Origin of the sequence: Paraburkholderia metrosideri (genome assembly GCF_904848625.1) — a bacterium.
In the GTDB taxonomy this organism is placed as follows: domain Bacteria; phylum Pseudomonadota; class Gammaproteobacteria; order Burkholderiales; family Burkholderiaceae; genus Paraburkholderia; species Paraburkholderia metrosideri.
Window position 1 is genome coordinate 1 of the sequence record NZ_CAJHCP010000002.1, and the last position, 56686, is coordinate 56686.

A 56686-nucleotide genomic window follows, 5' to 3' on the forward strand; every position below is an offset into this window, starting at 1 on the left:
AACGGCAAACGGCAAACGGCAAACGGCAAACGGCAAACGGCAAACGGCAAACGGCAAACGGCAAACGGCAAACGGCAAACGGCAAACGGCAAACGGCAAACGGCAAACGGCAAACGGCTCGTGCGGGGCGCACGAGCCGTTCGACCCGGCGCATCAGGTACGTCGGTCGTGATGACGTTGTTTCAGATCACGCCTCTGTGGCGGGATCGTAGGGCGTCACCCGTTCATGCTCGTCTGCATGGTTGCGCGCGACGATGGCACGCGCGGCAGTGTTAGCGTCGAGATTGAACGGTTGATGCGGAACGCCAGGTGGAATGAATAGAAAATCGCCCGGCTCGGTGATCACGGACTCGCGCAAACCGGGACCATAGCGCGTCTCGATCCGGCCTTCGAGCTGGTAAATCGCGGTTTCGTAGTCGGCGTGGAAATGCGGTTCGGCGTGGCCGCCCGGCGGCACCACGACCATGTACATCGACAAACCCGTGCTGCCCGCAGTGCTCGCGGAAATGCCGACGAAATACGGCAGCCGCTGGGTGGTCGCCATTTCCCGGTCGGGACGCACCTTGATGACCGGTGCCCGCGCGTCGTGCAAAACGTCTGACATGGTTGCTCCTGACGTAAGCGCCGCCGCTGCGTTCCGGTCGATGCCGGCTGTCATGGGTCGGCTCCTGCTCCCTGAGAGTCAAAGTCTAGACGATGGCGGCACGGTTGTCGGTCGTTGTTTGGCAAGCGGAATCAGGCGGCAGCGGGCTGCGAGCGCAGCTTGGGCGCGGGTACGGCGGAGTCGTCGATTGGAAAATGCAGCAGTGCCGCGATCAGTCCGCTGACAACCGTCGCTTCCCACAACAACGAATACGAGCCGGTCAGATCGAACACGAGACCGCCGAGCCACGCGCCGAGAAACGAGCCGATCTGGTGGCTCAGAAAGCAGACGCCAAACAGGCTGCCGAGGTGGCGCGTGCCGAATACTTTCGCCACCAGCCCGCTCGTGAGCGGCACGGTGCCGAGCCACGTGAGGCCCATGATGGCCGCGAAAATCACCACGGACTCAGCGGTCTTCGGCAGCAGAAAGAACGCGCCGATCGTCACGCTGCGAATCAGATAGAGCCAGCCGAGCACGTAATGCTGCCTGAACCGGCCGCCGAGCCAGCCGCATCCCCAACTGCCCGCCATATTGAACAGGCCGATCAGCGCCAGCGCGGTCGCGCCGAGCCCGAGCGGCATATGGCACAGCGTCAGATACTCGGGCAGATGCGTCGAGATGAATGCCAGCTGGAATCCGCAGGTGAAGAAGCCGAGCGTCAGCAGACGATAGCCGCGATGCCGGACCGCCTGCCTCAGTACATCGCGTAGCGGCACGGCCGGCGCTGCGTGAACCGTCGCGCCGGCTCGCGCGCCCCGGTCGAGCACGATGCCGAGCGGGGCGACCAGCAGCATCAGGAAAGCGAGTGCGAACAGCGACGCGGCGATGCCAGAACCGAGCCGGATGGTTTGCACCAATGGGATCATCAGCACCTGCCCGGCCGAGCCGCCCGCGCTGACCAGCCCCATCGCCATGCTGCGTTTTTCTGGCGATGCAACCCGGCCCACCGCCGGCAACACCACGCCGAAGGTCGTGCAACTCACGCCGATGCCGACCAGCAACCCCATGCCGACGATCAGCATCGCGCCACCCGGCGCCACCGCCGCGAGGCCGAGGCCAGCCGCAAAGGTGGTGGCGCCGAACGCGACGACAGGCGCCGAGCCGTAACGGTCCGCCGCCGCGCCCGCGAACGGCTGGGCGAAGCCCCACACGAGGTTGTGCAGCGCAATCGCGAAGGCGATCAACGTGACGGGCAGACCACGGTCGAACGAGAACGGGCCGATGAAAAGCCCGAAGGTTTGCCGGATGCCCATCGCCGCGCTCAGGACCAGGGCGCCAGCCAGGATCACGAGGGTCGTCGTGTTGACGAGCGGGGCGAAGCGTTTGCTGTTTGCAGTCGACATGATCTGATCTCCTTTGACCGAATGGTCGCAGCGAGCGTCAGAGGCGGCAAAGGAAAAGATGGCGATGACAGGTGAGCGTGGCTCACCTGTGTGACGGCGCCAGACGGTTAATTCGGCGCGTTATGAGTTACGAGTTTGAGTCATGCGTGCTCGCATGCGCGGCTTCGGGCGACGTGTCGAATTGCCCGGACTCGCCGATCAACCAGCGTCGGAAGTCGACAAGTTCCGGGCGGCGCTCCACGTTCTCCGCGCTCACCAGCCAGTAAGCGCCCGCAGAGGCAAGTGTTGGAGGACCTGCTTCGACCAGCGCACCGCTGCTCAGATCGGCATCCACTAGCGGCTTTCTGCCGAGCGCCAGGCCGAGGCCCATCGCTGCCGCCTCGAATGCAAGCTGGATCGTATCGACACGCAGGCCGTTCGCGGCATCGATTCCTTCGACGCCAGCCGCATCTATCCAGCTTTGCCAGTCCTCGCTCGCGGTATGCACGTGAATGAGCGTCGCGCGTCGCCAGTCGAGGCTGCCGTCGCCGCTACCGTCACGCAACGTGTCGAGGTACGCCGCGCTGCACACGGGCACGAAGCGTTCGCCGAACAGACGCGTCCACGCGGTTCCCGCAACCGGGGCGCGGCTCAGGCGGATGGCGAAATCGAAGCCGTCGACCGGAAAGCCTACCTGACGATGCGAGGTGTCCACGCTAACGTTGACATTCGGCCAACGCGCGCGGAAACCGGCGAGGCGCGGCAATAGCCAGCGCGAAGCGAAGGTCGGCGCGCAACTCAGCGCGATCGGGCGATCCGCGCGATGGTTGGGCAGACGCTGCGTGCCGATGGCGATCAGTGAAAATGCCTCGGACACGTAAGACAGATAGTCCGCGCCGGTCGCGGTGAGCGAAATGCCACGCGGTTCGCGCACGAACAGTTCGACGCCGAGCGCCTGCTCCAGTCCGACAATGCCGTGACTGACGGCGCTCGGCGTGACGTTCAGTTCGGCGGCGGCGAGCTTGAAACTCTGATGCCGGCCGGCGGCTTCGAAGAAGCGTAGCGCGGGCAGCGGTGGTAGACGAAGCGGCATAGTGCATCCTCAGGGACGGCGCGCGGCGCGCTGTTTGGCGAGAGCATACCTTGATGGGCGAGGGCGGTTGCTGCGCGTGGCGTGCGTGATGAAGCGACGCGGCGATGCCACTCAGGTCGACAAGAAATGTCCCGGGTGCGTGTCGATTTGCGCTCTCCCCATCCGTCGTGACCAGATAGAGGGCGATAAAAGGGCCGAGCCGCTTGTCGCACCCCTATCCTTTTTCGATTGAGGAGATGGCTAATGACTGATGGACAGACCTCCGCGCAGACGCTGATACCCGCTCGGCAACTCGCCGACTTGCCGCCGAGATTTCCGGGCGAAAGCGCCGGCTATCGCAGCGCGCGCAACGCGCTGCTGGCCGAGGAAATCGAATTGCGCCGCCATATCGAACGGGTTGCCGCTCAGCGGCGCGCTCTGCCGCCCGGCGGGGCGGTACCCGAGGACTACCGTTTCGAGGGCGAGGAGGGGCCGCTCACGCTGTCGGAGATGTTCGGCGAGCACGACACGCTCGTGACCTATAACTGGATGTTCGGCCCGCAGCGTGCGCGGCCCTGCCCGATGTGCACGTCGCTATTGAGTGCCTATGACGGCGAAATGCCCGACATCCTGCAGCGCGTCGCCTTTGCGGTGATCGGCCGTTCACCGATCGACAAGCTGGCGGCCTTTGCGAAAGAGCGGGGCTGGCGGCATCTGCGGCTGTATTCGTCGGGTGGCAATACGTTTAATCGTGACTACGCGGGCGAAGATCCGGCCGGCGACGACGTGCCCGCGTTAAATGTATTCACGCGTTCCGGCGGCACGGTGCGGCATTTCTGGGGCGCCGAGATGGGTGCCACGACAGCGGACCCAGGCGAAGACCCGCGCGGCGCACCTGATCTGATGCCGCTGTGGACGATACTCGACATGACGCCCGCAGGTCGCGGACAGGACTGGTATCCGAAGCTGGAATACGGCAACAAGGCGCGCTAGGCTGCCGTCACGCACATCACGCACATCACGCATCTGCCACGGCGCAGGCAAGCCGACCTGCAACGGCGCAGCCCGCTCAAGGCTGCGCTTCCACCGCATCAGCCTGCGCGAGCGCCGTTTGCAGATAAGCGGCGACCGCGCTCGCCCGCATCGGCCGACTGAATAGATAGCCTTGCACTGCGCGTGCGCCAAGCGTCTTGACGACCTCGGCTTGCGTCGCCGTTTCCAGCCCTTCCACCACGCATTCGAGGCCGAGGTTGCGGCACAGGTCGAGCACCGACTTGACGATCTTCTTCGACGCGCTATTGGAGTCGATATCGGTCACGAAGCTGCGGTCGATCTTGATCGTATCGAACGGCAGCCGATGCACGTAACTCAGACTCGAATAACCGGTGCCGAAGTCGTCGAGCGATACGCGGCAGCCCGCCTGCTTGATCATCGTCAGTGCGCTGTGAGCCTGTTCGAAATCGCGCGTCACGGCGGTCTCCGTGATTTCGAACGACACGCGATGCGGCGGCACGCCACTTTGCGTCACGATATCGATCAGCCGTCGGGCGCGCGCCGACGTGGAGATATCGATCGCGGACAGATTGAAGGACAGATAGAGTTCGCACGGCCAGCGCGAGACTTCATCGAGCGCTTTGTGCAGCAGTATTTCGGTGATGCGCAGAATCAGTTCGGTGCGCTCGGCGATGCGGATAAATTCTTCCGGTTTGACCGCGCCGAGGCGCGCGTTATGCCAGCGCCCGAGTGCTTCCAGACCCGTCGGGCGATGCGTGAACAGATCGTAAATCGGTTGAAATTCCAGGAACAGTTCCGACTCGAGATCGGCGTGGCGCAGTTCCTGAGTGACGAGACTCGATCGACGGATGCGCGTTTCATGTTCGGTCGAGAAAATCACCGGCGTGCCACGGCGGCCTTCCTTGCCGACGTAAAGCGCGGCGTCGGCGCGTTCGAACACTTGCGCGACCGTGGTTCCCGCTTCAGGAAACGCGGCCCAGCCGATGGTGCCCGACAGTTCGGCAACGTTGCCTGCCACCCGGTAAGGCCGGCTGAGCGCCTCGCAGATGCGCGCTCCCAACTCGACCAGTTTCTCGTTCGACAATTTGTATTGCACGAGAATGCCGAATTCATCGCCCCCTAAACGTGCAAAGAACAGACCCGGTTCGGCGAGTTCGAGTAGCCGCAAGCCCACCTCCTGAAGCACGAGATCGCCGCAGGCGTGGCCGTAAATGTCGTTCACCTGTTTGAAGCCATCGAGATCGATCAGCCCGACGTTGAAGCCGTCGCCGGTGCTGAGCGCCAGTTCCGACATTGCGCGCAACGACGCGAAAAAGCTGCGCCGGTTAGGCAGATCGGTCAGGCTGTCGATGCTCGCGAGCCGGAAATTGTCGTCGCTGAGACGCTGGGTTTTCTGCTGGCTTATTTGCAATTCGCGCCGTGCGTGAACCACGCCCGCAAAAGTCCGGTAGTACAACAGGATGATCACCGCGAGCGCGAAGCCGACCAGCGTCATGTCGACCGCCATTGCAATGAACACGGGCGAGTGGGTGAAAATCAGAAAGCCCGAGAAGCTCAGTACGACGATGGAAAGCAGCAACAGCGACGCCGCACGCAAATGCATCAGGCAGAACACGCAGCCCACCATCGTGGTCGCCATATAGAACGCGACCTGGGATTGTTCGAAGGCGGTTCCGTATGGAAACAGCAGAAGCGACCAGCTACTGAACGCGACGCCGAACAGACCCACCAGCCAGATCAGCTTGCGCAATTCGGGCGCGGCCTGGTCGTCGGTGATCACGCGATGACGCACCGTCCACCATCGGGCGCTGCGCACGACGCACAGCGCGCAGAGCACGACAGGGATATAGATGGACAACCATGCCGGTGCACTGCCCAGATGCGTGATCGCGACCGCCGTCGTGTTGACGATCAGCATGAAATAGATGAGCGGGATCTGACGGCTGAATGCCTGGAGCTGCGAGCGCACGAGATCGGGATCGTCTTCCGCGACCGATAGCGCTTCCCTGAGTCTGGCTAGCCGAACCATTCACATCCCTTTAACGTTTATATGCCATACGCAACGTGATATCGGCATGCCGACCGGGACCTTGATAGCGCGTCGGCAGGAAATAAATAGGGCGGTGGATAAGCGGTAAGTACGACCTGTTGCCCATTCGCTCACGTCATGTCGAGTCATTTGTGCCGGATAGGCCGGGCGCGGCGAACGGCTTCAAAGCGCCGGACACGACAGCACATGTTGGGGGGCAAGCCTCGTGCCGGGTTGGCCGTCTGCGGCTGGCGAGCCTTGAGGCGGCGTCGAGACCAGTCGTACGGCATCGGTGCCGGCATTCGCCAGCACATATTTTTCAGCGCTGTTCTCGGGTTGCCAGTACGCGCGAAACACGCCGTTGTCGCCGAATACGAGCAACTTGCCGTGCACCGTTTTGCCGCCGCTGACGAGATCGACAGGTTCGCCGTCACGAACCTGAAAGCCTTGCGGCGAACCTGAAGACGATGCGCCGACCAGGGTTGCGCAGCCGTTCGCGTCTTGTGCTGCCACCACGCCGGACATCGCGCCGAGCACTGAAGCCAGCAGCGCGCCTGTTGCTATCTGGCGAAATTTCATTTTTTTATTCCTCCCGGATTCTTAACTTGTCAGGTGTGGACCCTGACAATAGCGAATCTCTACGAGCCACGCCAACCCGGTCAAAAAGCTTGCCCGAGGCGGTTTGCGTCGCGCTAAAGCACTGAAATTGCAACGGATTGTGATCCGCTGAGCGCGCGCGTAAAGCGGGATAAACGCGTAAGCGCGCGATTCTTATGGCACTTTGCAGCAAAAAAACGTCAAATTGGCTCTGGGCGGGTGATACAAGCCTTACATGGACAGTTTGCGCGAATGCGCGCCTATGCGTTAGTGTGTCGGTCCCGGCGCGACAGATGTGGCGCCGGTTCCATGATTACCATACGGGAAGTGCTATGAACAAACAGGAACTGATTGATGCAGTCGCCGCAGCGACGGGCGAAAGCAAAGCGGCCACCGGCCAGACCATCGACGCAATCGTCGAAGCGGTCACCAAAGCTGTGGTGAGCGGCGATACGGTGCAACTGGTCGGTTTCGGTTCTTTCTCGACCGGCGCGCGCGCAGCACGCGTGGGCCGCAATCCGTCGACGGGTGCAGAGATCCAGATCGCGGCAGCCAAGACGGTGAAGTTCACGGCCGGCAAGGCGTTCAAGGAAGCCGTCAACGCGTCGTAATGCAACGCGCTTCACGCTGGAGCATCCACGTGCGCTGTCTGGCGCACGCAGGGCGATGTCTCAGGCGTGAGGAATCACGCGCTGCCCAACGCCGGTAAGCGGGATCTGTCGGCGGCTGGTGCGGCGCGTGTGCCTGAATGGCGAAGTGGAGCGGAGCTCGCTCCAGTGCGCCTTGGGCTTGTTTGGACGCGTGGTTGACCCGCCGGTCGACCCGCTTGCTTAATCCGCTTAACCCGCGCGTCGTTTGCGGGCTGCGTCGGCGAGCGTGGCGAGTACCGGCTCGGTTTGTTCCCAGCTCACGCAGGCGTCCGTGATCGATACGCCGTATTGCAACGGCACACCGGCTTTCAGATCCTGACGGCCTTCTTCCAGATGACTTTCCAGCATGACGCCGATAATGCGGCGCTCGCGCTGCGACAATTGCTGCGCGATATCCTGCACCACATCCAGTTGACGCAAATGCGACTTGCCCGAATTCGCATGCGAACAGTCGATCATGACCTGCTCGCGCAGACCCGCTGATCTGAGCGCCGAACAGGTGGCTTCCACCGACGCGCTATCGTAGTTCGGTCCTTTCTTGCCACCGCGCAGAATCACGTGAGCGTCGTCGTTGCCGCGCGTTTCGAAGATCGCGGCCATGCCCATTTTCGTCATGCCCATGAAAGCGTGACTCGCGCGCGCCGCGACGATGGCGTCCGCGGCGATCTGTACGCCGCCGTCCGTGCCGTTCTTGAAGCCGATCGGGCAACTCAGTCCCGACGCCAGTTGCCGATGGCTCTGGCTCTCTGTCGTGCGTGCGCCAATCGCGCCCCACGCGATCAGATCGGCGATGTATTGCGGACTGAGCAGGTCGAGAAACTCAGTGGCCGTGGATAGCCCCAGACCGTTGATATCGAGCAGCAATTGCCGCGCGAGCCGCAGGCCTTCATTGATGCGAAAGCTGCCATCGAGACGCGGGTCGTTGATATAGCCTTTCCAGCCGACGGTGGTGCGCGGCTTTTCGAAGTACACGCGCATGACGATCAGCAGATCGTCTTTATACGTGTCGGCTGCCGTTTTGAGTTTGCGTGCATATTCGATTGCCTGGTCGTGATCGTGAATCGAACACGGGCCGACGATCAGCACCAGCCGGTCGTCGCGGCCATGCAGAATGTCGGCAATTTCCGCGCGGGTTTTTTCGACCAGCGTCTGCACGGGGGGCGGCACGGGCAGTTCGTCCTGCAATAGCGCGGGGGAAATTAGCGGACGTACCGCGCCGATCCGCACGTCGTCGATGCGCGTGGTGTCCTGGGTGGCGTCGGCCGAGCCGACTTCCTGATCGTGCAAAGGATTGTCGATGGCGCTCAAAATGTTCTCCCGGACCTTGGTAGTGGGGTGGCCTGATGGCCTGGATAGGCGAGTGTCGTTGTGTAGATGTCGCGCCTGCTTTGCGTGGCGTCTGCTTCGCGTTTGCGTCGTATCTTCGTCGCGTTGGCGTTGCATGGTCGGCAAATCAATGGCGCGATTATGACACCCGCGTGTGACGGCCGGGAGCGCGCGTTGTCAGAGTTTTTTGATCAACGCCATTGCTGCGGCGGGATTACGTTCCTTGAAGCCGCTGATCACGTACAGGTACACATCGCGCGTCGCTGCTTTGGCCGGTGGCGCCGCCGAGGTTTCCAGATCGTCTGGCGTCGTACCCGCCGCGAGTTGCCGCGCACGTTCGGCCCATGCGCCAAGTGCTTTGGCTGAATAGCCGTTGGCCTGCTTATCGGTCGTGCCCATGATGCGCGCATACACGAAGGGGGCGGTGATGTCGGCGATTTGCGGGTAGTCGCTATCACCCGCGAGCACGACGGCAACCTTGTATTTTCTTGCGAGCGCGATAAATTCCGGCGTTTTGAACGTGTCGTTACGTACCTCGATTGCGTGCCTCAGTGTCTGACCTTCGATACTCGCAGGCAGCAACTTCAGAAACGCCTCAAAGTCTTCGTGATCGAATTTTTTGGTCGGCGCGAATTGCCAGTTGATCGGGCCGAGTTTCTGTTTGAGCAGCAGCACGCCGCTCGCGTAAAAACGTTCGATCGTTTCGCCGGCGTCGGCGAGTACTTTTCTGTTGGTCGCGTAACGCGGGGCCTTTAGCGAGAAGACAAAATTGTCCGGGGTTTCCTGATACCACTTCTCGTAACTCGCCGGTTTTTGCAAACCGTAAAACGTACCGTTGATTTCAATCGACGTGAGATGCTGGCTCGCGTATTCGAGTTCACGGCTTTGCGTGAGATCTTCCGGATAGAAGGTGCCGCGCCAGGGGGCGTAAGTCCAGCCACCTATGCCGATGCGGATGTTCGAGGGCTTGGCGGGCTTGCTTGATTTCGCTTCAGGCACGGGGGTTCTCCTTCTGGCGGCGCGGGGAAGCAGTAGATTAGCTTCTTTCGGGCCGCCATGGCATAGCGCGCATGAGACTTTTCCCTGGCGGCGCCAGAGCAGCTTTAAGTCATATTGGACTTCTGCTGCGCGCCATTGACATGGTTGCCCACAGGTTCGGGCCATCGGAAGTCAGTCGTGCGCACGCTATCTTTGGACTTAACTTATGCCAGGATCTACGTTTCGCGGCCGCTAGTGCGACGTACGAATAGCTCGCTTCCGCTCGTTACACCTTAAGCCCCGTTATTCATTGCTGCCAACGCGTGGTGCCCGCTGCGTGCTTTCCTCAAACCGTCGATTCGCCTCCGCCACCTCCACCCTGAACCGCTGCAACGCATTCACCGCGAGATCCGGCGGCGTGAGCGCGTGCCACAACACGTCGATCAACTGATCCGCGGTTGCGTCGATATCGATCTGCCGGTTCGTCAACGTGGCGTCCCACAGCACATGTTCCATGGGGCCGAACACCATCGACCGTAACAGCCGTAGCGGCACGTCAGCGCGAATCTGGCCGCTTTCGCGGCCTTGCGCCAGCACTCGCATCAACGGCGCGGTGTAGCGGCGTTGCAATTCGGTGAGTGCCTCGCTCAATTCATGATGGCGGGCCCGTCCTTCGGACAGCACCAGCGCGCACAGATCGGTGCCGTTGACGAGCATCAGCCGCAAATGCGTTCGCACGATAAAAGCGAACTGTTGGCGCACATTGCCGTCGCGAGGCAGGCCGGATTCGATTGCTTCGATAATCTCGTCGTACCAGTCGCCGATGACCCGCGCGCACAACTCGCGCTTGCCACGGAAATAGCTGAACACGGTCGCCTCGGAAATCCCCAGCCGCTGCGCGATTTCCGCAGTCGTCGCGCGCTCGTAGCCTTTCTCGGAGAAAACGTCACGCCCCGCCTGAAGGATTTCCTTCACGCGCTGCTGCGACTTGCGCCCGGCTGGCTGGCGGCGCGAAACAGGCGTGTCGGGCTTGGATGCAACCGTCATATGAGTAAGATTCAGATTTTATTCAGTGAGTGTGGCCTGACTGGCCGGACATAAGCGATGCTAGCACGGCAAATGGGCTGCGAACCGTCACATTAAGTTTTCTGAGTAACACTCAAAAATACCTATTGACGCTTACGTCAATCTGGCGTGAAATGCGTGTGGAACCTGTCGCGCGCCGGGCGAGGCGACAGCGGCAGCGAGCCAGTTGGAGCACCAGGCCGCCGCCATCGCCCGCGAAGCCGCCCCCGAACAAACCGGCGCCCACCGAGGCGAGCCGACTGCCAACGAACTCTGGAGACACCGCTATGCCCAATCTGCCCGGTCTGCAATTCCCGCTCGGCGAAGAAATCGAAATGCTGCGCGACAGCATCGCCGGTTTCGCCGCGAAAGAAATCGCCCCGCGGGCGGCGGAAATCGATCGCACGGATCAGTTCCCGATGGACCTGTGGCGCAAATTCGGCGATCTCGGCGTGCTCGGCATGACGGTGTCGGAAGAATACGGCGGCGCGAACATGGGCTACACCGCGCACATGATCGCGATGGAAGAGATTTCGCGCGCATCGGCCTCCGTGGGCCTGTCGTACGGCGCGCATTCGAACCTGTGCGTGAACCAGATTCATCGTAACGGCACGGACGCGCAGAAGCAGAAGTACCTGCCCAAACTCGTATCGGGCGAGCATATCGGCGCACTGGCCATGAGCGAGCCGAACGCCGGCTCGGATGTGGTCAGCATGAAGCTGCGCGCTGAAAAGAAGGGCGATCACTATGTGCTCAACGGCACGAAGATGTGGATCACCAACGGGCCCGATTGCGACACACTGGTGGTCTACGCCAAAACCGATCCTGAAGCGAATTCGCGCGGCATTACCGCGTTTATCGTCGAGAAAGGCATGAAGGGGTTCTCGGTTGCGCAGAAGCTCGACAAGCTCGGCATGCGCGGCTCGCATACCGGCGAACTGGTGTTCGAGAACGTCGAGGTACCGGAAGAAAATATTCTCGGCCAGTTGAACGGCGGCACCAAAGTGCTGATGAGCGGCCTCGACTACGAACGCGCGGTACTCGCGGGCGGCCCGACCGGCATCATGGTCGCGGTAATGGATGCGGTCGTGCCGTATATCCACGACCGCAAGCAGTTCGGTCAATCCATTGGCGAATTCCAGCTGATTCAGGGCAAGGTGGCCGATCTCTACACCACCTTGCAGGCGTGCCGCGCGTATCTGTACGCGGTGGGCCGTCAACTCGACACGCTCGGCAAGGAACATGTACGCCAGGTGCGCAAGGACTGCGCCGGTGTGATTCTTTACACCGCTGAAAAAGCCACGTGGATGGCCGGCGAAGCGATCCAGATTCTCGGCGGCAATGGCTATATCAACGAGTACCCGGTCGGTCGTTTGTGGCGCGATGCGAAGCTCTATGAAATCGGCGCGGGCACCAGTGAAATTCGCCGGATGTTGATCGGACGCGAACTGTTTGCCGAAACGGCTTGATACGCAGCGAAACCTGCCAAAACCACGCAGAAAAACCGGCCTATAAAAAGCGGCGAACAGGAGACGTACCCAGATGCCGATCATCGAATCAAAGCTGAATCCACGCTCGGACGATTTTCGCGCTAACGCAGCGGCGCTCGAAGCGGTGGTTGCCGATCTTCGCGCGAAGGTCCAGCAACTGTCACTCGGCGGCGGCCAGGCGGCGCGCGACAAACACACCGGGCGAGGCAAACTGCTGCCTCGCGACCGGGTTGCGCAATTGCTCGATCCGGGCACGCCGTTTCTCGAGTTCTCGCAACTCGCCGCTTACGACATGTACAACAACGATGCACCTGGCGCGGGCGTTATCACGGGAATTGGCCGGATTGCGGGGCAGGAGTGCGTGATCGTGTGCAATGACGCGACGGTCAAAGGCGGCACTTACTATCCCGTCACCGTAAAAAAGCACGTGCGCGCGCAGGAAATCGCGGCAGAAAATCATTTGCCGTGCGTGTACCTGGTCGACTCGGGGGGCGCCAATCTGCCGAATCAGGATGACGTGTTTCCCGACCGCGACCACTTCGGCCGCATCTTCTATAACCAGGCGAATCTGTCCGCTGCGGGCATTCCGCAGATCGCGGTCGTGATGGGCTCATGTACGGCGGGGGGCGCGTATGTGCCGGCGATGAGCGACGAGTCGATCATCGTGAAGAATCAGGGGACGATTTTTCTGGGCGGCCCGCCGCTGGTCAAAGCGGCGACTGGCGAAGTGGTGAGCGCGGAAGATCTCGGCGGCGGCGATGTGCATACGCGTCTCTCGGGCGTCGTCGATCACCTCGCGCAGAACGACGCGCATGCGTTGGGAATCGCTCGCAGCATTGTCGGAAATCTGAATCGCACGAAGCAGGTGCCGGTGGCGTTGCAGGAACCGAAGCCGCCGCGCTACGACGTGCAAAGCATGTACGGCGTGATTCCCGTCGATACCCGCAAACCCTTCGATATCCGCGAGGTGATCGCGCGTATCGTCGACGACTCCGCGTTCGACGAATTCAAGGCACGGTACGGCACTACGCTCGTGTGTGGCTTCGCGCATATCTGGGGGCATCCGGTCGGCATCGTGGCGAATAACGGCATTCTGTTTTCAGAGTCGGCGCTCAAAGGCACGCACTTTATCGAGTTGTGCTGCCAGCGCAAGATTCCGCTGGTGTTTCTGCAGAACATCACCGGCTTCATGGTTGGCCGGAAATATGAAAACGAAGGCATCGCACGGAATGGCGCGAAGATGGTGACGGCCGTGGCGACAGCGAAGGTGCCGAAATTCACGGTCATCATTGGTGGTTCGTTTGGCGCGGGCAATTACGGCATGTGCGGTCGTGCCTATTCGCCGCGTTTCCTGTGGATGTGGCCCAATGCACGCATTTCGGTGATGGGCGGCGAACAGGCGGCGTCGGTGCTGGCTACTGTCAAGCGCGACGGCATCGAAGGTAAGGGCGGAGCGTGGAGCGCGGAAGAAGAAGAGGCGTTCAAGCAGCCGATCCGCGAGCAATACGAACATCAGGGCCACCCGTACTATGCGAGCGCGCGTCTATGGGACGACGGTGTGATCGACCCCGCGCAAACCCGCGACGTGCTCGGTTTGGGCCTCTCGGCAAGCATGAATGCACCGATCGAAGACACGCGCTTCGGTGTGTTCAGAATGTGACCTGACGCAATTCGAAGGAGCCGCAACGTATGCAATACGACACGCTGAATATCGGATTCGACGCCCAGGTAGCCACCGTCACGCTGAATCGCCCCGACGTGCGCAATGCGTTCAACGAAACGATGATCGCCGAACTGACTTCGGCGTTCACCGCTTTGAATACGCGCGACGACGTGCGCGCGGTGGTGCTCGCCGCGAACGGCAAGGCGTTCTGCGCGGGGGCGGATCTGAACTGGATGAAGAAAATGTCCGCGTATTCGGACGACGAGAATCGCGCCGATGCGATGTTGCTGGCAAATATGCTGTCGTCGGTGTATCGCTGCAACAAGCCGGTGATTGCGCGTGTGAACGGCGATGCGTACGCAGGAGGCATGGGCCTGATCGCGGCGTGCGATATCGTGGTGTCGGTCGATACAGCACGCTTTTGCCTTTCCGAAGCGCGTCTTGGTTTAATCCCCGCGACTATCGCGCCGTACGTGATTCGCGCGTTGGGCGAACAGGCCTCGCGCCGCTATTTCATCACGGCGGAAGCATTCGATTGCGCGACCGCGTTGCGGCTCGGGTTCGTCAGCGAAGCGGTTCAGGCCGAGCAACTCGATGCCACTGTGCAGCAGGTCGCCACCACGCTTTGCGCTAACGGACCGCAAGCGGTGCGAGCCTGCAAGCAACTGGTGCAGGACGTCGCGGGTCGTGAGTTGAGCGACACGCTGATCGAAGAGACAGCCGCGCGTATTGCGCGTACACGAGCAGGTGCGGAAGGCCGCGAAGGCGTCGCATCGTTCCTCGAAAAACGCACACCACGCTGGCGCAACTGAAGCCTGAATCAAAGCGAAAGCGAAAGCGAAAGCCGAAGTCCACACCAGAACAACAGCCCGGAACGGCCCATTTCATCGAGACATTCATGTTCAACAAGATCCTGATTGCGAACCGGGGCGAGATTGCGTGCCGCGTTGCCGCGACCTGCAAGCGGCTCGGTATTGCAAGCGTGGCCGTCTACTCCGACGCGGACGCCAAGGCGAAACACGTGGCCGCATGCGATGAGGCCGTGCATATCGGCGGCGCAACGGCAGCGGAAAGTTATCTGCGCATCGAGCGCATTATCGAGGCCGCGCGGGCTACCGGCGCGCAGGCGGTGCATCCGGGTTATGGCTTCCTGTCGGAAAACAAAGACTTCGCGCAGGCGTGCGAGGCGGCCGGCATCGTCTTCATCGGACCGCCGGTTGCGGCCATTGCTGCCATGGGTTCCAAGGCGGCGGCCAAAGCGCTGATGCATGCGGCGGCAGTGCCGCTCGTACCCGGCTATCACGGCGACAATCAGGACCCGCAACTGCTGCATCGCGAGGCCGATGCCATCGGCTATCCGGTGCTGCTCAAGGCGAGCGCGGGTGGCGGCGGCAAGGGCATGCGCGTGGTCGAACGCAGCGAGGATTTTGCTGCTGCGCTGACGTCGTGCAAGCGTGAGGCGGCGAGCAGCTTCGGTAACGATCGCGTGCTGATCGAAAAATATCTGACGCGGCCGCGTCACGTGGAAGTGCAGGTTTTCGCGGACCGTCATGGCGGCGCGGTGTATCTGTTCGATCGCGATTGCTCGGTGCAGCGGCGTCATCAGAAGGTGCTGGAAGAAGCGCCTGCACCGGGGCTTGCCGCCGAGATCAAGCGCGAAATGGGCGAAGCCGCCGTGGCTGCCGCGCGCGCGGTGAATTACGTCGGCGCGGGCACGGTCGAGTTCATCATGACCGGGAGTGGCGATTTCTATTTCATGGAAATGAACACGCGCCTTCAGGTCGAGCATCCGGTGACGGAGATGGTGACCGGCCAGGACCTCGTGGAATGGCAACTGCGCGTCGCGGCCGACGAACCGCTGCCGCTTACGCAACAACAGTTGAAACTCGACGGCCACGCCATCGAAGCGCGCATTTACGCAGAACATCCGGCGCGGGGCTTTTTGCCGTCGACGGGCACGCTCAAACATTTGCGCATGCCAGAAGGCGTGGAATTCGCAATCGATGCCGGCGGTGTGGGCGAGTCGGGCCGCAAGGCACCGGTGCGGATCGACAGTGGTGTGCGCGAAGGCGATGCCATTACGCCGTACTACGATCCGATGATCGCCAAGCTGATCGTGCACGGCGCGACGCGCGAAGAGGCGCTCGCGCGTCTGAAGCGCGCGCTGCATGCGTGCGAAGTGGTCGGACTGCACACTAATATCGAGTTCCTGCAGCGCATCGTGACGAGCGAGCCGTTTGCGACCGGCGATCTCGATACCGGCTTGATCGAACGTCATCACGACGCATTGTTCGCGCCGGCGAAAAAGCCCTTCAAGGAAGCGCTCGCGCTTGCCTGCGCTGCGTTGCTTACGCGTGAGGGCGGCACCGCGCATGGCGCGTCGCCGTGGGATGCGTTATCGCACTGGCGCCTGAATGGCGGCTATACGCAGACGCTCGGCTGGCGCAACATCGGCGACCACAGCGACAACGAAAGCGCGTTCACCGTGAGATTCGCCCGCAACGGCGGCACGCAAACACTCGACCACGACGGCGTGCGCGAAGACTTCACGTGGTCGAACGGCACGGGCCAGCATGCGTTCTGCGCGACGATAGGCAATGCGCGTGCAACGGGCCGCGTGTTTGTCGACGGCGATACGTTCCACGTGTTTTGCCTTGGTGAAGCGCAGGCGTTCGAGTGGCAGAACCTGCTCGCGCATGCCGCCGATGTCGAAGGTGGCGAAGGCCGCCTGACTGCGCCGATGCCGGGGAAAGTGATCGCCGTGCTAGTCGAGCCAGGCGCGATCGTGGAGAAGGGCACGCCGCTGATCGTGATGGAGGCGATGAAGATGGAACACACTATCGGCGCGCCGACGGCGGGTACGGTGTCGGAAGTGCTCTATGCGGTGGGTGATCAGGTGGCCGACGGCGCGCAGCTTCTGGTGCTGGACGTGCAGTCGGTCTGAGGGTCACGCGAGGCGCGTATAGCCAGCGGCACGCGCTTCGTTTTCGAGTTGCCCGATCCGTTCGTAGTCCGTGAGCGGCAAAACGGAAAAGCCCTGCAAACGCAGGCGCTTTGCCCGTTCAGGGCGAATGGTCAGCGTCTCGTTCAGCGCGTCGCGCAGCGCTTCGATCGTGGCTCGCGGCACGCTGCCGGATGCGATCAGCGGCAATCCGGGCGACGCCGCCGTCACGCCGATAGCGCGAACCTGACGGGCCAGATCCGGTAGTTCATCGCAGACAAAAGCGAACGTCACACAGTCGATCGCGGCGACATCCGCCCGGTTGTCGGCCACCGCCTGCAACGAGCCGAGATGCGAACAGGTTCGCAGTACCGCGCTGAAAAACATCCCGGCGCGTGAGTGTGGCGCAACTGCGTGACGAAACACATTCATGCCGCTGTTCGAATCGTCCTGATTGTAGGCAGCGCGCGCGCCACGGCACGACGCAAGCGAGTCGAATTCCGCGTTCGCGCGAGTCACCAGTACGCTCGAATAGTGCGCACCGTCGCAGCCGGGCGCGTCGAAGCGCGGCGTTGCGATCAGTTGAACCTGCTCGTGCAGACCGTGCATTAACGGAAAGCCGCAGGTTTGCGAAATCAGAAGATTGGGGCGCCGCCAGAAGCCGTGCAGTTCTTCGTCCGGTTCGACGATGCGGCACGCCGGTTTGACCTTATGCAGCACGTCGCTAAGCCAGCCGCGCCATTCGAGCGCGAGAGCAGGGGTGATGTTGTACATCGGCAGGGCGGCGATCCAGGTCATGGACGTCATTCTGGCATAGCTAATGTCTGACCATTCGGAACTCGTCCATCCCGAGCCTGACTGCCTCAGTCGGTCTGAACGTCCATTTTTGCGCGGCCACCGTCAGGATCTCCTGTTGCGCGTCTTCAAAAGCAACCAGCAGATCCTGCTTGCGCTGGCTCGCCGCTCCGCAGAATGTCATCAGCGCCTCGGCGCTGACCTCGAAAATCTGTGCACGATCATCGCAGCACACGCGGAACGCGACTGTTTTGCATTCGGTAACACAGGGCCGGAATCCTTCATCGACATAAACCGACATGGCGATCTCCCCTCGTACGTCTGAGAGATCAGGATGACAAGATGTAAGCCTCGAGTATGTGGGAGAACCGGCATTGGGGATAAAAAGCTGGCCGCGTTGAACTGCTTGATCGATCGACAGATGGATACACCGGAGAACGTTTTGTAAGCGGCTCCGTTTTTTGCCCCGGTATTCGTTCGTTCTGGGTATGGGCGTGCTGGCTACACTCGCTCCAGCAATTTTGCGTGGCCCCGAACATATAGAACGCTCAGGAAGGAGGACAAAAAAAATGATCCACGACAGCCGACCCCGCACGGTAATGCGCAATCGCACACGACACGGCTTACTGGCTATTACGCTGGCTTGTGTTTGCAGTTTGCAAGGTTGTGCGACGTCGCTTGAAACGCTTGGGCTGGGTGTCGGGATTGGCATTGCGGGGGCGGTGGGGCTGGTTACCTGCGCGGTTACGTGCCGGTGATTGCGCAGCACAACGCAAGTGGGTTGTCCCACCGGTGACAGGCGCGGCCTCGCCGGTAGATGTCCGCCATCTGGCACGTTACGACTAGCAGCGCGACCGCCGCGGCCTCGCCTCGCCAGCAACGAGTCGTCACACTATTGACCCTGTGGTCGTGGCCGATAACCCGATACGCCGCCCCAAACGGCGTTCACTGCGTCAACTGCCACCTCAAAACCGGATGCGTAGCGCCCGCAGGCATGGCCCACGCGCCCGTGGTGCTGAAGTCATACCCCTGGAACGAAGACGGCGTGCTCATCTGGGCGCTGGTGAGGCCATTCGTGTCGGGAATCGTCGTGCCGTACACGACGCCCACCGTGGCGCCGGTCGTGTCCCGGTTCCAATAGACGTCACTCGCGATGGTGCCGGTGTTGGTTCTCGAGACGCCTATCGGCTCATAGAACGGTTGCGTGACCAGACCCGTGCCGAAGGACTGACTGATGGTTCCATTGTTGATGGCGACCAGCGCCGCACCGCCGCACGGCGTACCGGCCGCGCCGCGGCAATAACCCTCGAGCGTCGTCGACCCGGTCGCATACGATTGCGTCACCGAGCCGAAGTTGATGCCGACGAGGCCACCCGCGCCTTCGTTGGTATAGCCCGCCGATACCAGTGCGCCCGTGGCGAACGACTGCGAGATACTCCCTTCATTGGCGCCCGCCAGGCCACCCAACGCGCCCCCGGTCGTGGCGGCGACGCTGCTCGACGAGCGCACGATCGTTCCGCTGTTGTCGCCCACCAGACCGCCGGCGACGCCATCATCCACGGTATAAAAATTGCCACCGCTCAGCGTGCCCGACACATTGACGCGAACTATCGTGCCACCGTTGGTCCCGGCCAGCATGCCCATGTCAGCATACAAACCGTGAGACAGCGGGTTTTGATCATTGTCGGCCCCAGTACCGTTGACGCTCAGATCGCGCACGACCCCCTTGCTGCCAATGCTGCCGAACATGCCGATCAATTGCGGGTCGTAGGGGCTCGGCGGCGACCATGCCTCCAGCGTCAGTGAACTGATTGCATGGCCCTGACCGTCGAACTGTCCGGTGAACGGAGTCGCGGCGTTGCCGAGTGGCATGTAAGACCCATCGCTGCTCGCGCTCGCGTCGATGTTCGTGCCGAGCGCATAGTTGCCGGCAAGATCCTGCGACACGTTCTTCAGGTCGGCAAACGAATTGACCAGCTTGTAAGCAGTAATCTGAGTGACGAGCCCGCTATACGGGCCCGGCGCCCATCCAGGATTCGCCAGTTGAGTGCCGGCGGTGTATGTGCCGTTCATGTCGTAGAACGCGCTCACGCCGCCGGTGCTCGAAGACCAGTCGATCGCGCCGTTGTTCACGACGCTGCTGCCGTTGTCGATGGCCGTCGCGTCTGCACGCATCGTCAGATTGCCGGTGCCCTTGTTCGCGATCGTCGCTCCATTTGCGACGGCGACATCATGGTACGCCGCGAGCGTGAGCGATCCCGCTCCGCTCCAGCGCAGATCGGAAGCAACCTGGAGGTTACCCGTTGCACCGTTCGCACCGGTGGTCGTCACATCGACGGACGTGCCTGCGTTCAGGCTGCGTTGCAACGCGCCCGCGGCAGAGCGGTCGATGGTGAAAGCCGGCGTCGACAGATTCCATGCGCCTGCCCTGACGACGGCGCGATCGCCGAACGCGAGGCGCGCCGCCTGCATGTCGACCGTGCCGCCGCTGCCGTTCGCGTCGCTCGCGACGATCTCGCCGCGTTGCTGGACGAGGCCGCTGTTTGCGACGAGCCAGACGTGGCCGTCGCGAGTCGCTGTGCCGGTCGCGCGCAGCCGTGAGCCGCCACCCGCCAGCGCATAGATATTGCCATCGGCCGCTTCGAGATTGATCTGCGCGGCGCGCACCGTCCCCGTATCGACGATGCTGCCTTTGCTGCCCGTCTGCACGAATACCTGCTGACTACTCGCCGAATCCTGCAGCAACACCTGTTGGCCCACCGCAAATTCCGCTGTGCCGTTCGGTGCGCTCACTGTGCCGGTATTGACGACCGCGCGTCGTGCAACGAGGAACACATCGCCGCCGCTGGAACTGATCTTTCCAAGGTTGACCACGGACGCATCAGATTGACCGGACAGCGTGAGCGTGTCGCCGTTCATGAACGCGCAATTACAGACGTCGAGTGTGGAAGCGACGAAACGTCCCCCGGTGTTGATGATGCCGGACGGTCCCACGACGATGCCCTGCGGGTTGATCAGATAGACGGTGCCGGTCGCGTCAAGCCGGCCCAGAATGGCCGAACGCGAGTTGCCCGTCACACGGTTGAGCGTTGCGCCCGACCCGTTGTTGAACGTGACGGTGTTGTAATTGCCGATAGAAAAACTGCGCCAATCGATTACGCCGCGCGTCGAGCCGGGCTGCGTCACGACGACGTGATTGCCGCTGGCTGCGATAGAACCCTGACCGCTGACGTATTGGCCGCCTTGCGGCAGAACGCCGCTCGCGAAAGCGGCGGATGCGGGCATCAGGCCGGCCAATGACAAACTGATGAACATCAAACGTTTTGCGCTGCGGCTACGTTCGATTGGAGTATCGGGGAGGGATCGGTAGGATGACTGACAAGACATACATGCCTCCTTGTCTTGACGGCGCCACCCGTGCTGGATGGCAAGCCACCGACTTCAGAAAGTCATGCGAGGGTCGATGGGTATCAGGCCATTCAGCTTACCAGACGCGCGTGCCTGGCAAACGCTGATAACCCCATCATTTTGGGCCAGGCGTTGTCGCATTATCAGGAACCCGTACGCGGTTTTTGCCGCGCTTGTTGCAGTGCTTTTAGCTGCCGATCGAAACATACAGCAGCACCATTGGTGCTTTCGAGCCACCCGGCGTCGGCGCTCGCAACGGCACGCCGTAGGTGCAGCGAAAATCGACGAACCGCGACCATTGAAAGCGCACCCCCACACCGACGCTGACAAGCGACCCGTTGCTGATTTCGGCAGGCTGATCGATCCGGTTCCACACGTGTCCTGCATCGAAGAACACAAAGGGCTGCGTCATCGCACTGCTCGCGCCGAACGGTAAGCCTGGCGCGCGCAACTCCGTCTGCAGGTTCCAGCCGCGATCCCCTAGCACCACATACGGCGCATAGCCGCGCACGCTGGATTCTCCGCCGAGGCCCATTTCTTCACTGGGCAATAAGGTATTGGGCGTCCATTGAAACGTGCCGCGCGCACTCAGCGTGAAGCCCCCGCCGAGCGAGAAGGCGCGCAGCGCCGCCAGTTGCAGGTAGACGTAACGGGCTGTCGCGCCCGCTCGCGATGCAGTGAAAGCCTCGTCATTGTTGGGATTGTCCAGTCCGCCAGGACTCGCCACGAGGGTGGCCGACGCGTTCGCGGTTCCCGCGTCGGTGGGCTTGCTGAGGGTGTAGATCCACAGGAATTGATGGATATGGGTGTTGGAGCCGAATACCTGCGAGCCGCCGAACTCCAGGTCGTTGTTGCTACGCTTGAAGTCATAACCCAACTGGAGCACCTGCTGGACATCGGTGGTAGTCGGCAGACGCCAGTCATAGCGGAAACTGAATTGCGCGGAAATGCCCGTCTGTCCGTAACTGTCGGGCAACCTTGGCGTGCTTTGCGCGTACACCCCAAACAGTTCGATGCTGTCGCCCCACGGCAGCGGCGCGATGTAGTTGAGTGCGTGCGCGGTGAAGCGCGCGCGATCCGGACGGCCTTCGATATCCGGGTTGCCGCTAAAAAAATCGTTGCTGGCAGTGAATTGATAGGCGATGTGCTGATCGAGTCCGAACAGATTGCCGTAGTCGATGCCCGCAAAGAAGCGATCGCGGCCGAGCTCGGGCACACCTGCGTTGTCGTAGCCCGCATTCACGCGTAGCGGCAGACGGTCCTCCGTTTGCAGGACGACGTCGGTGGAGTTTGCGGCGTCACCGGGCGCAAACACGACGTCGACGTGCCGGTAAGGGTTGGCGTTGAGCACGGCCAATCCCGACGATATCGCGGATTGCGGAATCGGTGCGCCGGCTTCGAGCGGCATTTCGCTCGTGAGAAGTTGGTCCGAAAAGTAGCGGTTGCCGCTGGCGCGGACCTTGCCCAACTGAAATTCGGCGACGGCGATGTGCACGACACCGGCGCTGACATCCTGCTCGGGAACGTACACGTCGACGAGCGGTTTGCCCGCTGCACGATAGCGTGCGACTACCGCGCGCCGAATGTCGGCGAGGCGGCCGAAGGTCAGCGGCTTGTCCAGGTCGCGCTCGAACGTTTGCAGAAAGGCTGCGTCGAGTACCGGCAAGCCTTTGGCGGACACGCGCTGTTGTGGTGACGATACTGTTGGCGCAGATGCCGCTGACCCCGCTGACCCCGCTGACCCCGCTGCTTCGAAGACCAGTCCTGCCAGCGAGCCCACGGCAATCTGTGTGGATTGATCCGGCGCTTCTGTAGGCGGTTGATTCGAAGGGGGCGGTGCCGTTCGCGGCGCGGACGGCGGCGCAACGTCCCGCCATGCCTGCGCGCATGCGGACGGAGCGTGGACGGCCGCGCACACGCATGAAGCCACTAGCGCGGGACGGACACACCTGCCCAGCTTTCGCGATACGCGGAGAACATGGGCCACGAGCGACCCGTTGCGTTTAATGCGCAAGCGGCGAGTGCAGCATGACATCGACCATGGAGGATGGCATCGCATGAATACCTTTCGCCTGCGGACGGTTCGCGCGGATTGAAAAAGCGTGCCGGTCAATCTTGCCGTGGGTTGCGCCGAACTGCGCGATCACGCCACGCCACACGAACACGAACGTACGGTTGCCGGATCGGCGCCCTGAAAACGATCGAATCGCTGCCAGCAGAGGCATATCCGTCTCCGTTGCGAATTGACACGCGTTGGAGTGCCAAAGAAACGCTGTCGCCCGAGAATAGCAGGTGCTTGCGGAACGACAACTGCAAAACCTGTCACATTCGCAATGCGCGCATTTGAACCTTTGCTAACATCCGCGACGGAGGCTCACGCCTGGAACCGGAACAGCCCGAAACGAAAAGGAACGCAACCCATGACCTGTTTGCCCACTGATCAACTCACACAGCAGCTTGCCTTTCTCGTGGAACTGGATCGACTGAAGTCGATTGTGCGGCAATCTCCATTGATCAATCAGAGCCGGAAAGAAAACTCGGCGGAACACTCGTGGCACCTGAGTATGTTTGCACTGGTCCTCGCAACTCACGCCAAGGATGCAGTGAACCCTCTCCACGTCGTCAAACTTCTGCTGGTTCACGACATCGTCGAGATCGACGCCGGCGATCATCCGATACATGCGACCGGTGGCCCCGATACGCAGATCGCAGAGGCTGAACAACGTGCCGCCGAACGGATCTTCGGCTTATTGCCCGAACAGCAGGGGCGCGAAATGCTCGAACTCTGGCGTGAGTTTGAGGACGCGCAGACGCCTGAAGCGGTCTTTGCAAAAGCCCTCGATCGATTGCAGCCACTGTTGATCAATACGTTAGCGAATGGTGGTACATGGACCGAGAACGGCGTCACACAACAGCAGGTGATGGAACGGTACGGCCCGGTCATCGAGCGCGGCTCACCGGCTTTGTGGGAAGCGGCAAGCAAGCGGGTCAGCGAATTTTTTGCCGCGGGCGAGGGTGGCGGCTGATCGCGGTTGTAAGCAGCAGCGTTGGAGTGAAGTGCATCCGATCGTGCACATGATTGCGGCAAACCGACCCCGCGCTCTCGCCAACCCAAGCGGTGCAGCGCGCTCAGCCAGCAGTGGACCGGATCGCATCCGAGAGCGTGCGCAGCGAGCGACGCGCCTGCTGGTCGGCCAGGTTCGAATGCAGCACGACGTCGCGCTCCGGCAGAGGCGGCAGTCCCAATGTCGCGCTAACGTCGATCGTGCCGGGCGGCGCCACACGCCGGCTGAGCGCGGCCACAGCGAGTCCGGCAGACACAGCGGCGCCCACGGTAGCGACACCGCCACCGACAAATACCTCGGTCCACATAATGCCGGCTTCCGTGAGCGCATCGAGTGCCATGCTGCGTACGCTGCATGGTTCAGCCTGGGTGGCCAACCGGAGCGGCGTGCTGGGATCGTGCTCGAAGGCTGGCGTCGCCATCCAGCCAAACGCGTCCGTGACGATAACGTCGCCGTCACTGCGGTGTCGGTCGTGGCGCAGAGTGATCGCCGCGTCGAGTGTGCCGCGATCGAAATCGTCGAGGATCGCGCGTGATGAGGACACCCGCAGTTCAACAACCACCTCGGGTTCCTCGATGCTCATTCGTTTCAATAGCACTGGCAATTCGGTGCCGACGATGTGATGGCTGATGCCTACCGTCAGCCGGCGCTGTTGCACGTCGAAAGAATTCAGTGCGCCCTGATGTGCGGCGACAAATGAGCGCGCGGCCCCAAGAAAGAGCAAACCTTGTGCTGACAGTCGGACGAGACGCGGCGTACGCTCCAGCAAGCGGCGCCCAAGGCTGCTCTCCAGGCGCCTTATCTTCACGCTCACTGCCGATTGGGTAGAACCCAGCGCTTCAGCGGCACGGGTGAAACTCTTGAGATCCGCGACCAGAACAAAGGCCTGTACCGCTTCGACGTCGAGTGCTTTCATATCGGGACCATGTCAGTTTCGCATCATTGAAATATTCTTCCATGGCGTTTTCAAAGTATCAAACGGTTGTTATCGTCGTCTACATCGCATTGCCTGACGCCAACCGACGAGTCTTCTGCCATGATCCTCGCGCATTATGCCCACCGCTTACCCGCTGACTACGACATCGACGCGATCCGCGAGCGTGCAAAGACGCGAGGTCCTTTGTGGGACGACGTCCCCGAGTTGTATTTCAAAGGCTTTCTGCTACGTGAAGCGGGCCGCTCAGGTGCGATCGCGAATAACTATTCGTCTTTATATCTTTGGCAGACTGACGCAGCTTTTCGCGATTTTCTGACGAGCGGGCGTTACCGGACGGTGACTGATCTATTCGGACGTGCATCGATTCAGACGCGCGTCACGCTTGACGCTCGCAGGGGACGAGCGAGCCATGCGCGCTTTGTCTACGAAGAGGAGTTGAGCATTCCCGTCGACGCTGATCTGACCGCGGTATTCGAGAACGAGATCGACAGGAACCGGCGTATTTCGGCTGTGCCGCAGACCGTCGCCGCTGTCATAGCCGTGGAAACGCAGCGTTGGCGAATCACGCGGATTGTTTTATCGGAAGCGGGGCCCGGCGAGCGCGATCTCGGCACACCATATGAGGTGCTGCATCTGGCGAGACCTCTGCTCGATACTCTTCCGTCAAGCGACGCTCGATGAGCGTCGAGCCGCACGGCGAAGCTCGCGCACGCCTGTTGCAGGAGGGACACTGCGATGCTTTACCACTGGCAGCACAGAGCGCCCTCGTTGCCCATGTGCTGGGTGTCGTAGCTGGCATCCTGCTGATTGGTGGGTTGACCGTCGGAGTAGTAACCGTACTGCGACTACTGTCATGACCGATACCCGTTTTACGCGCTGGCTGGACGCGCGGCGCCGAGACATGAATGCCGTTGCTCGACCTTGTCGGCACGATCTGAGTCTTACATGCACGCTTGCAATAGCGGCTTTTCGAAGAAATCAGACGGTGACAACGCTATATGCATATCTGAATCCGGTGGTTGGCGCCCGCCACCCGCCGCGATACGCTAGCTTGTCACGTTCGTGACACTCTTTGATTGGGGTTTAATCCCGCTGCCGCGAGGTTGGCGGGATTTTTTTCTGAAGCCATGCGCCATGGTCGCGATGCCGTTCGCGATAGTAACAATGAAGACGCTGCGGTGATCCGCGTTGTCCGGCCGGCGATAACCTGTCCGTCAACTATTCTCGGCGCGACTCGCCCGGAGAATCCATTCTGCCAAACGCAATGCGCCATCAGGCAACTCCGCACCGGCACGTCGGCACAGATAGTAGTCGCGCCCGTCGTCCAACTCGGCATCGAACAATTGCACGAGTTCGCCGGAGTCCAGCTCTCTTCTGACAAGCGGCGCTCTCAACAGCGCGACGCCCAGACCCGATTGCGCCGCCGACAACGTCAGTTGTCCGTCCTCGAATAACGGGCCCGAAGCTCGCGTGAACTGACGCACGCCGGCCTGCTGCATCCACGTCACCCACGTGTTGCGGTCTTCATCATGAATCAGCGGGACATTGGCGAGCGCCTCGGGTGTATCGAGCGGTCCGTGCTTCGCCAGCCACGCGGGGCTGCACATCGGTACGACCGCACCCGACAACAGGCGAGTCGCCTCATAGCCGCTCCAGTTACCCGCGCCGAACCGGATCGACAGGTCCGCGGCATCGCTCAGGTAGTTGCGGTGATGCGCATACAGCACGTTGACGTCGACATCGACATTCTGTGTGAGGAAGCGCTGCAGGCGCGGAATAAACCATCCAATCCCGAACAGTGGAATCAGACTGATCGTGACCTGCCGCATCGTCGCACGGCTGCGCACGACGCTCGTCGCGCTGCGTAACACCGAAAAAACCGCGCTGATCGAACGATAGTAGTCGCGGCCTTCGTCCGTGAGTACCAGTGAGCGGCCCTCGCGCAAGGTCAGCGGTGTCTGCACGAACGACTCGAGTAACTGCAGTTGATGACTGACCGCCGAAGGCGTGATGTCGAGTTCGCGCGCGGCCGCAGTGACCGAGCCGTGTCGCGCGAATGCCTCGAATGCGCGGACTGCACGCAAAGGCGGGTCGTCGTTCAATTGTTCGATATTTTTCATGTAAAAAATTATATCGCACAATTCAATCCAGTTTAAACAGCAGAAAACCCGCTAAATTGCGGACAAAACGCGAGGTGAATAAGCTAAGTGTTTTTCGATATTTAGATTCGACGAGCCAACCGTTTAATATTTCTCATCGAATTCACTCCAGAAATCCCCGCTCAGATGAAAAAACTCAACCGTGTCCTACCTTTGACTTTGCTCGCCTTGTCGATGGCCGCGTCCGCGCAGGCGCCAGGCGAACAGGTCGTGCTGATCGGACTGGCCGCGCCGCTGACGGGTCCGTCCGCGCGCATCGGCAAAGATCTGCAGAACGGTGCGCAACTCGCGCTCGACGATGCCAACGCCAAACATCCGACGCTCAACGGCAAGCCGGTGTTCTACAAGCTCGCTTCGGCTGATGACCAATCCGATCCGCGCACCGCGGTGACGGTCGCGCAACAGCTAGTGGATGGTCATGTGATCGGAGTGGTCGGACACTGGAACACCGGCTGCAGCATCGCCGCATCGCGCGTCTATCACGACGCGGGCGTTCCGGAAATCGCACCTGCGTCGACCGGGCACCAATACACGCAGCAACACTTCGGCAACGCATTCCGGATCATGGGCCACGACGATTCCAGTGGCGCGTACACCGGCGCCTATGCAGTGAAGACGCTGCATGCCAAGCGGATCGTAGTGATGGACGACCGGACCTCGTTCGGCTCGGGTCTGGCGACGCAATTCATCAAGGGCGTCGAGGCGAACGGCGGCACGGTCGTGGATCGCGAGTATGTCGATGACAAGACCACCGACTTCAGCGGCGTGCTGACCGCGATCAAAGGCAAGAAAGCGGACCTGGTTTTCTTTGGCGGCATTGACGCGCAGGCCGCACCGATTGCGCGCCGCATGCGGCAACTCCAGATCAACGCGCCGTTGTTGGGGGCCGGCGGCTTTGTGAGCCAGACGTTCCTCAAGCTGGCAGGCAACGCTGGCGATGGTGTGACCGCGCTGGAGCCGGGTCGTCCGCTTGACCGGATGCCTGGCGGCAAGGCGTTCGACGCGCAATATCGCGCGAAATATCACGCGCCGATCGAGTTGCACGCACCTTTCGCGTACGACGCAGCGGCGACAATCATCGCAGCGGTCCAGCAGACACAGTCCACCGATCCGGCGAAACTGGTCGCGGCGATCCACGCCATCGACCGGCAAGGCGTCACGGGCACCATCGCTTTCGACAGCGAGGGCAATCTGAAGGACCCCGCGTTCACGATCTATCAGGTCAAGGGCGGCAGCTGGGACGTGGTCGATATTCTGGGTGGCAACGCCAGCGTGGCGGCACGATGAGCGAAGCGAAAAAAACATTCCCCATTCATGTGGAGCAGGGAACCGATGCAGACGACCGCCTCGGCATTCTCGCGCGGCGGCGCATCGAAGCGGAGATCATCAAGCCGATCTACGAGATCCTGAAACGCGACTACGGGATCGAAAAAGCCCAGGCAGTGATCGCCGAGGCCGTGCAGGGCGAAGCGATTCGCGCGGGCCAGCAGTTCGCCGCGGCGGACCCCGACGGTACGGGAATCGAGTCGTTCACCGCACTGCAGGTGCTGTGGGAGAAAGACGACGCGCTCGAGGTCGACGTGCTTCGAGCCGACTCGCAGCATTACGACTACGACGTCAAGCGTTGCAGCTACGCGCAGATGTATCACGCGATGGGCCTCGGCGAAATCGGCCACCTGTTGAGTTGTGCACGCGACAGCCTGTTTATCGCCGGTTATGACCCACGGATTCAACTGACGCGCACGTCGACCGTGATGCAGGGGGGCGCGCGTTGCGATTTCCGCTATGAGATGGTGAACGCAGGTGGAGAAAGGCCGCGCGATGAGTGAGTTAGCTGAAAATACCGTCCAACACGCATCGTTGCGGACCAACCGCGAGCGGCTGTGGGCTTCGCTGGAGCAGATGGCGCAGATCGGCGCGACGCCGAAAGGCGGCGTTTGCCGGCTGGCGCTGACCGAACTGGATCGTCAGTCGCGCGATCTGTTTGTCGAGTGGGCGCGCGAGGCGGGCTGCGCGATTCGCGTCGACAGAATGGGCAATATCTTCGCGCGGCGCGCCGGGCGCGATGTGAAGGCTGCGCCGGTGCTGACCGGTTCGCATGCAGATACGCAACCGACCGGCGGTCGCTATGACGGCATCTACGGCGTGCTCGGCGGACTCGAAGTGGTGCGCGCGCTCAACGATGCGCAGATCGAAACCGAGCGTCCAATCGACGTGGTGGTCTGGACCAACGAAGAAGGTTCACGCTTCGCGCCAGCGATGATTGCATCCGGTGTGTTCGCCGGTGTCTATTCGCTCGAACACGGGCTGTCGCGATCCGATCCGGCGGGCACGACGATCGCCGAGGCGCTTGAAGCGATTGGCTATAACGGCACGGAAGAAGTCGGGCATTTTCCGATCCATGCCGCGTACGAATTGCATATCGAGCAAGGCGCAATTCTCGAGCGCAGCGGCCACACCATTGGCGTCGTGACGGCCGGACAGGGACAGCGCTGGTACGAGGTGACCCTCACCGGTGTCGACGCGCATGCGGGTACCACGCCGATGGATCTGCGTCACGATGCGCTGGCGGGTGCGGCGAAAATGATCGGTTTCGTCGAACAGACCGGACGCAGCCACGCGCCGTATTGCCGCGCGACCGTCGGCATGATCGAGGCGCGGCCGAACTCTCGCAACACCGTGCCCGGAGAATGTTTCTTTACCGTCGAGTTCCGTCATCCGGATGCCGCGGTGCTGGCCGACATGGATCAGGCATTGCGTGCAGAGCTTGCAAGGGTCGCGAGCGAAGCGGGATTGTCCGCGCAGATCGAACAGATCTTCAACTACGCGCCGGTTCCGTTTGCGCCGCAATGTATCGACGCCGTGCGCCACGCGGCGCGGCAACTCGATTTGCGTCATGCCGATATTGTGTCGGGCGCTGGCCATGACGCGTGTTATGTCGCCCGCGTTGCGCCGACTGGGATGATCTTCATCCCCTGCGTCGGCGGCTTGAGTCATAACGAAGCTGAAGCGATCACACCGGAGTGGGCATCGGCGGGTGCCGATGTGCTGTTGCATGCGATTCTTGCAAGCGCGGGTGTCGTGCGGCAATGACGCGGTAGTGTGATTGGCGGCCGTCGGGCTCGACTCCGCGGCCGCGCAAATAAGCTCACGCGCTATCGATATTTCGCGAAGAGTGCAGGGGGAGGGTGACGCGTCGCGCAGACGCCTGTGCGTTCAGATTCGGCTGGAGATTCCGCGAACGTATCGGTTATTTTTCGAAATTCAGGCTTATTACCATGCTGCATATTCATCGATAACTTGATGCTTTGTGGAAGTCAGGGGCCTTTGCTAGAGTCCGCCCACGCTGGTGATCCAGTTGCTGGCGGGAACCGAGTTCTCATCTCTATCTCTGCGGAGCCCACTCTCATGAAATCGATTCGTACCGTCCTGTTGTTTGCGTTGCTGCAGGCCGTTGCCGTCACTCCGGCATTTGCGGCAGACGAGCTCACCCAGATCAAGACATCAGGGGTATTCAAGGTAGGCACCGAGGGTACTTACGCACCTTTTACTTACCACGACGAATCCGGCAAGCTGACGGGTTTCGACGTCGAGATCGCGACCGAGATCGCGAGACGTCTCGGCGTGAAGCCGGAATTCGTCGAGGGCAAGTGGGACGGCCTGATTGCCGGTCTCGATGTCAATCGTTATGACGCGGTGATCAACGAAGTCGCCGTGACAGACGCGCGCAAAGCGAAATACGACTTTTCCACGCCCTATATTGCTTCGCACGCGGCGCTGATCGTGCGCTCGGACAACACGACGATCAAGACTTTCGACGACCTGAAAGGCAAAAAATCCGCTAATACGCTGACCAGCAATTTCGGCAAGATCGCCAGGGACCACGGCGCGGACGTGGTCAGCGTCCAGGGCTTTAACGAATCGATCGATCTGCTGACATCGGGGCGTGTCGATGCGACAGTCAACGATTCATTGTCGTTTCTCGACTTCAAAAAACACAAGCCGGATGCGCGGGTAAAAATCGTAGCAATCGACAATTCCGCCGATAGCGACAAGTCGGCGGTTCTGCTGCGCAAGGGTAGTCCCGAACTGGTGGCCGCCATCGACAAGGCGCTCGCTGATATCAAGTCCGACGGCACCTACGAGAAGATCTCGCAGAAGTACTTTGGCAAAGACGTCTCACAGTAAGCGCTGGACGGAACTGAATCATGCCGCCCTGGTTGCATCTGATGGCACAGTCGCTGTGGCCCCTGCTCTATGCGGGGCTTGTATTTACAGTGCCGCTCACTTTGGCTTCATTCAGTCTCGGGTTGGCACTGGCGTTCGCAGCAGCGTTGATACGCCTGTTCGGTCCGCGCTGGCTGGTGGCCATCGTACGCTTTTACGTGTGGCTGATTCGAGGATCCCCGTTGCTGGTGCAGCTGTTCGTGATTTTCTACGGCTTGCCCAACGTGGGGATCGTGCTTGATCCGCTGACGGCGGCCATTATTGGATTCTCGCTTAATGTGGGCGCATACAACTCGGAAGTGATCCGAGGCGTGGTGGAGTCCATTCCGAAAGGTCAGTGGGAAGCCGCCTATTCAATAGGGATGACGCGCGCGGAAGCGCTGCGCCGTGTGATCCTGCCGCAAGCCGCGAGGGTCGCGCTGCCGCCTTTGTCCAACTCGTTCATCTCGCTTGTGAAGGATACGTCGCTCGCCGCCGTGCTGACCGTGCCGGAGGTCTTTCAGGCGGCGCAACGCATTGCCTCAGTCACCTACGAGCCGTTGATTCTGTACACGGAGGCCGCGCTCATCTACCTCGTCTTTAGTTCCGTGTTGTCATCGGCACAGGTCCGGCTCGAACGGCGATTTGGCCGGCATGCCCTTTTTGACGCAGGCAACCGATGATCAAACTGGAAAAAATCGATAAGGTTTTCGGCGAGCATCAGGTGTTGAGTTCGGTGGATCTGACGCTTGCACCCGGCAGCGTCACCGCATTAATTGGCCCATCGGGCAGTGGCAAGAGCACGCTGCTGCGTTGCGTGAATCTGCTCGAAATTCCCGACGGGGGAGCCCTCGAAGTGGGCGGTCAGCGCCTCGAATTCAGCCGCGACCAGCCACCAGCGCGCGATGCGCTGCTAGCCATCCGGCGGCGCACCGGCATGGTGTTCCAGAATTTTCAGTTATTTCCGCATTTGACGGTGATGCAGAACGTCACGGAGGGACTGCTTACCGTTCAGAAGTGGAACAAGGCCCGAGCCCGGGATCGCGCGCACGAACTGCTGACGAAGGTCGGCATCGCGCATAAGGCCGACGCTTGGCCCGCGACGCTTTCTGGTGGACAGCAGCAGCGCGTCGCGATCGCACGGGCGCTAGCGCCGTCGCCCGAGGTTTTGCTGTGTGATGAGCCAACCTCGGCACTCGATCCGGGGCTGGCGGTTGAAGTAGTCGAAGTACTCAAACAACTCGCCGTCGAAGGAATGACCATGTTAATGGCAACTCATGACCTGCGTCTCGCAGCGCTGATCGCGCGAGACGTGGTGTTTCTCAACAACGGTGTCGTGGTGGAAGCGGGGCCGTCACGCGAGATTTTCACCCGGCCTCGCGAGCCCGACACCGCGCGTTTTGTCTCGACGCTAACGCAAAATGTGCCGGACACATGGAAAGATTGAGAGGGCGGCCCGGCCAGCTGTTCGGCACTGAACAAAATTTGTGAGGCATGCCAGCGTGTCGCGTTAGAAAACTGCGCCAAAATAGGCTGTTGCGTGTTTTCAGCCGAGGCATCCTATGGAATCTTTCTCGCCCTATAGCGCGCTGGCTGGCGGCGTGCTGATCGGGCTTTCGGCCTCAGCGCTGCTCTGGCTCAACGGCCGGATTGCCGGCATCAGCGGCATTGCGCGAGGGCTGCTGTCGCTGGACCGCAGCGGGCTGATGTGGCGCGGGTTGTTTCTGGCTGGCCTGATTGGTGGTGCATGGCTCTACTACTGGGTGGCCGCACGCACAGGACAGGGTGACGCAATACCTCGCGTAAGACCAGGATTCCCGCCTGCCATACTGGTTGCCGGAGGGCTCGCAGTCGGTTTCGGCACGGCGCTCGCGCGCGGGTGTACCAGCGGACACGGCGTATGTGGCATCGCCCGTTTTTCCCGGCGGTCTATTGTCGCGACGGGGGTTTTTCTCGTTGCGGGCATTGCGACGACCTACGTCATGCGCCACGTGTTGGGGGTCCAATGAAGCCGCTGCGATATCTGGCCAGCCTTGCGTGCGGATTGCTGTTCGGCATCGGGCTTGCACTAGCGGGAATGACCCGCCCACAAAAGGTATTGGGCTTTCTGGATGTGGCTGGGCCCTGGGACCCGAGTCTGCTGTTTGTATTGGGCGGGGCGGTAGCGGTCAGCGCCGTCGCGTTCCGTTATATCTTGCGCCGACATTCACCGCTTCTGGCGGAGTCTTTCGATTTGCCGACCACGAAGCCGATCGATCGCAATCTGATTGCGGGCGCGACGATTTTTGGCATTGGATGGGGGCTGTCGGGCTACTGTCCTGGGCCGGCTATCGCGCTGCTTGCGGCTCCTGACACCGAGGCACTCTATTTTCTGCCCGCCATGCTGGCCGGCTGGTGGTTGTTCGCGTTCGTGGCGAAGAGGAGCAGGTAGGTCAGCACCGGTCAACGCTGCAATTCGCGTATGCATGGAGGGTGCGCCGCATTACCTCAGGTCGAATAGCGTCCCATCTCACGCGAACCGCCCACTGCGCTGGACGAAGCTCAACGCGAGCACTGCGAAGATCAGTACGCCAGTGGCGACCTGTTGCCAGTAAAAATTCCACCCGATCAGCAACAGACCGTTGGCAACCAGGCTGATCAGCAGCACCCCTAGCAGCGTGCCAATGACGCCGGGCCGCCGCGTGGGAGACAGCGTGGTACCAATAAAGGTCGCACCGATCGCGTTCAGCAGATACCCGTTACCGGCTTGCGGCACGTACGCTTTCACCGTCGACGACAGCAGTACGCCGACCACACCATAGATCAGCGCACTCGCGACAAACGTCCACGAAATGATCGCGCCCACTGGCAGCCCGGAGTAACGTGCAACGCCAGGCTGCTCGCCGAGCGCGCTTGCCTGCCGACCGAACACGGAGCGGGCCAGCGCCACGTGGACCACGATCGCGAACAACGCGACCACCCATAGCGGCACGGGAACCCCGGCCAACGTACCGTGAGCCAGCTCGCTGAAATACGGCGATAAAGCCACGTTCAGCAGATAGACCGGTTGTCCGCCATCGGTGGCGAGTTGCTGGACCGTCTGTCCGATGAACAGCGTGCCGAGCGTCGCGAGGAAAGGCGCAATCCCCAGACTCGCGATTAGCACGCTGTTCAGTGCGCCGACCGCGAACGCAGCGGCGAGACCGCCAAGCAGCGCAACGGGCAGGCTCATCTGATGCGCGCTCAGCAGCACGAACACGAGACTGGCGACATCGATCGAGGTACCTAGTGACAGATCAATCGCACCAATCGACAACGCCAGCGTCATTCCAAGCGACGCAATCGCCAGTAGCGCGAAGTTGTTGAGCAAAACATCGGCGAGGTTATCAACGCGCGCGAAGCCCGGCGCGAAAGCCGCGAAAAAGGCAACGATCCCGATCAACGCAGCGATCAGCGCAAAGCGTTGCAGGCGCGCAATCCGTTCAATCATTCGCATGGTTCCCGGTGTGGCTTCGACGGATCACGGCTGTGGTGGCCACGACGAACAGGATCAGCATGCCCTCGACGCCGTTGACCCAGTAGCTCGACACATTGTCGAGTTGAAAGCCGTTGTTGACGATGCCGATAAAAAGCACGGCGAGTAGTGTGCCGGGAATGGTCGGTACGAGTCGGCGCGAAAACACCACGCCGAGCAAAGCCGCTGCGATCACGGCCAGCAGGTTTTCGCCCGCGCCGGGCGAACTGCCGCTCAAGAGTGCCGAAGATGCCAGCGCCGCGAGCGCCGCCGCGATGCCGCTGACCACGTAACTGGCCGCGACGTAGCCACGCGTGGCAATGCCCGCAGCCCGCGCCGCGTCGCGATGCGCGCCGGTGGCGCGCAGTCGCAGGCCGAACGGCGTGTAGTGAATCAGCGTGGTAAAAAGCACGGCGACTACGACGAGCGCGTAGGCGAGATGCGGCACGTTGAAAGGGCCGCTGTCCAGCAGGAAAGCCATCACGGGCGACGCGACCGGCACGGAGGTGTTCTGTGTCAGAACGAGTTCCAGTCCCGCGGCGATATTCATCGTGGTCAGCGTGGCGAGCAGCGGAAAGATGCCCAACGCGATCACGGCAAACGCATTCAGCGCGCCGAGTGCTGCACCCGCCGCAACGGTGAGTGCGAGCGCCACGCTTTCGGGCAGGCCGTCACGCAACGTCACTGCGTAGACTGCCGCGCACCAGCCCATGTTTGCCGCAATCGACAGATCGAGGCCGCCTTTGATCGGATCCGCGCCACCGCCAATCAGCACCGCCGTCAGGCCAAAGCCAAGAATCCCGACGACAACCGATTGCTGCAGCACGTTCGCCAGATTACTCACCGTGAGAAACAGCGGCGAACTCGCGGCAAATGCCAGAAACACCAGCGCGAAGGCCAGCACGGCGCCACTGCGAAGCCAGAACTGCGCACCGAACCATCCCGCCGGCAACCCGACGCGAGATCGTGGTCGAGCGCTGCCAAGTGCGTTGCTCATGCAACGTTCTCCTGATGCAAAGGTAGGTGGCTGGGTCGCGCTATGTCAGGCGCTTCAACGTTGCGCGCGCCAGTGGCCCAGGCCAGCACGTCCTGACTGTCGGCGTCGCGCGAGATCAATTCCTTGACGATGCGTCCGCGCGTCATCACCAGCACACGGTCCGTGACTTCGAGCAGTTCGATCAGGTCACTCGAAAACAGCAGCACGGCGGCGCCTTCATCTGCGAGCCGGTCGAGTAGACGATATATCTCGGTTTTCGCGCCGATGTCGACGCCCACGGTCGGCTCGTCGAGCAGATAGACCGGTGTGGTGTGACTCGATCCCCGTATCAACCATTTCGCCAGGGCGACTTTCTGCTGGTTGCCGCCCGATAGATGGCGCACTGGCGCGTCCGCACCCGGCGTGCGGATGTTGAGCGCGTCGATCATTTGCCGCACGGCATCGCGTTCGCTGCGTTTCGCGACCAGTCCGAAGCGGCTGAAGCGCGCAAGATTCGACAGCGTGATGTTTTCGCGCACACTCAGCGACGGTGCGACGCCGTGCGCGCGCCGATCCTCCGGAACGAAGGCGATACCCGCACGCACTGCATCAGCAGGTTTTCGCAGACGAAGCGGTTTGCCGTCTATGGCGATATCACCCCGTACGTTGCGTTCCAGTCCGAACAGACTGCGCACGAGTTGTTTGCCGCCAGACCCGAGTAAGCCGGTCACGCCGACAATCTCGCCGCGCCGCAGGTCGAAGGACACCTGTTCGAAGCGGTTGTCTGCGCCAAGCCCACGGACCGACAGCAGTGGCGCTCCGGCGGTGCGGGCCGGGCGTGCGGTGCGTTTGGCCATTTCGACGCCAATCATCGCGGTGACCAGCGTCTCGGTCGAAGTCGTTCGGGCGTCGACATGAGCGACATCCTTGCCGTCGCGCAAGACCGTGACACGATCGCAGATGGCGGCAATCTCATTCAGGTGATGGGAGACGTAGAGGATCGTCAGGCCGCGTTGCCGCAAGCGGTCGATGGTCTGAAGCAGATGCTCGACTTCACGACTGACGAGCGCCGCCGTGGGCTCGTCGAAAACCAGAATGCGCGGCTCGCGCATCAGTGCGCGGGTAATCTGCACGATCTGCTGCTCGGCCACGCTCAACTCGGCGATCAACCGGTTGGGCGCAAGATCGACGTTGAAGTGCGCAGCGATTGCGGCGCGTGCGTCATGTTGCATCCGGCGCGTATCGAGAATACCGATAGCGGAACGGTGCCGTGCAAAGCGCCCGCCGTGGCTGCCAAGCGTCGGCTCGTTACCGGTCAGCAGCGCTTCGGCCACGGTGAAGGTGGCGGGCAGCAAACGCTCCTGATGAATGAAGCCGATCTGCGCGAGTGCGTCGCGCGATGCGCTGCCGGTCAGACTCACGTCTACCCCGTCTACCGCAATCGCGCCGCTATCCGCTGCATGGAGGCCCGCGAGAATCTTGATCAGCGTCGATTTGCCTGCGCCGTTTTGCCCGATCAAACCGTGTACTGTGCCGCGCTTTACCTCCAGCGACGCACCGCGAAGCGCAGGCACGCCGTTGAACTGTTTGACGATATCACGCAGTACCAAGGCAGAGGCGGGCAGTTCCTTCGTCATTTCGCGGCGACCACGCCATTCTGTGCGACCTGTCCGAGAGTTTGCTGGATCGAGCCGGCGTTGTCTTTTGTGACCAGGATGGACGGTACATAGGTGTACGGCGGCAGATCTTTCTGGCCTGCCAGATAACGCGCGACGTTGTCGACGGCGGTCTTGCCGATCAGGGCCGGCTGTTGCGCGACGACGGCAGCGGCGCTCGACTTCTGATCCTTGACCAGGTTGACCACGTCAGGACTGCCGTCTACCGCATAGGTCCTGATTTCCGAGCGATGCGCGGCGTCCACGGCCTGGGTCGCGCCCACTTGCGGTACATCCCACGCTGCCCAGATCGCTGAAACCTGTCCCTTCGGGTATTTCGCGAGCAATTGGCTGACCTGCGCATACGCGCTTTGCACGGTGTTCGGAATGACATCGCGCAGTTCTGGTTCGATGATGTGAACCTTCGGGTAGTACTTCAGAACCGCCTTGAGCTGGTCATAGCGGATCGCGCAAACCGGCACGCCGTAAAAGCCATTGAAGACCAGGATGTTTCCTTCGCCGTGAATGTCGTTGACGAGCTTCAACGCCAGTTGTTCGCCGATAAAGAAATTGTCCGACGTGGTGTCGTTCAGACTCGACGGCGAAGCGGTATCGATCGTGAAGAGCGGTATGCCGGCCTGGCGGATTTTCTGCAACCACGGCTCCAGCACGCTAGCCGTGCCCAGCTGTTCGACGATTGCGTCGGGCTTCTGTGCGATCAGCGTCTGGATTTGCGCAATCTGGCGGTTATCGTTACGGCCTGCGTCGAGCGCGATCGGCGTGCCGCCCAGGCGCTTGACTTCGTCAACGGCGCCTTGATACGCCTTCAGATCCCAGTAGTGATCGGTGCCGGCCGCAGTAATGCCGATCCGCTTGCCTTTGAGCGACGGCACGCTTTTATCAGCGGCGTCGTCCTGCGCGTGAGCGGTGACATTGGTGCCGCAAGCGACCATAGCCAGCAGCGCGAAGAGGGTGTGTTTCAGTCTGCGATGGATTGTTTGCATGTGATTAGCCGGTTGAAGCCGAGGGTGTTATCCGGTGACTTTAATCAACATGACGGCCATGCTGAAACCAACAAATCTGGCTATCGTTATGAGCGAACTGCTGAGGTGCTTAGCAAAATCGGCTGATAGTCGATTTCCATCTTCGGGGCTCACGAGGCAGCGTCGCAATTGCAGGGATTCGCGGTCGCGGACTGATGGTTGTATTTGTGCGTTTTTTCCGGCGAACGCGTGGTGTCGTAAGTCGCGTGCCGTTCGCACGCCTGCCGGTAATGAACGTGAAAAGACGAGACGGGCCGACGCCGCTGCGGGCGTGCTGAATGTTGATCGGCCGTCATTTCTCCGATAACGATCGTGCCTGCAAGCAACACATTCACGCGAATCGCCGACATCCCATCCCTTCTTCCATCCTTCACGCCTTCAGCTTTTCGGGCGTTGTAATCGGCTCAGCCGGATCGACGTGAACCTCGAGTAGCGCAGTGCCTGGCGAACCAAGCGTCGCTGCAAGCGCAGCGCGCAACAGATGCGGGTCTTTACAATTCGAACCCGCTGCACCACATGCCGCCGCGACTTGCGCAAAGTCGATACCACCGAGTTCGCAACCGTAAGGCGGGTTACCCAACTCCTTCTGTTCGAACACGACTTCCGCAAGCATGTCATTGCGCATCACGATGACCTTGATCGGCAAGCGGTTCATCACTGCCGTCGACAGTTCGGCCATCAGCATCGCGAGCCCCCCGTCACCGACGATCGCCACCACCTGCCGGCGAGGATTAGCCAGTTGTGCGGCAATCGCAAACGGTAGTCCGGGCGCCATCGTCGCGAGCATTCCTGTGGCGATCAGTTGCTGCTCGCGACGCAGCGTGAGAAAGCGCGCGGCAAAGTGCGTATTGGCACCACAATCGAGACAGACAATCGCATCAGGAGCCAGTGCGTCACTGACCGCGCGGATTACACGTTGCGGCCGTATGGGCGTGCGCTCCGATGAGGCGACCCGGTCGAGCAGTGTGTTCCATTGCGTCACCTGAGCCTGGATGTCGTGAAGAAACGCATCGTCCTTCTGATGCAGCAACGGTAGCAGCGCGCGCAGCGTTTCCTTCGTGTCACCGACCAGCCCGACTTCGACCGGATAACGCAGGCCGATCCGCTCGGCCTTGACGTCGATCTGAACGCCGCGGGCAGTCCCGGGCTTCGGATACGAGTCGACCCACGGCATGGTCGAGCCGAAGATAAGGACGGTGTCGCAGCGATGCATCGCTTCTTCCGAAGGTACGGTGCCAAGGTGGCCAATGCCGCCAGTTGAAAACGGTGAATCGTCGGGCAGCACGGCTCGGCCTAGCAATGCTTTGGCTACGGGCGCGTTAAGCCGGCTCGCGATCTGCTCCAGTTCCTCTGTCGCGCCGAGCGCGCCTTGTCCGGCAAGAATCGCTACACGGCTGCCTGCATTGATGACATCGGCGGCCGCCCGCAACTGCGCGTCCGATGGCGCGGACGCGGGCTGGCGCCACGCAGTCGACGTACGCAAGCCATGGTTCTCCATCGACGCCTTGTCATCGGCGAGACGCATCGCCTGAACGTCTTTCGAGATAGTCAGGTGCGCGACGCCGCGCGCACCAAGTGCGCTTCTGCATGCGATGTCGGTGACGATGAGCGCATGTCGCGGCCCCGTCACGACCGTGTTGTACAGCGCGACGTCCTGCATCAAGGCGGTCGTGTCCACGCCCTGCTGAAAACGCGTACCCAGGAGATCGTGAAACGTGAGGCCCGTGATCGCGAGCACCGGCGCACCGTCAAAATGCGCATCGTAAAGCCCGTTCATCAGATGCACCGCACCGGGACCGGTCGTGGCGATACATACACCGAGACGGCCGGTCGCCTTCGCCCATCCCGATGCCATGAATGCTGCCGCTTCCTCATGGCGCACGCCGACGAAGCGGATTTTGTCCCGATGTTGCCGCAATGCTTCGATCATCGGGTTGATCCCATCGCCCACGATCCCGAAGACGTGGTCGACGTCCCACGCCAGCAGCGTTTGAACGATCACCTCGGCAGTCGATGCATTGTCCTCCGGCGAGAAGGGCGGCTGGGGAGCGGAACTGACGGGTTGTCCCGAAGATGTCGCGGCGGCCCGCACTGCGGTGGTCCGCGTTGCCAGCAAGCCTGCTCCTCCAGCCACCGCGGCTTTGAGCATCGTGCGCCGTCGCTCGGAACTCGGGGCGTCGTCGAGACTGTCGCCGCGTCGGACCCTGCCGCGGTCGGCGGTTGCTTCTGCCGAATCGGACGGGGGACCGGGGTCGGGAATTGAAGTCATGGCAGAGCTCCACAGATTGCGTCGCGGCGGCATACCAACGGGTGGGCGAGCAAGCAGCGATCCTGGCGCCAAGGGAAGCGTGAAGGCGGGACTCACAGCGCGAACCGGACATATAGCGGGTACGTCGCCTGCTACAAAAGTCGTACGGTGCCACCGTGTTCAATGGAATTGCCGTGCCGCGGATCTCGTCGGAATTTGCATCTGAATGACTTGATTCGTACGTGCCGTTATAGACGGCGCGAGGAGGATCAAATGAAACGATCAATCTTGGTTGCAGTTGCCTTCGCTGTGTTGGCATGCGGCTTTTCGGCGTGTAAAGCGGCGCATCACGCCGGTAATGACAGCATGCGCGCGAGGGGTGGGGCCATCGCCACAGCGCCGACGCGCTTCGAACAAGAAAATGCTTCTGCGAGCGTGCACCTCCATCGACCTTTCGCACTCGCACATGAAAGCTTCTGTTAAAGCGTCCGTCGGCCATAAGCAGGGGAGGCCTGGCGAGCGCGGCGACATTAACAGCAAACCCTTGTGCCATGTGTCCGATAAGTTGCCCTTTACGCGGGCGCAAAGAAGACAAGGATCAAAGAGATGATTCCAGCTACCCGCACTTATGGATCGAGATTCGCCATGGCCATTTTCGATCTGCTCAATCCGATCCCGTACGGCCTCTTTGTCGGCACGCTTGTGTTCGACATAACCTACGCCGTCACGCGAAATGTGTTCTGGGGCAAGGGCGCAGCGTGGCTAGTAACGGCTGGGTTGTTCTTTGCGGTGATCCCGCGAGTCATCAATCTGGTCCATGTATGGATTTCAGCGCGCCGCACAGTGACGGGCGTGGAGAAACTCGATTTCTGGCTCAATCTTCTGGGCATTATTGCGGCGATTTTCAATGCGTTTGTCCATAGCCGCGACGCCTACGGCATCGTCCCCACCAACGTCATTTTGTCGGTCATTACCGTGCTGTTGTTGAGCATCGGACAATTCGTTGTTGGGTTGAACGGTTTCCATTCGAAGGGGACGGCTCATGACTAGGACCATCGTCAGCTGTTCTTTTGCGATCGCGCTTGCAATCCTCGTGAGCGGGTGCAACGAGCAGGCCACTTACGATCCGTCGAAGCAGGCTGGGGGCGAGCCGCCGTTGCCCGGCGCGCACAATTTCCTTGCGCCCCCGATCCAGGTTCCCAAATATGTTGGATGGCAGCCCGGCAAAAAGCCAAAGGTGGCAGAGGGTCTGCAAATCGAGGCTATCGCGTCGGGGCTCCAGCATCCCCGTCAGGTTTATGCACTTCCGAACGGCGACATTCTGGTCGCGGAATCGAATAGTCCCGACGCGGAACCCGTGACCACGCCGAAACAGCTGATAGCGGGCATTATCACGTCGCGGTCCGGCAAAAAGGCGAAAGGCGCCAATCGCATTACGTTGTTGCGAAAGCGGACCGACGGCAGCGGGCTGTGGGACAAATATGTGTTCATCGACCACCTGCATTCGCCGTTCGGCATGCAATTGATCGGCGACACACTCTATGTGGCGGATACGGATGCAATCCTGAAGTTTCCGTATCGCACGGGTGACACCAGTATGACGACCCCCGGAGTAGAACTGACCGATCTTCCGGACAAGATAAACCATCACTGGACGAAAGCATTGCTCGCGAGTCCAGATGGCAAGAAGCTCTATGTCGGCGTTGGCTCGAACAGTAATGTCGGTGAAAACGGTCTGGACGTCGAGTACCGGCGCGCTAATGTACTCGAAGTCGATATTGCGACGGGCGGCAGTCGAATCTACGCGGCCGGGATCCGCAATCCGACGGGACTGCAATGGGAACCACAAACAGGACGCCTGTGGGCAGTTGCGAACGAACGCGACGAGATCGGTGCGGATCTCGTTCCCGACTACTTGACCTCGGTCCACGAAGGTGGATTTTATGGGTGGCCGTATAGCTACTGGGGTCAACATGTCGATCCGCGCGCGCAGCCCCAGCGCCCGGACATGGTGGCGAAGGCAATCCGCCCGGATTATTCGATTGGCTCGCATGTCGCTCCGCTCGGCCTGTTTTTTTATACCGGCAACAATCTGCCTGCCCAATATCGCGGCGGTGCGTTTATTGGCGAGCACGGTAGCTGGAATCGGTCTCCGCTCAGTGGCTACGCGGTAACGTATGTCGCCTTTCAGAACGGCAAACCCGTCGGCACGCCAATACCGGTCGTCACGGGTTTTGTCTCCGACGACGAGAAAGAATCGTACGGCGCACCGGTCGGACTCACGCAGGATCGGGATGGTGCGCTTGTCATTGCCGACGATGTCGGCAATACGGTCTGGCGAGTGACGAAGGCAGGTGGGTAATGTGCGTCCACGTATGCGCTGCGTCAGTGGAGATGCGCTGCAACGAACAGTTTGGATGCGAGGCAATCAAAGTCGGAAACCCAGTCGCTCTTTACAAAGCGCTGATGCTTGCGGTGCGGCATACGGATTGCGGCGATGCTGCAAGGCGATTACCGCTTTCCGATGTTGATGACCGCTGCATGCAAGGAGGCTGATATGAGAGTTGCGATGAAGGCTATCGTGTGTTCGGCGTTGTTAGTCATTTCAGGCGGCGCGTTTTCTCAGGGCATGAACGGTGGCGCCGCCGAGGCCAAAGGGGCCACAGGTACGGGTAATCCTAGTGGTGAAGGGTCGACAGCTACGCCTTCTTCCAGCGGGTCTGGCAAAAGCCCGAGCGCGGCCGCCACGAATAATGCCCACGGAAAAATGCATCATAAGTCGGGAACAGCGACGCCGGCTTCGGCGTCGGGTGCTAACCGGGCGTCAGGCGGCAGTTGACCGAAGCAAATCGTCTGCCGACGCGCGTGTTCTAACGGAGCCATCCGGCGACCGGCGTGACAACATATCCTTTCGCGGTAAGAGCGCGATGCGCGCCGCAGCAATGAATCGAGTGCGACCTGCGCAAGCTTTGTTCCGAAAGACCGCGTGGTGAATCAAAGAAACTCATTCGGCAACTGAAGTTCCACCGCGCAGTCTCCCTCCAATGCCTGCGGATTTGGACGCTCCCCGAACCGTTGATTCACCCATTCGGCGAGCCGCGCTTGCCAGTTTTTGCGTTGCGCCGTGTCCAGCGAAGCATAGCGCTCGAACTGCGCGCGGGTCATGGCCACTGTAATGGCACATCGCTTGTCGAGAGTCGTATCGGCATGCGAATCGACAACCCAGGATAGTTGCAGAAATAAGCGTTCGCCTTCGTCGTAACTACTGATAGACGGTGCCTTGGGCGATTCGACAATACCGGCCAGTGCGAGCTCTATTTCTTCCAGGCGTTGGTCCAGGTCTACTTGGTTCATCATGACTCCCGCAAATTGGTGTGTTGGGACGGGGATGCGACCCAGTCCCAACAGATAAACCGCAGTGGTTATCGGCTGATCTATCGGCTGATCGCCATCACGCGTCATAGAGCGAACTAGCAACCCCCATTCCTCACAACGCCGGCTGTATTGCGCAACGCTGGATCAGGCATGACCGATGCTGCATTTGTCATGTCGGGGCGCGCAACTCAAAGGTCAATTTGACGTTGCATCCACTTGGAGGCATCAGGTCATGAATCACGCTATGAGCAAGCAGGTCCTTTGTGTCGTCATTGCCGCGCTGACCGTGGTGGCGTCCGGGTGCAAGCGGACAGATAACGGCAATCCAGGCGCGTTGAACTCTGAAAGCAGCGGCGTGATGAGCAATTCCGCTGGCGGCAGTGGCACGCCAGGCAGCAGCGACGCTGCCAGGCGCGTGGACAGTTCTGCCGGCGGGGCTGCTAGCGCCACGGATCCGGCGGCTAGCGAAGCGCCGGTGGTGAGCACCCCGGCGAGCGCGGCGAGCCAATAAGGCTCTATGTATCGATACGTATAAATCCGTCGAATCGCGGTGGGTGAGCTTATAGGATCTGGCTGGTGGTTTTGCGTTCCGCAGGAGCCGATAGGTGAGCTTCCTGGCGAGTTCCGTCACGGACAACTGCCACGAATTTCACCTGCAATTTACCTGCAAAGCCGGCAGAAGCTGGCGAATTTTGCGGAAAACGATGGGCGCTCCCGCCAGCGACCGGATGCGCTACCGCAGTAATTCCATAGCGCGTGAACCATTCGCTGTAGCCCTTGACCAGAAAGCCTCCTGAGCGTGCAACATACTGCTGGCGCGACCGCTCATAGACATTCCGAATCGCAAACCACGGCACATGCGGCAAGTCGTGATGAACCAGATGGTAGTTGTTGTTCAGAAACAGCACTCGCCAGCCCCACGCGGCCTCATTGATTACCGTCCGATGCGTCGGGTCGCTCGCTGCGCGATGTTCATGAAACGAACGAACCGAGCCCAGCGACAGCGCGCCATAACCAACGCACAGAATAAATACCCACGCCGGTATCGTGCAAGCCTGCTGCAACCACATCGTGAGCACGCCCAACGCGATGCAATGCGCCAGCCACGCAGGTACGTCGCGCCAGTCGCCGCGTCTGATCTTGCCAAGCGCGTCGGCCATCGTGGCCGCGATTGCAAACGCGGGCCCCACCAGCAGTCGGCCGATAAACGTATTGCGGAACGCCAGCAACGCACGAATCGCCGATCCAGCGCTTTGCCACACGTGCTCGCTGACGAAGTAGCTTTCCGGGTCTTGCCCGGGATGAGTCAGATGCGGATCGTCGTGATGTCGAAGATGCGAATCGCGATAGATGCGGTAGGGGAACCACACGGCAAGCGGCGCGAAGCCCAGCAGCGCATTGATAAACGGAGAGCGGGTCGGGTGGCCGTGCAGCAGTTCGTGTTGCAACGACATGTACCACGTGCTGAGTATTGCAAGCAGCAGTGCTGTCAGTGGCAAGCCGAGCGCTCGCGCATGCAGTGCCACGCCAAACCATCCGCTGTATATCGACGCAATCAGCAACCAGGTCGGCCATTGCGTACGCCATGCCCAGCTAGATGCCAGTCCGGCGATAGTGGTGCGCTGCGTGTCGTCGAGATAAATCGCCATAAGACCAGTCAGGAAAACCATGTTCAAGACCGATCCTAAGGATCAATGCGCGACGCCAGAACCATTTTGTTAAGCAATGCTTCTGCTCAATCGTGCATAGGCTACTCACGAGATTGCAGCCACGCGCATTTTTTCGGCGTTTATTGAGCGTCTGCTACACGGCATTGATGATCGAGAAAGCCTTCGGCGGTACCGCTTCCATTCTTCAGATCGATGTCGCTATTCACGATCAGCCAGCCGTCTTCGGCAGCGGATGGGCCGGCACCCGTCACCAGAATGGTTTGCCGTGCCATCGCCGCTTCACCCGGGTTGTCGCGCGCGACGATGCGGAAAGGATTGCTGGCGTCGGCAAGCGACGTCACCCGCATGACCCGGTAACGATTGCCGTCGAACGTATCCCAATGCCACTGGCCAGGCGCGTCTTTCGCGTGCCGCGCAAATGCTGCGCTGACGTCGGCGTGCATGCAATCGATATGAATGTGCAGCTGGTTTTGCGAGCGGCGATACGGCGAGTTGATTTCGAGGCCAAGCTCGTTATCCGGCAACGTGCGCGCGACCGCGTGCTCGACGTATTGCCGTGAATCCCACGCATCGACCCAGTAGTCCTTCGCATGCGGGGCCAGCAGCAACGGGCTTTCAATTCCTGTGATGCGGTCGGTCGGAATCAGCAGATGCTGCGAGCGTCCAACAATATCCTTCAGGATCACATAGCGTTTGTCGAGGTCGACCACCGTGCATTGACCCGGCGTGCCGGTTGCCTCCTGCGACGGTACGCAGCGAATGTCGACGATCTTCCACAGCGCATTGGAATCGACTGTAGCGAGGCGCGCACAGGCCGATGCGGTGAACACGACCGCGAATGCGGCGGCAAATCGAACCATGGAGTGAAAGGATGGTCTGTGCGATCGGGCAGGTGTCGGTGTGGTCATCGGCACTTTGACTGAAGATAGGGAGAGAGGCTGATGGACCTCAAAGCACAGGCGCGGGTAACGGGCCGAGCAATTGTTCGAACGCGACGCCGATGGCCAGCAGGCGCCGGTCTTCGCCGAGCGGGCCGTCGAGTTCGAGGCCGACCGGCAAGCCGCTCGCCGTCATCCCCGCAGCCAGCGACAAGCCCGGAATGCCCGACGTGCTGGCCGGGTCGGTATTGCGCAGGAAGGCGTTCATCGTGGGGATCGACGGTCCGCCATCGATCGAGACCGTCGATGAACCCAGGATGTCGTCGATCGGTGCGGCGGCGAGGCGCGTAGTTGGAAATAGCAGCGCATCGAGCTGCTGATCGGCGAACGTCGCCGCGATGTATTGCTGCAAGCGCGGCCGCCAGTGATTCAGCGCCGCTTCGTATTCGCCGCTCAGCGCGCCCGCGAGTACGTCGTCATAAATCTCGCGCACGTCGGGGCTCGCGATGCGAGCGGCAAGCTCCGCGACCGTTTTGACCGGCGCGTGATTGGCGACGAGCCACGCACGTAAGTCGTCGAGCGCTTCATGGACTGCTATCGGACTGCCGACCATGCCGTTCAGATAGTCCAGATCGCTCATGGCCAGCGGCACGAACACGACGCCGGCTGCGCCGAGTTGAGTCAACGCGGCACGCGCCACCTGTTCCACCTGCTGTTCGAGTCCCTCCCAAAGCGGTTCGGGCAGACCGATGCGCAAGCCATTCAACGCGAGTACCGGCAATTCACCGGCACCGGTTATCACGCCGTCGAGCAGCGCAATATCGGCGACGGTGCGCGCCATGGGCCCGACTGTATCGCGCGTATGACTGATCGGCACGACGGCGTCTGGATCGTGATAGCGCCGCTCAGCGCCGCCATTGCCTACCGACGGACGAAACCCCGCAATGCCGGTCAACGCGGCCGGAATGCGGGTAGAGCCGCCTGTGTCGGTGCCTAGGCCGGCCGGGACGATGCGCGCGGCAATCGCCACGGCAGTGCCGCCTGACGAGCCGCCGGGAATCAGCGAGGGGTCGTACGGATTACGCACCGGACCCGCATGCGTGGCGAGGTTCGTGCTCGTAATGCCGAATGCGAGTTCGTGCATGTTGGCTTTGCCGAGCACGATCGCGCCGGCATCGATCAACCGCTGCACGGATGGCGCGGTCGTGGTCGGCATGAAGCCAGCGAGCGCGGGCGTACCCGCCGACGTCTGCATGCCAGCCGTATTGATGTTGTCCTTGACGACGATAGGCAAGCCCGCAAGCGGCAACTGGGCTTTCTGCGCCGCAGACAACCCATCGATGCGCTTCGCGGCAGCGAGTGCGCCGTCGAGATCGAGCGTGGTGAGCGCGTTCAGGTTAGCGAGCGACGCGGCTCGGGCGAGCAACGTGGCGACGTAGTCGGTGGCGCTGAGTCGTCCAGACTGGATCGCCTCGACTGCTTGCGTGGCGGTTAGCGCGAGTTGTTCATCGACGGTCCATGTCATGACCGGGTGTCCCCCAGTCGTTGCGGGGCCGCATAAAGCGCGGACACAAGCAAGCCGTAAAGGGGAGAGATATCGCGCATGGTGGCCTCGTGAGAGCGAACTCGATGTGCCGCCTATTCTGGCACAACCGCTTCACGCGCATAGCCGGAGAGGGCAGGCGGCTGATGTTCGCCCGCTGCGGTTCATCGCAAACGAGTTGGTGCAAGTGTGCGAGTCTCGCGCCGGTACATGCCGCGATCGGCGACACGACCTTGTCGACCGTGATGGCGGATCACTGCAGCGCTGTTCCGCAGCCTCAGGAGTCCATTCAGGCCCATCACGACTTACTGATGATTATCGATCCACATGCGTCCCCATCGGAATGCATACGCGAGTGCATGTTCTTCGTCGAAGAAGTAATCGAGCGCGTCGAACGAGTACGCTTTACCGTGGTCCGCGCTGGCTTTCTCGATGGTGAGGTTGGCGGCGAATAGGCCGTTGGGCAACAGTTGCGCGACCGGCGCGACTTCGTAGCCCTTGTAGCGAATATGTGAATTCATGGTCTCGACTAAGGTGCCCGTGTGCGTTGCAGAAAATCCAGTGCGTGCGACTAACCCTGTAGCACCTTGCGGCAGACAAGGCGAATTGGTGGACAGGGTCAAGCGTAGGGCGCGCTGCGCAGCGGGTGAACCAATCTTTCGTCGTAAGCAAATGAGCGGGGTTCGGGAGTGATATCCCAACGCCCGGATCGGAACATATTCGCTGTGTTCGATCACACTATCGGGCGTGGTACCGTGCGTCTGTTATGTGCCGCACGGTTCGCGCAAACGCCGATGGCGTGGGCCGCCGCAGCGGGTCCACGCGATCGGGCACGAAGCGGAATCAGACCGCGTGCAGCAGGCGGGCGGTGGGTGTGGAAGCGACGGCGGAACCGAGCGGCTCGGTCTGCGTGGCGCGATGCGCGTTGAACGCGAGCGCGAATTGCGCGGCCTGCTGGCCGACGGTGGCGAGCTGGTCGATAACCTTCGGATCGGAGCAGGTATCGACGGAATCGAAGCGCGTTTCCAGCGTGTTGATCCCTGCACCGAACGGCGTGGGCCAGCCGCGCAATGCGTGGACGATCGAGCGCAGCGACGTGAGTACCGACCCTGCGGCTTGCCAGCCATAGGCGGTGACGATGCAGCCTACTGCGCGGCCGTCAAGATACGGACGCTCATCGGCGCGCAGTTCTTCCAGCGTGTCGAGCGCATTCTTGACGAGTCCCGACACGCCGCCGTGATAGCCGGGCGTGGCAATGATCAGCGCGTCCGCATGGCGCACGGCTTCGATCAGTTCGAGCTGTTCGTCGGTACGATTGGGCTGCTCAGGCGCGTAGTGCGGCAGGCTATGCAAAAACGTGCCGCCGAACAGGCGGGTGTTCGCGCCTGCGGCTTCGGCGCCGCGCAACGCGAAGCTGAGTGCCCGCTCAGTCGACGAAGCGGCGCGTGTGGTGCCGCCAATGCCGATGACGAGAGGCCGGCGGTGGTGATCGAATCGGGTCAACGAAATGCTCCTTCGGTAGCGGCTCACGGCGCGCTGGTGCGGGGTGCGCGAGCGAGGGGCCGGGGCGAACCGGACTTTGAAGTGTCATCTTAATGACCCGTGCACGCGAACCTAAGCGACTTTTTGTTCTAACGATATAACCATGCGGTGCTTGAGACGGAGCATGCGATGTACCTGAGTCCGCGTGAGACAAGTCAGATAAGCATATGGCGAACCATTGGTTGGGCGTGCGATGACGCGTGGCTATCATCGAATCGTCTCCTCCATGACATCTCCTTGACATGGGTTAAGCCTCACCGCGCGAGCGGCGGGGCTTTTTTTTCGCCGGGCGCATGTTTCTGCCCGACACGCTGACGCTGTTTTTCGCATGCTACGATGGTCCGCGATGATTCCCGGCGAGGTCGAGCAAGCAATGACAACCCTATATGACACGCTTGGCGTGCAAACGGACGCCACCGAAGAAGAGATCAAGCGGGCCTACCGGAAAGCGGCGATGAAGTGGCATCCCGACCGCAATCACGGCGCACAGGAAGAAGTAGCGCGTGCCACCTTTCAGGAAATCAAGGACGCGTACGCGATCCTGTCCGATCCCGCGCAGCGCAAGGTGTACGACGCGGTCTACGCGGAGCAGATGCGCGGCTGGGAGGCGCAGCGCACGCGGCAGCAGCAGGCCCAGGCAAAGCGTGAGGCAGCAGCGCGCGCGGCTGACGAAGCAGCGTATGCGGAAATGGTCTCGGTGGCGATCCGTTTCGCGGACGAGGGCCACAATCGCGACGTGCTGTTCGGCGTGTTGCTGGGACGGCAATGCGAGGCGAAGCGAGCCGCCCAGATTGCCGACAGCGTGGCCGCATTGCAGGCGTCGCGCCGCGAGGCAGCGAAGGCGGCGGATGCCGCTACACCAGCCGATGACGTTGCTGAGCCGACTGTGTCCGATCAGGCGCAGACGCAGGCGCGGCCAATGAACGAAGACGGTCCCAATCATCACACGCGCGGCAAGCAGGCCAGTCAATCCAGCCGCGACGAATCCGCTGCTGCGGCCCATCCCGCTGGTGCGCTCAGCGGCCTGTGGTTTCAGTTCCTCAACGGCTTGCGTTTCTAGCGCGTCAGGCGGCCCGACTGTTGATTCGCGTCAACTCGCACGCGAGTTCATCGATATAGGAATCGGTCAGACTGCAATCCGCCAATGCGTTTTGCAGCTTGAAAACATACTCGGCATTCGTGCCGAACAGCCCCGTGGCAACGGCCATTGACGGCGCAATCGCCGAGGCCCGCGAATCGCCTTCGTATTGCGAATTCTCGTGTTCCGCAACGAAGGCGATGGCCGACACCTGGGTGCCGTCGTCGAGCGTGACGGATGCCCAGCTCGGACGATAGGCGCCTGTCACCATCTCGCGGATCCAGAGAATCCGCAGTTCTTCAGCGGCAGTTGCGCGGCACAGCCGCAATGCGACACCTTGTGTACTCCCGCCGGGTTCGAGTGCGAGCATGCGCCCCGGTTGCTCCGGTGTACCGCGCCCTGCGATCAGCCGGATACAGAAACTGCGATGCCAGCCGTGCAGCGTCGCGATACGGCGGCAGTCGAATTCGGAGATCGGATTCCACATTAACGAGCCGTACGCGAAAACCCAGACATCGCCGTCGGACGGACGTTGCCGCAGGGTCTGCGCAAGCGATGCGTCGATCTGTGCCAGGCTCCACAGCATCTCGCCTGGCAGCGAATCAAAACTATCGAGGTAAGCGCCTGAGCAAATGGCGTTTCTGTTCAGCATCCGGTAGGCCCCGTCATGGTGCGTCGCGCGGGCGACAAAGATCTGGGTCAAGTATGAGCGAGCGCGGCGCAGGAATAAATTGGTCGAGCGGAAACTGAGTGTCGCTTCAGTGGCGACAATCGCGGTCGCATTGTTTGCATTCATGAGGCGCTCCGGATCGAACGACGATCAGTCTGACGAATCGCCGCGCGAGCTCACGCAATCCGCAGCCGTGTGACGAATAACGTAGTGGCCGCTAGACCATAGACGTAGACCGAATTGATATAGACCACGGTCTTTAGCGTTCGAATCTGCGCTTCTAGAATCATTAGCACGTCTGGAAGAGAAGCTGTCCGGACGTGCGCAATAGATTGCGCACGGCTTGTATTGCCACCACGCCTGGAGAATGCCGGGCCCCGAATGAGGCTCGCAACCGACTCGTGCAGCGGTTGATTGCGCTCTCCTTTTTATTTTCCAGCGAGCGATCTCCCCATCGATTCCCGCGAAAGCTACGCTTCGCCCCACCTCCACGTTTCGATTCCCGAGAGGTACGACGGCTATGTTTACCTTCATCGTTGTAGTTGCGGTTGCAGCGTTTATTCCCTATGTCGCGGCGCCGGGTATTGTGAACGGCGTCAAGGCGATCAGTTCGCCGTCGCCCGCAGCCGTGTCGTTCGACGCGACTCCGGCGATGCCGGCTTACGGAAGCGATGCAGCCAACCGGATCCTGTCGGATTGCGGCGATAGTGAAAGCGCGACGTGAAACAGAACGCTACGCCCGTTCAATATAGGTACCTCGGCTCGCAGGTGCGGTAGACAGGAAAATGTAAGGCGTAGTGTCGCGCTGGTACACTTGCGCGTCATTACAGTGCGAAGTCTGCGATAGATAGAGAGTCGGGAGTGAGTCGGCAGCGAATTGTGCCCGTGAGTCGAATCGCCAGGCACCTGGTGCAAATTCCCGTGGCGTCGGGAATTAAGAAATCGTAATGTCACGGGGGCGCAAGACTGGGTTGGCAGAATGGCACCCAGAAGCAAAAAAAAAACATGGGTACGGGGTGAGCGTGACCAGAAAATATAAAGTGCTGTTTCTTTGCAGGGACAATGCGGCACGCAGCATTATCGCGGAGGCTTTGCTGCGCGAACTGGCGGGGCACCGGTTTGACGCATTTAGTGCGGGACCGGAACCGGCCGCGCGAGTTCATCCTCATGCAAGCGCGCAATTGCGGCCTGGCATTTCGGATCACGGCGTCCTTTGCCCGAAAAGCTGGCTGGAATTCACCGGCGAGTGGGCGCCGCGAATGGACCTCGTCATAGCGATGGACGCATCCGTCGACAAAAACCATGCACCGGTATTTCCTGGCGAACCGGCTTTTCGCAACTGGACTTTTGCCGATCCGCTCGCCGAACATCTGGACGAGTCAGAGCGGGCCCGCTTATTCGGCAAGGTGTTCTGGCAGATCGTGCGGCAGGTCAGTGGCTTTATCGAGTCGCCTCAATTGGCTTTGCTCGACCCGCAGACTTCGGTTCTTCGCACTGAAGTAGCCGGTGGCAATGACATGCGCCGCGGTAGTGAACACCACTCGAACCATCTGGCTGTCCAGTTGACCGGGCATCGCGACGATCACGCCAATTCCGATCGCGACGCACGACGAGTCGATATCGCCGGCGCCTGATCGGACTGAATCACGCTTCAGCCGGCGGAACAGCAGACTGCTTTTATTGCCCGCTTTTCGCGGGATTCATCGAATCGCCCGGCGACATCGACTGCATGCCATTGTCGGGCGAATCCATTTTCTTCATTTGGCTTCCCGGCATTACGTCCATCGGACTTGGAGCAGGGTCGCCCCAATGGGTCATGCCCGCCGTGGCGGCGCTGTGCGCATTACCGCCGCCACTGCCACCCTGACCATTACCGCCGCCTTGCGCGAATGCCGGGCCGCTTGCAAAGCTACAGGCAGCAAGAGCGGCCGCACAACCGGCGATGATTTTTAGCGTTGATTGACGCATCACGATTCTCCTTGCGAGCTCATCAGGCGCTAGGGCTGCCGCGAGCTGGACGTATGCCGGTGATGAAAATCATGACCGGTTCCTGGAAAGCAGCGATTTATTGCGCTGCTCTTACCGGATATACGGCAGGCACGGAGAGATGGATGCAAACCGATTGCGGGAACGACGCGTTGTCCGGCACGTGCACGCGGGGCATGCCAGACCTGGGAGGTCCTGCGGGAGAATGCAGAGACAGTCTTTTTACGCTGAGCCATTCAGCCGCAACTCAGCGGGGTCGCGACTTAGCGGTTGCTCGGGCGCGCTAACGGACTGCCAGCGAACGGATCATTTTTCCAGTCCACCTGCTTTTTGGGCTGCGGGGCAGACGCTGGTTTTGCCGACATTTCAAAGTGGTCAATTGATTGACCCGCACTGATTGCCTGTTTAAGCCATTGGGGCATTTCGCCCTGGCCGTCCCAACTGTCACCCGTCGCACTACGGTAGCGTTCCGCCTTTTGCGCCGAGGGCTCGGACGCCAGCACGGCAGCTAGATCTTCTGGTTCGATACCAAACTCTTCCATGCGATGGCGGAGATACGCAATCATGCTATCTCGCTTCCTTTCGTCCATAAGATATTCGTCCTTCTAAAACGTCCAGCGTTCTGTCAAGTACAGATTGCAAGGGAAAGTCGCGATGCCTCGAGCCCATATGACTGGGGCCGGCCCGCGGTGGGGTTGTCGATTGAAGGAAATTTCCTGAGCCGCGTTAAAAAACGTTGCTCCATAAATCGCAATACAGTCAGTGCCAAATGCGCCAATCAGGAACAATCAGTGAGTATTGCCACACTCCGACAGCACTTCGCCGCGTGCCGGATGAGGCTGGATAAGCCTCACGGCTGCAGGGGGAAATACTGTGGTGACATTGCTTTGATTGCGAATGGCTGGTTTCACGTCCACGCTCCGTCTCTCGCCGGTGTCTTGCGCGCCGCTCTTTTACGTTATAGCAATATCATAACGCACTGCGCGGATAATGCACGCGCTGGTTTAACGGATTTTCTCTGCCAATGCGGTTTATCGAACGGTTTGGGCTTCGTGCGACACGGCCCGAACCGGAGATTGAATTCCCAAGCCGGCGAACTATAACGAAACTGCGGAACAACAATCCGCGTTGCCGGCCTGCAGGATCGATTCCGGGTACCGTGAGGACGCATCCACATCGGTCGAAGGGTAGGGCAATTATTTACTCGTTTAGTTCGATGACTCATCGCAGCAGTTGCGCATCGGCATCAACTCGTCGGTCAACCCGATTGAGCGAGCTAACTTTTTCGCAGATCAATTTTTCAGGGGGCGAGAACTGCTGCGCCGGATTCGAGGAGTCTGGACATGAAACTACGTTTATTGATGGTAATGACAAGCGCCGTTCTCTTTCTCGCGCCGAGACCGGTGAACGCGCTCGAGTCCGACGGCCCGCAGGGAGCGGCAGCGCCGGGAGGCGCGCAGATGCAGCGGAATGCAAACGAATCGGCGCAAGCGACGACTGACATTCCGTTAGGAGAAGCCGCGCAGGGTCAGTCGGTACAGAACGTTTCATATGGAGGCGTGGCGACGGGGCAATCGGAAGCGGGAAGCCATCCCAATCGGCCGTGCGGTGCCGCGCCTCAATGCAGGATCTATTTTGGTCAATGACGGACCAATGCGGTGGGAACGCGGTGTCAGCTAAAAGGAACCGGCGCCGCGTCTCACCCACCCATCATGCTAGTGCCAGGTTGTGTGGCGCTTGAGCGCCGGGTTGCTCGTCGAATCCTTTTGCCGCGATTTCCACTTCGGCCCGCTGATTGAAGCTGCTGAATTCTTCGAGCAGCGCGCGCCATGAAGAATGCCAACGTGTTTCCCTGATGCAACTCCCCGACGGATCGGCAATGCGTAATACGCCATTGTCCGGATAGAACGTCAATGTGACGGGCATGCCTTCGATCACGCAGGTGGCGGTGCAGGGGCGTGTGGTAACCATGTGCGGTAGTCCTTTTGTGAGCGGGTGAGATTGCGCTAAACGCTGATGCGAGCTTCAGCAAGCGATGTGCCCGCGTCTCGCGCATGATTTTTCGCATGAGACTGCGAGCAGAAAAGCTCTGCTGCCAAGGAAGCCGATCTCACTGGCCGTGCGCCTGAATAACCCCACACTCAACCGCAATTTTACGGAACGGTCGGCATGAGAGTTAATGCAATGGTAAGGTGTGTCCCATTCGGGTTTTCACTCACTGATTCGTCGGCGCCGCCAGCATGCGTTGGCTGCCAAAGCCTGCTTTTTCGATGCAAAAGGCGGCGTACAAGTCGATTAGTGCGGTGTAATCCCGACAATCTCACCTGTTGTTAAGTAACCAGCAAACAATACTATGTTGATGGAAGATAATCTGCCGGCGAGCGATGCCTCGCTGGACGATGGGACCTCGTCGTCCCTGCGTTCGTGGCTCGCGGTCGGTGCCGTTGCCATTGGCGCTTTTGCATTTGTGACCACGGAGTTTCTGCCGGTCGGCTTATTGCCGCACGTTGCGGCGGACCTGAATGTATTGCCCGGCACCGCCGGATTGATGGTCACGGTGCCCGGCATCATTGCGGCCATTTCCGCGCCGGGCCTGATGCTGGTGGCGGGGCGCATGGATCGCCGGCGCGTGTTTCTGTTGCTCACGGCTTTACTGCTGGCGTCGAATCTGATCTCCGCTTTTGCCCCGGATTTCCTGATCATGCTCATGGGCCGCGCGCTGCTCGGTGCTGCATTGGGCGGCTTCTGGACGCTCGCGACGGCGGCGTCCGGACGTCTCGTCAAACCGAAGGATTCCGCGAAAGCCATGGCGACGATCCTCACCGGCGTGACCTGTGCGACGGTGATCGGCGTGCCGCTCGGCACATTTATCGCAAGCTTTGCATCGTGGCGTGCGTCATTCATGGCAACCGGCGTGCTTGTCGCGATCGCGCTCGTCGCGCAATTTTTCTTCGTGCCCTCGTTACCGTCGTCGGCTGCATTGCGTCTGCGCGATCTGGTGACGTTGCTGCGCCAACCGCATCCGCGTCGCAGCATGCTGATGGTGGCCCTCGTGTTCGGCGCGCATTTTTCGTCGTACACGTACGTCACGCCATTCCTGCTGCGTAATGCCAATCTGACAATGTCGACCATCACCTGGCTTCTGCTCGGCTTCGGCATTATCGGGTTC

Annotated in this window: 53 protein-coding genes (1 of these 53 cut by a window edge); 23 read left to right on the forward strand and 30 right to left on the reverse strand. The window is 60.9% G+C overall.

Annotated features, from left to right (window positions below):
* Positions 1-187: 187 nt before the first annotated feature.
* From LMG28727_RS02965 to LMG28727_RS02975, 3 genes are all read right to left on the reverse strand, one after another.
* On the reverse strand, positions 188-604 hold the full coding sequence (locus LMG28727_RS02965; protein WP_201640830.1) for a cupin domain-containing protein: 417 nt from the start codon (positions 602-604) through the stop codon (positions 188-190).
* A gap of 131 nt (positions 605-735) precedes the next feature.
* Positions 736-1986 (reverse strand): MFS transporter, encoded by a 1251-nt coding sequence (locus LMG28727_RS02970; RefSeq protein ID WP_201640831.1) that lies wholly within the window; start codon positions 1984-1986, stop codon positions 736-738.
* Positions 1987-2113: 127 nt separating this feature from the next.
* Complete coding sequence (locus LMG28727_RS02975; RefSeq protein ID WP_201640832.1) at positions 2114-3058, reverse strand: LysR substrate-binding domain-containing protein; 945 nt, start codon at positions 3056-3058, stop codon at positions 2114-2116.
* A gap of 243 nt (positions 3059-3301) precedes the next feature.
* Between LMG28727_RS02975 and LMG28727_RS02980 the strand changes: the two genes are divergently transcribed.
* Positions 3302-4030 (forward strand): DUF899 family protein, encoded by a 729-nt coding sequence (locus tag LMG28727_RS02980; RefSeq protein ID WP_201640833.1) that lies wholly within the window; start codon positions 3302-3304, stop codon positions 4028-4030.
* Positions 4031-4106: 76 nt separating this feature from the next.
* On the opposite strand, the gene LMG28727_RS02985 is transcribed toward LMG28727_RS02980, so the two are convergent.
* Both LMG28727_RS02985 and LMG28727_RS02990 read right to left on the reverse strand, forming a co-directional pair.
* Positions 4107-6080: a putative bifunctional diguanylate cyclase/phosphodiesterase gene (locus LMG28727_RS02985; protein WP_201640834.1), complete on the reverse strand. Its 1974-nt coding sequence runs from the start codon at positions 6078-6080 to the stop codon at positions 4107-4109.
* Positions 6081-6263: 183 nt separating this feature from the next.
* On the reverse strand, positions 6264-6659 hold the full coding sequence (locus LMG28727_RS02990; protein WP_201640835.1) for a hypothetical protein: 396 nt from the start codon (positions 6657-6659) through the stop codon (positions 6264-6266).
* A 350-nt stretch (positions 6660-7009) separates the two neighbouring features.
* Here LMG28727_RS02990 and LMG28727_RS02995 point away from each other — a divergent pair, with 350 nt between their 5' ends.
* The gene (locus tag LMG28727_RS02995) at positions 7010-7288 is read left to right on the forward strand and encodes an HU family DNA-binding protein (RefSeq protein WP_042324988.1); all 279 of its coding nucleotides are present in this window, start codon (positions 7010-7012) and stop codon (positions 7286-7288) included.
* A 228-nt stretch (positions 7289-7516) separates the two neighbouring features.
* On the opposite strand, the gene LMG28727_RS03000 is transcribed toward LMG28727_RS02995, so the two are convergent.
* From LMG28727_RS03000 to LMG28727_RS03010, 3 genes are all read right to left on the reverse strand, one after another.
* Positions 7517-8635: a 3-deoxy-7-phosphoheptulonate synthase gene (locus tag LMG28727_RS03000; protein ID WP_328810074.1), complete on the reverse strand. Its 1119-nt coding sequence runs from the start codon at positions 8633-8635 to the stop codon at positions 7517-7519.
* 195 nt (positions 8636-8830) lie between these two features.
* Positions 8831-9652, reverse strand: coding sequence for a DUF72 domain-containing protein (locus LMG28727_RS03005; protein WP_201640836.1), 822 nt, complete (start codon positions 9650-9652; stop codon positions 8831-8833).
* Between the two features lie 282 nt (positions 9653-9934).
* Positions 9935-10678, reverse strand: a complete 744-nt coding sequence (locus LMG28727_RS03010) for a TetR/AcrR family transcriptional regulator (RefSeq protein ID WP_201640837.1) — start codon at positions 10676-10678, stop codon at positions 9935-9937.
* A 305-nt stretch (positions 10679-10983) separates the two neighbouring features.
* Here LMG28727_RS03010 and LMG28727_RS03015 point away from each other — a divergent pair, with 305 nt between their 5' ends.
* From LMG28727_RS03015 to LMG28727_RS03030, 4 genes are all read left to right on the forward strand, one after another.
* Entirely contained in the window at positions 10984-12165 is a 1182-nt protein-coding gene (locus tag LMG28727_RS03015) for an isovaleryl-CoA dehydrogenase (protein ID WP_201640838.1), read from the forward strand.
* Between the two features lie 73 nt (positions 12166-12238).
* Positions 12239-13846 carry a carboxyl transferase domain-containing protein gene (locus LMG28727_RS03020; protein ID WP_201640839.1) on the forward strand — a complete coding sequence of 536 codons (1608 nt, stop codon included), beginning with the start codon at positions 12239-12241 and terminating at the stop codon, positions 13844-13846.
* Positions 13847-13875: 29 nt separating this feature from the next.
* Positions 13876-14661, forward strand: coding sequence for an enoyl-CoA hydratase/isomerase family protein (locus tag LMG28727_RS03025; protein ID WP_201640840.1), 786 nt, complete (start codon positions 13876-13878; stop codon positions 14659-14661).
* Between the two features lie 86 nt (positions 14662-14747).
* Positions 14748-16793, forward strand: coding sequence for an acetyl/propionyl/methylcrotonyl-CoA carboxylase subunit alpha (locus tag LMG28727_RS03030; protein WP_201640841.1), 2046 nt, complete (start codon positions 14748-14750; stop codon positions 16791-16793).
* A gap of 3 nt (positions 16794-16796) precedes the next feature.
* Here LMG28727_RS03030 and LMG28727_RS03035 read toward each other — a convergent pair whose 3' ends face one another.
* The 5 genes from LMG28727_RS03035 to LMG28727_RS03055 all read right to left on the reverse strand — a co-directional run bounded on the left by LMG28727_RS03035 (position 16797) and on the right by LMG28727_RS03055 (position 23218).
* Positions 16797-17588 (reverse strand): phosphate/phosphite/phosphonate ABC transporter substrate-binding protein, encoded by a 792-nt coding sequence (locus LMG28727_RS03035; RefSeq protein WP_201640842.1) that lies wholly within the window; start codon positions 17586-17588, stop codon positions 16797-16799.
* Positions 17589-17607: 19 nt separating this feature from the next.
* A complete protein-coding gene (locus LMG28727_RS03040) occupies positions 17608-17886 on the reverse strand; it encodes a DUF1488 family protein (RefSeq protein ID WP_201640843.1) in 279 nt (92 codons plus the stop codon).
* 644 nt (positions 17887-18530) lie between these two features.
* The gene (locus tag LMG28727_RS03045) at positions 18531-20900 is read right to left on the reverse strand and encodes a two-partner secretion domain-containing protein (RefSeq protein WP_236591575.1); all 2370 of its coding nucleotides are present in this window, start codon (positions 20898-20900) and stop codon (positions 18531-18533) included.
* Between the two features lie 280 nt (positions 20901-21180).
* Complete coding sequence (locus tag LMG28727_RS03050) at positions 21181-23028, reverse strand: ShlB/FhaC/HecB family hemolysin secretion/activation protein (RefSeq protein WP_201640845.1); 1848 nt, start codon at positions 23026-23028, stop codon at positions 21181-21183.
* Positions 22997-23218: a hypothetical protein gene (locus LMG28727_RS03055; protein ID WP_201640846.1), complete on the reverse strand. Its 222-nt coding sequence runs from the start codon at positions 23216-23218 to the stop codon at positions 22997-22999. Before LMG28727_RS03055 ends, LMG28727_RS03050 begins: the two co-directional genes overlap by 32 nt.
* Before the next feature lie 195 nt (positions 23219-23413).
* On the opposite strand from LMG28727_RS03055, the gene LMG28727_RS03060 reads away from it, so the two are divergent.
* A complete protein-coding gene (locus tag LMG28727_RS03060; RefSeq protein WP_201640847.1) occupies positions 23414-24019 on the forward strand; it encodes an HD domain-containing protein in 606 nt (201 codons plus the stop codon).
* Between the two features lie 103 nt (positions 24020-24122).
* On the opposite strand, the gene LMG28727_RS03065 is transcribed toward LMG28727_RS03060, so the two are convergent.
* Complete coding sequence (locus tag LMG28727_RS03065) at positions 24123-24974, reverse strand: LysR family transcriptional regulator (RefSeq protein ID WP_201640848.1); 852 nt, start codon at positions 24972-24974, stop codon at positions 24123-24125.
* A 120-nt stretch (positions 24975-25094) separates the two neighbouring features.
* Between LMG28727_RS03065 and LMG28727_RS03070 the strand changes: the two genes are divergently transcribed.
* On the forward strand, positions 25095-25676 hold the full coding sequence (locus tag LMG28727_RS03070; protein WP_201640849.1) for a DUF4865 family protein: 582 nt from the start codon (positions 25095-25097) through the stop codon (positions 25674-25676).
* Between the two features lie 533 nt (positions 25677-26209).
* Here LMG28727_RS03070 and LMG28727_RS03075 read toward each other — a convergent pair.
* Positions 26210-27115 carry a LysR substrate-binding domain-containing protein gene (locus tag LMG28727_RS03075; RefSeq protein ID WP_201640850.1) on the reverse strand — a complete coding sequence of 302 codons (906 nt, stop codon included), beginning with the start codon at positions 27113-27115 and terminating at the stop codon, positions 26210-26212.
* Positions 27116-27328: 213 nt separating this feature from the next.
* On the opposite strand from LMG28727_RS03075, the gene LMG28727_RS03080 reads away from it, so the two are divergent.
* The 8 genes from LMG28727_RS03080 to LMG28727_RS03115 all read left to right on the forward strand — a co-directional run bounded on the left by LMG28727_RS03080 (position 27329) and on the right by LMG28727_RS03115 (position 33791).
* Entirely contained in the window at positions 27329-28441 is a 1113-nt protein-coding gene (locus tag LMG28727_RS03080) for a branched-chain amino acid ABC transporter substrate-binding protein (protein WP_236591617.1), read from the forward strand.
* On the forward strand, positions 28438-28983 hold the full coding sequence (locus LMG28727_RS03085) for an L-2-amino-thiazoline-4-carboxylic acid hydrolase (RefSeq protein ID WP_201640852.1): 546 nt from the start codon (positions 28438-28440) through the stop codon (positions 28981-28983). Before LMG28727_RS03080 ends, LMG28727_RS03085 begins: the two co-directional genes overlap by 4 nt.
* Entirely contained in the window at positions 28976-30247 is a 1272-nt protein-coding gene (locus tag LMG28727_RS03090) for a Zn-dependent hydrolase (protein WP_201640853.1), read from the forward strand. The genes LMG28727_RS03085 and LMG28727_RS03090 overlap by 8 nt, the downstream gene beginning before the upstream one ends.
* A 315-nt stretch (positions 30248-30562) precedes the next feature.
* Positions 30563-31342 (forward strand): amino acid ABC transporter substrate-binding protein, encoded by a 780-nt coding sequence (locus LMG28727_RS03095; RefSeq protein WP_201640854.1) that lies wholly within the window; start codon positions 30563-30565, stop codon positions 31340-31342.
* Positions 31343-31362: 20 nt separating this feature from the next.
* Positions 31363-32043 (forward strand): amino acid ABC transporter permease, encoded by a 681-nt coding sequence (locus LMG28727_RS03100; RefSeq protein ID WP_201640855.1) that lies wholly within the window; start codon positions 31363-31365, stop codon positions 32041-32043.
* Complete coding sequence (locus LMG28727_RS03105; RefSeq protein WP_201640856.1) at positions 32040-32807, forward strand: amino acid ABC transporter ATP-binding protein; 768 nt, start codon at positions 32040-32042, stop codon at positions 32805-32807. The genes LMG28727_RS03100 and LMG28727_RS03105 overlap by 4 nt, the downstream gene beginning before the upstream one ends.
* A 115-nt stretch (positions 32808-32922) precedes the next feature.
* A complete protein-coding gene (locus LMG28727_RS03110; RefSeq protein ID WP_201640857.1) occupies positions 32923-33369 on the forward strand; it encodes a YeeE/YedE family protein in 447 nt (148 codons plus the stop codon).
* Positions 33366-33791, forward strand: coding sequence for a DUF6691 family protein (locus tag LMG28727_RS03115; RefSeq protein ID WP_201640858.1), 426 nt, complete (start codon positions 33366-33368; stop codon positions 33789-33791). The genes LMG28727_RS03110 and LMG28727_RS03115 overlap by 4 nt, the downstream gene beginning before the upstream one ends.
* Positions 33792-33869: 78 nt before the next feature.
* Here the strand turns inward: LMG28727_RS03115 and LMG28727_RS03120 are convergent, their stop codons facing one another.
* From LMG28727_RS03120 to LMG28727_RS03140, 5 genes are all read right to left on the reverse strand, one after another.
* Entirely contained in the window at positions 33870-34829 is a 960-nt protein-coding gene (locus tag LMG28727_RS03120; protein ID WP_201640859.1) for an ABC transporter permease, read from the reverse strand.
* Entirely contained in the window at positions 34822-35850 is a 1029-nt protein-coding gene (locus tag LMG28727_RS03125; protein ID WP_201640860.1) for an ABC transporter permease, read from the reverse strand. Before LMG28727_RS03125 ends, LMG28727_RS03120 begins: the two co-directional genes overlap by 8 nt.
* The gene (locus LMG28727_RS03130; RefSeq protein ID WP_201640861.1) at positions 35847-37466 is read right to left on the reverse strand and encodes a sugar ABC transporter ATP-binding protein; all 1620 of its coding nucleotides are present in this window, start codon (positions 37464-37466) and stop codon (positions 35847-35849) included. Before LMG28727_RS03130 ends, LMG28727_RS03125 begins: the two co-directional genes overlap by 4 nt.
* Positions 37463-38437 carry a sugar ABC transporter substrate-binding protein gene (locus tag LMG28727_RS03135; RefSeq protein ID WP_236591618.1) on the reverse strand — a complete coding sequence of 325 codons (975 nt, stop codon included), beginning with the start codon at positions 38435-38437 and terminating at the stop codon, positions 37463-37465. Before LMG28727_RS03135 ends, LMG28727_RS03130 begins: the two co-directional genes overlap by 4 nt.
* A gap of 460 nt (positions 38438-38897) precedes the next feature.
* Positions 38898-40796 carry a thiamine pyrophosphate-binding protein gene (locus tag LMG28727_RS03140; protein WP_201640863.1) on the reverse strand — a complete coding sequence of 633 codons (1899 nt, stop codon included), beginning with the start codon at positions 40794-40796 and terminating at the stop codon, positions 38898-38900.
* Positions 40797-41420: 624 nt separating this feature from the next.
* Between LMG28727_RS03140 and LMG28727_RS03145 the strand changes: the two genes are divergently transcribed.
* Positions 41421-41825: a DUF2231 domain-containing protein gene (locus LMG28727_RS03145; RefSeq protein ID WP_236591576.1), complete on the forward strand. Its 405-nt coding sequence runs from the start codon at positions 41421-41423 to the stop codon at positions 41823-41825.
* The gene (locus LMG28727_RS03150; protein ID WP_201640865.1) at positions 41818-43137 is read left to right on the forward strand and encodes a PQQ-dependent sugar dehydrogenase; all 1320 of its coding nucleotides are present in this window, start codon (positions 41818-41820) and stop codon (positions 43135-43137) included. Before LMG28727_RS03145 ends, LMG28727_RS03150 begins: the two co-directional genes overlap by 8 nt.
* A gap of 632 nt (positions 43138-43769) precedes the next feature.
* On the opposite strand, the gene LMG28727_RS03155 is transcribed toward LMG28727_RS03150, so the two are convergent.
* On the reverse strand, positions 43770-44132 hold the full coding sequence (locus LMG28727_RS03155; RefSeq protein ID WP_236591577.1) for a DUF3022 domain-containing protein: 363 nt from the start codon (positions 44130-44132) through the stop codon (positions 43770-43772).
* A gap of 250 nt (positions 44133-44382) precedes the next feature.
* Between LMG28727_RS03155 and LMG28727_RS03160 the strand changes: the two genes are divergently transcribed.
* On the forward strand, positions 44383-44661 hold the full coding sequence (locus LMG28727_RS03160; RefSeq protein ID WP_201640866.1) for a hypothetical protein: 279 nt from the start codon (positions 44383-44385) through the stop codon (positions 44659-44661).
* A gap of 49 nt (positions 44662-44710) precedes the next feature.
* Here LMG28727_RS03160 and LMG28727_RS03165 read toward each other — a convergent pair whose 3' ends face one another.
* The 5 genes from LMG28727_RS03165 to LMG28727_RS03185 all read right to left on the reverse strand — a co-directional run bounded on the left by LMG28727_RS03165 (position 44711) and on the right by LMG28727_RS03185 (position 49744).
* Positions 44711-45799, reverse strand: coding sequence for a fatty acid desaturase (locus LMG28727_RS03165; RefSeq protein ID WP_201641342.1), 1089 nt, complete (start codon positions 45797-45799; stop codon positions 44711-44713).
* Between the two features lie 140 nt (positions 45800-45939).
* A complete protein-coding gene (locus LMG28727_RS03170; protein ID WP_236591578.1) occupies positions 45940-46680 on the reverse strand; it encodes a CDP-diacylglycerol diphosphatase in 741 nt (246 codons plus the stop codon).
* Between the two features lie 88 nt (positions 46681-46768).
* Positions 46769-48223: an indoleacetamide hydrolase gene (gene iaaH, locus LMG28727_RS03175; protein ID WP_201640868.1), complete on the reverse strand. Its 1455-nt coding sequence runs from the start codon at positions 48221-48223 to the stop codon at positions 46769-46771.
* Between the two features lie 323 nt (positions 48224-48546).
* Positions 48547-48762, reverse strand: coding sequence for a transcriptional regulator (locus tag LMG28727_RS03180; RefSeq protein WP_201640869.1), 216 nt, complete (start codon positions 48760-48762; stop codon positions 48547-48549).
* A 322-nt stretch (positions 48763-49084) separates the two neighbouring features.
* The gene (locus LMG28727_RS03185) at positions 49085-49744 is read right to left on the reverse strand and encodes an NADPH-dependent FMN reductase (RefSeq protein WP_201640870.1); all 660 of its coding nucleotides are present in this window, start codon (positions 49742-49744) and stop codon (positions 49085-49087) included.
* 412 nt (positions 49745-50156) lie between these two features.
* Between LMG28727_RS03185 and LMG28727_RS03190 the strand changes: the two genes are divergently transcribed.
* Entirely contained in the window at positions 50157-50843 is a 687-nt protein-coding gene (locus LMG28727_RS03190) for a J domain-containing protein (RefSeq protein ID WP_201640871.1), read from the forward strand.
* Between the two features lie 4 nt (positions 50844-50847).
* Here the strand turns inward: LMG28727_RS03190 and LMG28727_RS03195 are convergent, their stop codons facing one another.
* Positions 50848-51657 (reverse strand): gamma-glutamylcyclotransferase, encoded by an 810-nt coding sequence (locus LMG28727_RS03195; RefSeq protein WP_236591579.1) that lies wholly within the window; start codon positions 51655-51657, stop codon positions 50848-50850.
* A gap of 394 nt (positions 51658-52051) precedes the next feature.
* Between LMG28727_RS03195 and LMG28727_RS03200 the strand changes: the two genes are divergently transcribed.
* Positions 52052-52255 (forward strand): hypothetical protein, encoded by a 204-nt coding sequence (locus LMG28727_RS03200; RefSeq protein ID WP_201640872.1) that lies wholly within the window; start codon positions 52052-52054, stop codon positions 52253-52255.
* A gap of 298 nt (positions 52256-52553) precedes the next feature.
* The gene (locus LMG28727_RS03205; RefSeq protein WP_201640873.1) at positions 52554-53165 is read left to right on the forward strand and encodes an arsenate-mycothiol transferase ArsC; all 612 of its coding nucleotides are present in this window, start codon (positions 52554-52556) and stop codon (positions 53163-53165) included.
* A 43-nt stretch (positions 53166-53208) separates the two neighbouring features.
* Here LMG28727_RS03205 and LMG28727_RS03210 read toward each other — a convergent pair whose 3' ends face one another.
* From LMG28727_RS03210 to LMG28727_RS03220, 3 genes are all read right to left on the reverse strand, one after another.
* A complete protein-coding gene (locus LMG28727_RS03210; RefSeq protein ID WP_201641386.1) occupies positions 53209-53499 on the reverse strand; it encodes a hypothetical protein in 291 nt (96 codons plus the stop codon).
* A gap of 281 nt (positions 53500-53780) precedes the next feature.
* Positions 53781-54107, reverse strand: a complete 327-nt coding sequence (locus LMG28727_RS03215; protein ID WP_201640874.1) for an H-NS histone family protein — start codon at positions 54105-54107, stop codon at positions 53781-53783.
* 1120 nt (positions 54108-55227) lie between these two features.
* Complete coding sequence (locus LMG28727_RS03220; RefSeq protein WP_201640875.1) at positions 55228-55488, reverse strand: hypothetical protein; 261 nt, start codon at positions 55486-55488, stop codon at positions 55228-55230.
* 382 nt (positions 55489-55870) lie between these two features.
* Here LMG28727_RS03220 and LMG28727_RS03225 point away from each other — a divergent pair, with 382 nt between their 5' ends.
* On the forward strand, positions 55871-56686 hold the 5' portion of the coding sequence (locus tag LMG28727_RS03225; protein WP_201640876.1) for an MFS transporter. The gene runs 438 nt beyond the window's last position; 816 of the gene's 1254 nt are visible here — the first part of the coding sequence; the start codon lies at positions 55871-55873; its stop codon lies beyond the right edge, outside the window.

Coding starts and splice junctions, on each gene's coding strand:
- LMG28727_RS02965 (WP_201640830.1), bottom strand. CDS start 604: ATGTCAGACGTTTTGCACGACGCGCGGGCACCGGTCATCAAGGTGCGT.
- LMG28727_RS02970 (WP_201640831.1), bottom strand. CDS start 1,986: ATGTCGACTGCAAACAGCAAACGCTTCGCCCCGCTCGTCAACACGACG.
- LMG28727_RS02975 (WP_201640832.1), bottom strand. CDS start 3,058: ATGCCGCTTCGTCTACCACCGCTGCCCGCGCTACGCTTCTTCGAAGCC.
- LMG28727_RS02980 (WP_201640833.1), top strand. CDS start 3,302: ATGACTGATGGACAGACCTCCGCGCAGACGCTGATACCCGCTCGGCAA.
- LMG28727_RS02985 (WP_201640834.1), bottom strand. CDS start 6,080: ATGGTTCGGCTAGCCAGACTCAGGGAAGCGCTATCGGTCGCGGAAGAC.
- LMG28727_RS02990 (WP_201640835.1), bottom strand. CDS start 6,659: ATGAAATTTCGCCAGATAGCAACAGGCGCGCTGCTGGCTTCAGTGCTC.
- LMG28727_RS02995 (WP_042324988.1), top strand. CDS start 7,010: ATGAACAAACAGGAACTGATTGATGCAGTCGCCGCAGCGACGGGCGAA.
- LMG28727_RS03010 (WP_201640837.1), bottom strand. CDS start 10,678: ATGACGGTTGCATCCAAGCCCGACACGCCTGTTTCGCGCCGCCAGCCA.
- LMG28727_RS03015 (WP_201640838.1), top strand. CDS start 10,984: ATGCCCAATCTGCCCGGTCTGCAATTCCCGCTCGGCGAAGAAATCGAA.
- LMG28727_RS03020 (WP_201640839.1), top strand. CDS start 12,239: ATGCCGATCATCGAATCAAAGCTGAATCCACGCTCGGACGATTTTCGC.
- LMG28727_RS03025 (WP_201640840.1), top strand. CDS start 13,876: ATGCAATACGACACGCTGAATATCGGATTCGACGCCCAGGTAGCCACC.
- LMG28727_RS03030 (WP_201640841.1), top strand. CDS start 14,748: ATGTTCAACAAGATCCTGATTGCGAACCGGGGCGAGATTGCGTGCCGC.
- LMG28727_RS03035 (WP_201640842.1), bottom strand. CDS start 17,588: ATGACCTGGATCGCCGCCCTGCCGATGTACAACATCACCCCTGCTCTC.
- LMG28727_RS03040 (WP_201640843.1), bottom strand. CDS start 17,886: ATGTCGGTTTATGTCGATGAAGGATTCCGGCCCTGTGTTACCGAATGC.
- LMG28727_RS03045 (WP_236591575.1), bottom strand. CDS start 20,900: ATGTTCATCAGTTTGTCATTGGCCGGCCTGATGCCCGCATCCGCCGCT.
- LMG28727_RS03050 (WP_201640845.1), bottom strand. CDS start 23,028: ATGTCATGCTGCACTCGCCGCTTGCGCATTAAACGCAACGGGTCGCTC.
- LMG28727_RS03055 (WP_201640846.1), bottom strand. CDS start 23,218: ATGCCTCTGCTGGCAGCGATTCGATCGTTTTCAGGGCGCCGATCCGGC.
- LMG28727_RS03060 (WP_201640847.1), top strand. CDS start 23,414: ATGACCTGTTTGCCCACTGATCAACTCACACAGCAGCTTGCCTTTCTC.
- LMG28727_RS03065 (WP_201640848.1), bottom strand. CDS start 24,974: ATGAAAGCACTCGACGTCGAAGCGGTACAGGCCTTTGTTCTGGTCGCG.
- LMG28727_RS03070 (WP_201640849.1), top strand. CDS start 25,095: ATGATCCTCGCGCATTATGCCCACCGCTTACCCGCTGACTACGACATC.
- LMG28727_RS03075 (WP_201640850.1), bottom strand. CDS start 27,115: ATGAAAAATATCGAACAATTGAACGACGACCCGCCTTTGCGTGCAGTC.
- LMG28727_RS03080 (WP_236591617.1), top strand. CDS start 27,329: ATGGCCGCGTCCGCGCAGGCGCCAGGCGAACAGGTCGTGCTGATCGGA.
- LMG28727_RS03085 (WP_201640852.1), top strand. CDS start 28,438: ATGAGCGAAGCGAAAAAAACATTCCCCATTCATGTGGAGCAGGGAACC.
- LMG28727_RS03090 (WP_201640853.1), top strand. CDS start 28,976: ATGAGTGAGTTAGCTGAAAATACCGTCCAACACGCATCGTTGCGGACC.
- LMG28727_RS03095 (WP_201640854.1), top strand. CDS start 30,563: ATGAAATCGATTCGTACCGTCCTGTTGTTTGCGTTGCTGCAGGCCGTT.
- LMG28727_RS03100 (WP_201640855.1), top strand. CDS start 31,363: ATGCCGCCCTGGTTGCATCTGATGGCACAGTCGCTGTGGCCCCTGCTC.
- LMG28727_RS03105 (WP_201640856.1), top strand. CDS start 32,040: ATGATCAAACTGGAAAAAATCGATAAGGTTTTCGGCGAGCATCAGGTG.
- LMG28727_RS03110 (WP_201640857.1), top strand. CDS start 32,923: ATGGAATCTTTCTCGCCCTATAGCGCGCTGGCTGGCGGCGTGCTGATC.
- LMG28727_RS03115 (WP_201640858.1), top strand. CDS start 33,366: ATGAAGCCGCTGCGATATCTGGCCAGCCTTGCGTGCGGATTGCTGTTC.
- LMG28727_RS03120 (WP_201640859.1), bottom strand. CDS start 34,829: ATGATTGAACGGATTGCGCGCCTGCAACGCTTTGCGCTGATCGCTGCG.
- LMG28727_RS03125 (WP_201640860.1), bottom strand. CDS start 35,850: ATGAGCAACGCACTTGGCAGCGCTCGACCACGATCTCGCGTCGGGTTG.
- LMG28727_RS03130 (WP_201640861.1), bottom strand. CDS start 37,466: ATGACGAAGGAACTGCCCGCCTCTGCCTTGGTACTGCGTGATATCGTC.
- LMG28727_RS03135 (WP_236591618.1), bottom strand. CDS start 38,437: ATGGTCGCTTGCGGCACCAATGTCACCGCTCACGCGCAGGACGACGCC.
- LMG28727_RS03140 (WP_201640863.1), bottom strand. CDS start 40,796: ATGACTTCAATTCCCGACCCCGGTCCCCCGTCCGATTCGGCAGAAGCA.
- LMG28727_RS03145 (WP_236591576.1), top strand. CDS start 41,421: ATGGCCATTTTCGATCTGCTCAATCCGATCCCGTACGGCCTCTTTGTC.
- LMG28727_RS03150 (WP_201640865.1), top strand. CDS start 41,818: ATGACTAGGACCATCGTCAGCTGTTCTTTTGCGATCGCGCTTGCAATC.
- LMG28727_RS03155 (WP_236591577.1), bottom strand. CDS start 44,132: ATGATGAACCAAGTAGACCTGGACCAACGCCTGGAAGAAATAGAGCTC.
- LMG28727_RS03160 (WP_201640866.1), top strand. CDS start 44,383: ATGAATCACGCTATGAGCAAGCAGGTCCTTTGTGTCGTCATTGCCGCG.
- LMG28727_RS03165 (WP_201641342.1), bottom strand. CDS start 45,799: ATGGCGATTTATCTCGACGACACGCAGCGCACCACTATCGCCGGACTG.
- LMG28727_RS03170 (WP_236591578.1), bottom strand. CDS start 46,680: ATGGTTCGATTTGCCGCCGCATTCGCGGTCGTGTTCACCGCATCGGCC.
- iaaH (WP_201640868.1), bottom strand. CDS start 48,223: ATGACATGGACCGTCGATGAACAACTCGCGCTAACCGCCACGCAAGCA.
- LMG28727_RS03180 (WP_201640869.1), bottom strand. CDS start 48,762: ATGAATTCACATATTCGCTACAAGGGCTACGAAGTCGCGCCGGTCGCG.
- LMG28727_RS03190 (WP_201640871.1), top strand. CDS start 50,157: ATGACAACCCTATATGACACGCTTGGCGTGCAAACGGACGCCACCGAA.
- LMG28727_RS03195 (WP_236591579.1), bottom strand. CDS start 51,657: ATGAATGCAAACAATGCGACCGCGATTGTCGCCACTGAAGCGACACTC.
- LMG28727_RS03200 (WP_201640872.1), top strand. CDS start 52,052: ATGTTTACCTTCATCGTTGTAGTTGCGGTTGCAGCGTTTATTCCCTAT.
- LMG28727_RS03210 (WP_201641386.1), bottom strand. CDS start 53,499: ATGCGTCAATCAACGCTAAAAATCATCGCCGGTTGTGCGGCCGCTCTT.
- LMG28727_RS03215 (WP_201640874.1), bottom strand. CDS start 54,107: ATGGACGAAAGGAAGCGAGATAGCATGATTGCGTATCTCCGCCATCGC.
- LMG28727_RS03220 (WP_201640875.1), bottom strand. CDS start 55,488: ATGGTTACCACACGCCCCTGCACCGCCACCTGCGTGATCGAAGGCATG.